General features: G+C 51.4%; 57 protein-coding genes and 1 tRNA gene (2 of these 58 cut by a window edge). 15 read left to right on the top strand and 43 right to left on the bottom strand.

Translation table 11 applies throughout. The features are described 5' to 3' along the window. The 6 genes from PRIO_RS11990 to PRIO_RS11965 all read right to left on the bottom strand — a co-directional run. Positions 1-319, bottom strand: partial view of an MFS transporter gene (locus PRIO_RS11990; RefSeq protein WP_020433635.1) — the 5' portion only. The gene continues 1007 nt to the left of window position 1, outside the view; only the first 319 of its 1326 coding nucleotides appear in the window; its start codon is at positions 317-319; the stop codon falls past the left edge of the window. 116 nt (positions 320-435) lie between these two features. Then, complete coding sequence (locus tag PRIO_RS11985) at positions 436-1893, bottom strand: sensor histidine kinase (protein WP_020433636.1); 1458 nt, start codon at positions 1891-1893, stop codon at positions 436-438. A 15-nt stretch (positions 1894-1908) separates the two neighbouring features. After that, positions 1909-2595, bottom strand: a complete 687-nt coding sequence (locus tag PRIO_RS11980; RefSeq protein WP_020433637.1) for a response regulator transcription factor — start codon at positions 2593-2595, stop codon at positions 1909-1911. A 20-nt stretch (positions 2596-2615) separates the two neighbouring features. Next, the gene (locus PRIO_RS11975) at positions 2616-3401 is read right to left on the bottom strand and encodes a lantibiotic immunity ABC transporter MutG family permease subunit (protein ID WP_020433638.1); all 786 of its coding nucleotides are present in this window, start codon (positions 3399-3401) and stop codon (positions 2616-2618) included. Between the two features lie 2 nt (positions 3402-3403). Next, complete coding sequence (locus tag PRIO_RS11970; RefSeq protein WP_020433639.1) at positions 3404-4162, bottom strand: lantibiotic immunity ABC transporter MutE/EpiE family permease subunit; 759 nt, start codon at positions 4160-4162, stop codon at positions 3404-3406. Next, positions 4155-4871, bottom strand: a complete 717-nt coding sequence (locus PRIO_RS11965) for a lantibiotic protection ABC transporter ATP-binding protein (protein ID WP_046502484.1) — start codon at positions 4869-4871, stop codon at positions 4155-4157. The genes PRIO_RS11970 and PRIO_RS11965 overlap by 8 nt, the downstream gene beginning before the upstream one ends. A 422-nt stretch (positions 4872-5293) precedes the next feature. Between PRIO_RS11965 and PRIO_RS11960 the strand changes: the two genes are divergently transcribed. Continuing rightward, a complete protein-coding gene (locus tag PRIO_RS11960) occupies positions 5294-6454 on the top strand; it encodes a glycosyltransferase family 4 protein (protein WP_046502483.1) in 1161 nt (386 codons plus the stop codon). 139 nt (positions 6455-6593) lie between these two features. Here the strand turns inward: PRIO_RS11960 and PRIO_RS11955 are convergent, their stop codons facing one another. From PRIO_RS11955 to PRIO_RS11935, 5 genes are all read right to left on the bottom strand, one after another. After that, complete coding sequence (locus PRIO_RS11955; protein ID WP_020433642.1) at positions 6594-6986, bottom strand: MerR family transcriptional regulator; 393 nt, start codon at positions 6984-6986, stop codon at positions 6594-6596. A gap of 144 nt (positions 6987-7130) precedes the next feature. After that, a complete protein-coding gene (locus tag PRIO_RS11950) occupies positions 7131-8150 on the bottom strand; it encodes an SDR family NAD(P)-dependent oxidoreductase (protein ID WP_020433643.1) in 1020 nt (339 codons plus the stop codon). 402 nt (positions 8151-8552) lie between these two features. Beyond that, positions 8553-9470, bottom strand: coding sequence for a helix-turn-helix transcriptional regulator (locus tag PRIO_RS11945; protein WP_020433644.1), 918 nt, complete (start codon positions 9468-9470; stop codon positions 8553-8555). A gap of 3 nt (positions 9471-9473) precedes the next feature. Further along, positions 9474-10046 carry a GNAT family N-acetyltransferase gene (locus PRIO_RS11940; RefSeq protein WP_020433645.1) on the bottom strand — a complete coding sequence of 191 codons (573 nt, stop codon included), beginning with the start codon at positions 10044-10046 and terminating at the stop codon, positions 9474-9476. A 454-nt stretch (positions 10047-10500) separates the two neighbouring features. After that, positions 10501-12354 (bottom strand): UbiD family decarboxylase, encoded by a 1854-nt coding sequence (locus PRIO_RS11935; RefSeq protein ID WP_046502478.1) that lies wholly within the window; start codon positions 12352-12354, stop codon positions 10501-10503. Between the two features lie 163 nt (positions 12355-12517). Here PRIO_RS11935 and PRIO_RS36015 point away from each other — a divergent pair, with 163 nt between their 5' ends. Then, positions 12518-12679: a hypothetical protein gene (locus PRIO_RS36015; protein ID WP_167345613.1), complete on the top strand. Its 162-nt coding sequence runs from the start codon at positions 12518-12520 to the stop codon at positions 12677-12679. A gap of 182 nt (positions 12680-12861) precedes the next feature. On the opposite strand, the gene PRIO_RS11925 is transcribed toward PRIO_RS36015, so the two are convergent. Further along, the gene (locus PRIO_RS11925; protein WP_039786670.1) at positions 12862-14286 is read right to left on the bottom strand and encodes an FAD/NAD(P)-binding protein; all 1425 of its coding nucleotides are present in this window, start codon (positions 14284-14286) and stop codon (positions 12862-12864) included. A 241-nt stretch (positions 14287-14527) separates the two neighbouring features. Further along, positions 14528-15418, bottom strand: coding sequence for an oxidoreductase (locus PRIO_RS11920; RefSeq protein ID WP_231869869.1), 891 nt, complete (start codon positions 15416-15418; stop codon positions 14528-14530). Positions 15419-15645: 227 nt separating this feature from the next. On the opposite strand from PRIO_RS11920, the gene PRIO_RS11915 reads away from it, so the two are divergent. Next, positions 15646-16206: a TetR/AcrR family transcriptional regulator gene (locus PRIO_RS11915; RefSeq protein WP_231869868.1), complete on the top strand. Its 561-nt coding sequence runs from the start codon at positions 15646-15648 to the stop codon at positions 16204-16206. Positions 16207-16343: 137 nt separating this feature from the next. On the opposite strand, the gene PRIO_RS11910 is transcribed toward PRIO_RS11915, so the two are convergent. From PRIO_RS11910 to PRIO_RS11900, 3 genes are all read right to left on the bottom strand, one after another. Beyond that, positions 16344-17114 (bottom strand): aminoglycoside adenylyltransferase domain-containing protein, encoded by a 771-nt coding sequence (locus PRIO_RS11910; protein WP_020427158.1) that lies wholly within the window; start codon positions 17112-17114, stop codon positions 16344-16346. Positions 17115-17137: 23 nt separating this feature from the next. Beyond that, a complete protein-coding gene (locus PRIO_RS11905) occupies positions 17138-18124 on the bottom strand; it encodes a hypothetical protein (RefSeq protein ID WP_020427159.1) in 987 nt (328 codons plus the stop codon). Positions 18125-18346: 222 nt separating this feature from the next. Continuing rightward, entirely contained in the window at positions 18347-18691 is a 345-nt protein-coding gene (locus PRIO_RS11900; RefSeq protein ID WP_167345612.1) for a hypothetical protein, read from the bottom strand. A 194-nt stretch (positions 18692-18885) separates the two neighbouring features. On the opposite strand from PRIO_RS11900, the gene PRIO_RS11895 reads away from it, so the two are divergent. Then, positions 18886-20142 (top strand): S8 family peptidase, encoded by a 1257-nt coding sequence (locus PRIO_RS11895; RefSeq protein ID WP_020427161.1) that lies wholly within the window; start codon positions 18886-18888, stop codon positions 20140-20142. 62 nt (positions 20143-20204) lie between these two features. Here PRIO_RS11895 and PRIO_RS11890 read toward each other — a convergent pair whose 3' ends face one another. From PRIO_RS11890 to PRIO_RS11870, 5 genes are all read right to left on the bottom strand, one after another. Then, on the bottom strand, positions 20205-21497 hold the full coding sequence (locus PRIO_RS11890) for an amidase (protein ID WP_020427162.1): 1293 nt from the start codon (positions 21495-21497) through the stop codon (positions 20205-20207). 74 nt (positions 21498-21571) lie between these two features. Continuing rightward, entirely contained in the window at positions 21572-22009 is a 438-nt protein-coding gene (locus tag PRIO_RS11885; RefSeq protein WP_020427163.1) for a hypothetical protein, read from the bottom strand. 12 nt (positions 22010-22021) lie between these two features. Further along, on the bottom strand, positions 22022-22465 hold the full coding sequence (locus PRIO_RS11880) for a LytTR family DNA-binding domain-containing protein (protein ID WP_020427164.1): 444 nt from the start codon (positions 22463-22465) through the stop codon (positions 22022-22024). A 123-nt stretch (positions 22466-22588) separates the two neighbouring features. Then, positions 22589-24643 carry a HelD family protein gene (locus PRIO_RS11875; RefSeq protein WP_020427165.1) on the bottom strand — a complete coding sequence of 685 codons (2055 nt, stop codon included), beginning with the start codon at positions 24641-24643 and terminating at the stop codon, positions 22589-22591. Between the two features lie 340 nt (positions 24644-24983). Next, on the bottom strand, positions 24984-25976 hold the full coding sequence (locus tag PRIO_RS11870) for a Gfo/Idh/MocA family protein (protein WP_020427166.1): 993 nt from the start codon (positions 25974-25976) through the stop codon (positions 24984-24986). A gap of 234 nt (positions 25977-26210) precedes the next feature. On the opposite strand from PRIO_RS11870, the gene PRIO_RS11865 reads away from it, so the two are divergent. Continuing rightward, positions 26211-27008, top strand: coding sequence for a sugar phosphate isomerase/epimerase family protein (locus PRIO_RS11865; RefSeq protein ID WP_231869867.1), 798 nt, complete (start codon positions 26211-26213; stop codon positions 27006-27008). A gap of 145 nt (positions 27009-27153) precedes the next feature. Here PRIO_RS11865 and PRIO_RS11860 read toward each other — a convergent pair whose 3' ends face one another. From PRIO_RS11860 to PRIO_RS11850, 3 genes are all read right to left on the bottom strand, one after another. Continuing rightward, positions 27154-27909, bottom strand: a complete 756-nt coding sequence (locus PRIO_RS11860) for a MerR family transcriptional regulator (RefSeq protein ID WP_020427168.1) — start codon at positions 27907-27909, stop codon at positions 27154-27156. A gap of 50 nt (positions 27910-27959) precedes the next feature. Beyond that, complete coding sequence (locus PRIO_RS11855) at positions 27960-28841, bottom strand: GNAT family N-acetyltransferase (RefSeq protein ID WP_020427169.1); 882 nt, start codon at positions 28839-28841, stop codon at positions 27960-27962. A 155-nt stretch (positions 28842-28996) separates the two neighbouring features. Then, entirely contained in the window at positions 28997-29455 is a 459-nt protein-coding gene (locus tag PRIO_RS11850) for a DUF1801 domain-containing protein (RefSeq protein ID WP_020427170.1), read from the bottom strand. Positions 29456-29647: 192 nt separating this feature from the next. On the opposite strand from PRIO_RS11850, the gene PRIO_RS11845 reads away from it, so the two are divergent. Further along, positions 29648-31339: a M3 family oligoendopeptidase gene (locus PRIO_RS11845; protein ID WP_046502466.1), complete on the top strand. Its 1692-nt coding sequence runs from the start codon at positions 29648-29650 to the stop codon at positions 31337-31339. A gap of 171 nt (positions 31340-31510) precedes the next feature. Here PRIO_RS11845 and PRIO_RS11840 read toward each other — a convergent pair whose 3' ends face one another. Continuing rightward, entirely contained in the window at positions 31511-31894 is a 384-nt protein-coding gene (locus PRIO_RS11840) for an iron chaperone (protein WP_020427173.1), read from the bottom strand. A 27-nt stretch (positions 31895-31921) separates the two neighbouring features. Next, a complete protein-coding gene (locus PRIO_RS11835; protein ID WP_046502463.1) occupies positions 31922-32509 on the bottom strand; it encodes a TetR/AcrR family transcriptional regulator in 588 nt (195 codons plus the stop codon). A gap of 119 nt (positions 32510-32628) precedes the next feature. On the opposite strand from PRIO_RS11835, the gene PRIO_RS11830 reads away from it, so the two are divergent. Next, positions 32629-33168 (top strand): hypothetical protein, encoded by a 540-nt coding sequence (locus tag PRIO_RS11830; protein ID WP_020427175.1) that lies wholly within the window; start codon positions 32629-32631, stop codon positions 33166-33168. A 110-nt stretch (positions 33169-33278) separates the two neighbouring features. On the opposite strand, the gene PRIO_RS11825 is transcribed toward PRIO_RS11830, so the two are convergent. From PRIO_RS11825 to PRIO_RS11810, 4 genes are all read right to left on the bottom strand, one after another. Then, positions 33279-33932, bottom strand: coding sequence for a hypothetical protein (locus PRIO_RS11825; RefSeq protein ID WP_051010612.1), 654 nt, complete (start codon positions 33930-33932; stop codon positions 33279-33281). A 728-nt stretch (positions 33933-34660) separates the two neighbouring features. Further along, a complete protein-coding gene (locus tag PRIO_RS11820; RefSeq protein ID WP_020426331.1) occupies positions 34661-35956 on the bottom strand; it encodes an SMI1/KNR4 family protein in 1296 nt (431 codons plus the stop codon). A gap of 49 nt (positions 35957-36005) precedes the next feature. Beyond that, on the bottom strand, positions 36006-37061 hold the full coding sequence (locus PRIO_RS11815) for an LLM class flavin-dependent oxidoreductase (RefSeq protein ID WP_046502459.1): 1056 nt from the start codon (positions 37059-37061) through the stop codon (positions 36006-36008). Positions 37062-37242: 181 nt separating this feature from the next. After that, positions 37243-38313 carry an ABC transporter substrate-binding protein gene (locus PRIO_RS11810; protein WP_046502457.1) on the bottom strand — a complete coding sequence of 357 codons (1071 nt, stop codon included), beginning with the start codon at positions 38311-38313 and terminating at the stop codon, positions 37243-37245. A 203-nt stretch (positions 38314-38516) separates the two neighbouring features. On the opposite strand from PRIO_RS11810, the gene PRIO_RS11805 reads away from it, so the two are divergent. Beyond that, positions 38517-39620 carry a FecCD family ABC transporter permease gene (locus PRIO_RS11805; protein WP_020426327.1) on the top strand — a complete coding sequence of 368 codons (1104 nt, stop codon included), beginning with the start codon at positions 38517-38519 and terminating at the stop codon, positions 39618-39620. Beyond that, a complete protein-coding gene (locus PRIO_RS11800) occupies positions 39620-40387 on the top strand; it encodes an ABC transporter ATP-binding protein (protein ID WP_020426326.1) in 768 nt (255 codons plus the stop codon). Before PRIO_RS11805 ends, PRIO_RS11800 begins: the two co-directional genes overlap by 1 nt. 112 nt (positions 40388-40499) lie before the next feature. Here PRIO_RS11800 and PRIO_RS11795 read toward each other — a convergent pair. From PRIO_RS11795 to PRIO_RS11770, 6 genes are all read right to left on the bottom strand, one after another. Next, positions 40500-40572, bottom strand: a tRNA-Lys gene (locus PRIO_RS11795). Positions 40573-40686: 114 nt separating this feature from the next. Then, complete coding sequence (locus PRIO_RS11790) at positions 40687-41103, bottom strand: type II toxin-antitoxin system RelE family toxin (RefSeq protein WP_046502454.1); 417 nt, start codon at positions 41101-41103, stop codon at positions 40687-40689. Continuing rightward, positions 41103-41390 carry a type II toxin-antitoxin system prevent-host-death family antitoxin gene (locus PRIO_RS11785; protein WP_020426325.1) on the bottom strand — a complete coding sequence of 96 codons (288 nt, stop codon included), beginning with the start codon at positions 41388-41390 and terminating at the stop codon, positions 41103-41105. Before PRIO_RS11785 ends, PRIO_RS11790 begins: the two co-directional genes overlap by 1 nt. A gap of 90 nt (positions 41391-41480) precedes the next feature. Further along, the gene (locus PRIO_RS11780; RefSeq protein WP_407944492.1) at positions 41481-42131 is read right to left on the bottom strand and encodes a formylglycine-generating enzyme family protein; all 651 of its coding nucleotides are present in this window, start codon (positions 42129-42131) and stop codon (positions 41481-41483) included. Between the two features lie 25 nt (positions 42132-42156). Further along, positions 42157-45024 carry an excinuclease ABC subunit UvrA gene (gene uvrA, locus PRIO_RS11775; protein WP_020426323.1) on the bottom strand — a complete coding sequence of 956 codons (2868 nt, stop codon included), beginning with the start codon at positions 45022-45024 and terminating at the stop codon, positions 42157-42159. 25 nt (positions 45025-45049) lie between these two features. After that, positions 45050-45964 carry a hypothetical protein gene (locus tag PRIO_RS11770; protein WP_020426322.1) on the bottom strand — a complete coding sequence of 305 codons (915 nt, stop codon included), beginning with the start codon at positions 45962-45964 and terminating at the stop codon, positions 45050-45052. A gap of 143 nt (positions 45965-46107) precedes the next feature. Between PRIO_RS11770 and PRIO_RS11765 the strand changes: the two genes are divergently transcribed. Both PRIO_RS11765 and PRIO_RS37320 read left to right on the top strand, forming a co-directional pair. Further along, complete coding sequence (locus tag PRIO_RS11765; RefSeq protein WP_020426321.1) at positions 46108-46998, top strand: effector binding domain-containing protein; 891 nt, start codon at positions 46108-46110, stop codon at positions 46996-46998. 606 nt (positions 46999-47604) lie between these two features. Then, on the top strand, positions 47605-47697 hold the full coding sequence (locus PRIO_RS37320) for a putative holin-like toxin (protein ID WP_282705057.1): 93 nt from the start codon (positions 47605-47607) through the stop codon (positions 47695-47697). Here PRIO_RS37320 and pyk read toward each other — a convergent pair. Next, positions 47675-48784 carry a pyruvate kinase gene (gene pyk / locus PRIO_RS11760; protein WP_020427968.1) on the bottom strand — a complete coding sequence of 370 codons (1110 nt, stop codon included), beginning with the start codon at positions 48782-48784 and terminating at the stop codon, positions 47675-47677. The genes PRIO_RS37320 and pyk overlap by 23 nt on opposite strands. 133 nt (positions 48785-48917) lie before the next feature. On the opposite strand from pyk, the gene PRIO_RS11755 reads away from it, so the two are divergent. After that, complete coding sequence (locus PRIO_RS11755) at positions 48918-49805, top strand: fructose bisphosphate aldolase (RefSeq protein WP_020427969.1); 888 nt, start codon at positions 48918-48920, stop codon at positions 49803-49805. An 84-nt stretch (positions 49806-49889) separates the two neighbouring features. Here PRIO_RS11755 and PRIO_RS11750 read toward each other — a convergent pair whose 3' ends face one another. Both PRIO_RS11750 and PRIO_RS11745 read right to left on the bottom strand, forming a co-directional pair. Then, positions 49890-50549 (bottom strand): type 1 glutamine amidotransferase domain-containing protein, encoded by a 660-nt coding sequence (locus PRIO_RS11750; protein ID WP_020427970.1) that lies wholly within the window; start codon positions 50547-50549, stop codon positions 49890-49892. Positions 50550-50677: 128 nt separating this feature from the next. Beyond that, on the bottom strand, positions 50678-51547 hold the full coding sequence (locus tag PRIO_RS11745) for a LysR family transcriptional regulator (protein ID WP_046502448.1): 870 nt from the start codon (positions 51545-51547) through the stop codon (positions 50678-50680). Positions 51548-51674: 127 nt separating this feature from the next. On the opposite strand from PRIO_RS11745, the gene PRIO_RS11740 reads away from it, so the two are divergent. After that, positions 51675-52040, top strand: coding sequence for a VOC family protein (locus tag PRIO_RS11740; protein WP_020427972.1), 366 nt, complete (start codon positions 51675-51677; stop codon positions 52038-52040). Between the two features lie 85 nt (positions 52041-52125). Here PRIO_RS11740 and PRIO_RS11735 read toward each other — a convergent pair whose 3' ends face one another. From PRIO_RS11735 to PRIO_RS11720, 4 genes are all read right to left on the bottom strand, one after another. Then, positions 52126-52647, bottom strand: coding sequence for a flavodoxin family protein (locus tag PRIO_RS11735; RefSeq protein WP_020427973.1), 522 nt, complete (start codon positions 52645-52647; stop codon positions 52126-52128). 20 nt (positions 52648-52667) lie between these two features. Beyond that, a complete protein-coding gene (locus tag PRIO_RS11730) occupies positions 52668-53126 on the bottom strand; it encodes an FMN-binding protein (protein WP_020427974.1) in 459 nt (152 codons plus the stop codon). Between the two features lie 98 nt (positions 53127-53224). Next, a complete protein-coding gene (locus PRIO_RS11725) occupies positions 53225-53803 on the bottom strand; it encodes a TetR/AcrR family transcriptional regulator (RefSeq protein ID WP_039834252.1) in 579 nt (192 codons plus the stop codon). A gap of 107 nt (positions 53804-53910) precedes the next feature. After that, complete coding sequence (locus tag PRIO_RS11720; RefSeq protein WP_020427976.1) at positions 53911-55218, bottom strand: APC family permease; 1308 nt, start codon at positions 55216-55218, stop codon at positions 53911-53913. A 215-nt stretch (positions 55219-55433) separates the two neighbouring features. Between PRIO_RS11720 and PRIO_RS11715 the strand changes: the two genes are divergently transcribed. Beyond that, positions 55434-56132, top strand: a complete 699-nt coding sequence (locus tag PRIO_RS11715) for a response regulator transcription factor (protein WP_046502444.1) — start codon at positions 55434-55436, stop codon at positions 56130-56132. Between the two features lie 23 nt (positions 56133-56155). Then, positions 56156-56534 carry the beginning of a HAMP domain-containing sensor histidine kinase gene (locus PRIO_RS11710; protein WP_020427978.1) on the top strand. It continues 1076 nt past the right edge of the window, so 379 of the gene's 1455 nt are visible here — the first part of the coding sequence; it begins with the start codon at positions 56156-56158; its stop codon lies beyond the right edge, outside the window.

The raw sequence follows: 56534 nt of genomic DNA, 5'->3' as shown, positions 1-56534 counted from the left end.
AAGCGAGCAGCCAGTCCCCCTCTCCGACCAGGGCGAAGCCCATTGTTGAGACGATGCCGAGCAGTGCAAATGCCGTCAGAAAGCTGGTTTTCCGGCCCGACAGGTCGGAAATGGAGCCGAGCAGCGGCGACACCAGAGCGACCAGCGCCATCCCGATGGCGTGAGTATACGCGAGATACGAAGCTGCCGTATTTTCACTTAGGCCACTGGCCGCCACCGAACTGTAGAAGATTGGCAGCACCGCTGCCAATACCGTTGTCGCATATGCTGAATTTGCCCAATCATACATAAGCCAAGCGCGTACCGCAGATTTATTCATGATCGTCATTTCCCTCTCGTGTAACCAAAATTTCCAGGCCAAGTGAGCTCGGGTGCACTTGGACAGATTATACACGGGAAACGTTATGGAGGTTCTAAGCAAATGTTTGCGGAATATTAACCGCTGACACTTATCCCTTCCGACCTGCCGCCTTCATGCTCAATTACCACACAGGCTCCGCCCTCCGGCGTGTTGCTCAACCGGATTGATCCGCCCAGCTTGGCAGCCAGCTGTTTTGCAATATACAGGCCAAGCCCGGAATGACCGTCCCTGCTGGCTCTGGCGTCATCTCCCCGGTAGAATTTCTGAACAGCCTTCTCCAGATCCCTGCGGCTGAAGCCGGGGCCGGTATCACAGATTTCGTACAAGACACGGCTGCCGCGCAGGGTAACGGACACCGAAATTGAACCTCCGCTTGGTGTATATTCCAGGCTGTTCATCACCACATTGTCGAGAATACGCTCCAGCAGCTCTGCATCGGTGTAAAGACAGCTCCCCGCCGCGTCTTCCATCCGCAGAATGATGTCAATCCCTTTTTGGCCCGCCTCCAGCCCGTAAGCCTTGATTTTCCGTTCCAGAAACGGCGCCAGCTCAAAAGTCTCCGCATGGAGTACGGTATCCGTCCGCTCCATATCCGAGGTATACTGCATCTGCCGCACCAGTTCGCTGCTTTTGCCCGCATTCTCGTGAATCACGCCAAGATAGCGCTGCAGCCTTTCATCGTCCGTCCCTCCCGAATCCATCAGCGCTTCGGTGTAGCTGCGGATAATGGAGAGCGGGGCCTTCAGATCATGCGCCAGCGCTTCGACCATTTCCACCCGCTCCTGCTCCATCCGCCATTGTGCCGAAAGCGAGCTCTCCAGCTCTGTCTTCATTTCGTCAAAAGCGCTGCTCAGCTGGCCCAGCTCATTGTCCGAATGGTAGCCGATTTCGAAGTCAAGATCCTTCTCTTTAATCTTGCGGGCAGCCTCCATCAGGAGGCGCAGCGGCTTGTTGATGTTGTTCGACACCACCCGCGAGAAGAGCAGGGCGAACAGGATGATATAAAGGAAAGGCGACACCAGTGCGCCAATAAAAATCACCGTCAGCCACCAGTTGCCGGATTCATTCACATAGGTAGGCTTCAGGGCATAGGACAGCAGCACCGCCCCTTTGACTGAACCTTCCCCATCGATGATCGGCACCGTGCGCACATATCTTCCCTGAACACTGGTGGTCGTATTCAGACGCTTGTACAACTCCGTGCGGCCGGAAACATTCACATTCTCCAATGAGCCATATATTTTGTCCCCATTCCTGTCCACCACCTGGTAGGTGATGCCCTCACCCGGTATCGCCGCTTCCAGCGCCGTTCTGGCAGAAGAGGCAAGCAGTGCCGTCTGCTGCTGCATAATGTAGCTTTCGATGGCAGGCAGGTGTTTCTCATAATGATTGGCGGGATAGACCAGCTTGTTCTCCACCCGCATAAAGAGCAGCACGGCAAATGCATAGGTAACCACCGTCGCCACTACACTGGCCAGGATAATATAGGTGAAGGCCAGCTGAAACTGGGTTTTAAGCGGTCTTTTGTTCATACGGCAGCTCCTTGCTTACGGATTTGTCCATTTGTAGCCGATTCCCCATACAGTAGAGATATAATCGCCGGAAGGATCGGCAGCGGCCAGCTTGGCGCGGATTTTCTTGACATGCTCCACCACGGTGGAGGCATCCCCTTCGGCATCATACCCCCACACCTTCTCATAAATATGCTCGCGCGAAAACACCTGTCCGCCATGCAGCGCCAGCAGCTCGGTGATCTCATATTCCCGCCGGGTCAACGCGACCGGCTCTCCTGCCACGCTGACCAGCCGTTCCTTAAGGCTTAGCTCCAGCTTGCCGAACCGCAGCCGGCTCTGCTGCTGGGGTTTCTGCCGCGACCGCTCCTCCCGCCGCAGATTGGCTTCAATCCGGGCCAGCAGCTCCCGGAGGCCAAACGGCTTGATCACATAATCATCGCCGCCCAGAGTCAGCCCCCGGACCCGGTCCGCTTCCGACTGCCTGGCGCTCAGAAAAATAATCGGGCAGCTTACCCGGTCACGGATGCTGCGGCAGACCTCAAAGCCGTTCATCCCCGGCATCATAATGTCGAGGATTACCAGGTCAGGCTCGCTGTCCGCCAGCCTGACCCCTTCGTTGCCGTCGTAAGCGGCCAGCACCTCATGCCCCTTGGCCTGCAGCTCATCGGTGAGCAGCAGAACCAAGGCAACCTCATCGTCGATGATCAGAATTCTGCTCACCTTATCCCTCCTGTCTTTTGTTACTCGTAGCTTTTACGGCCTTCCCATCTGCAAAACCATAGTATACTACAAACGGCCGCCAGCATGAATACTGCACAAGCCGGAACAAGTCCCCGGAACAGCTCATCCCGTAAGAAACCGGATAACACGAAACCCTCCGGCAGCGTAAGCCCGGGCATAGCCAAGGCTGGAAGTCCGGCCAGCCGAGCGGGCCAGGACCATGGAACACAAGGCCAGATGGCGTCGCCTATGGAAGTGGTGCCGATAATGGCGGCAACCAGCAGTCCCGCGCCTCCTGCTCCAACGGAAGCGCCCAGCCCGTAGGCGAGCGCCAGGAACAAATGCAGCACGCACAGGGCCAGACTGCCCGCCAGTGCAAGCAAGCCGCTGAGCATAAATATCCCGATGCCAGGCTGTTCGATATGCAGCAGGTAGCGCATCCCGGATAACAACACCAGCATAGAGCCGAACAGGAATACCGTCACCAGCATAACCAGCTGCAGCAGCTTGCTTAGATAGATCAGCGTTCTGGGGGCGCTCTGCCCCAGCAGGCCGTTGAAATGCCCGGCGTTCTCTTCCTGGGCCGCGAGCAGTCCGGCCAGCAACCCTATGCCGACAGGCAGAATAATGCTGGCCGATTGAAAAAAGGCCTGATGTATCTCATAGGGCAGCTCCGCCGTACGCGCAGGGCGGGCGAAATACCACAGCAGAAGCGCAGGGTAGCCCAGAATGGCGGCCCCCGTCAGCCAGCGGACCGGCGTCCGCTTTGTTTTGAGCCAGTCAGAAAATAGTAACCGCAGCAGCATCGCTATTTCACCTCTTTCCGGGCAAACCACACTCCCGTAAGCCAGGAGCTGGCCGCAAAAAACAGCAGGGATACGGCAATCCCCACCGGAATCACCGAGGGTTCGAGCAGCGGGTTGCCGGATTCCAGCGGGACCCCGTTCGGATGCACACCGGCTACCGGACACATCAGCCGCAGGGCCCAGCTCCATGGCACATAGAGCCAGTTCGGCCCGGGTGCGGCAATTACACCGGCGAACATACCGGCAACACCCAGCCCGATAGATGCCGGCATGCCCTTCCACGCCGCTGCCAGCAGCTGAAGCGGAATGAGGCTTAACGATACCAGCCAAGTGAGCAGGCTGGCAACCACAACCTTTTCAACAGGAAGGGTCGCATCGGTAATCAGCAGGCCGGCAATCAGAGCAGCAGCAATAGTTCCCAGGGAGGACAGCAGCATATAGTAGGCCAGCACCATGATTTTGCCGAACCATAACGCACCGGGACGGACATTGTGCAGCCGGAGGCCGCGGTAATTCCCGGCCTTGCGCTCCCTAACCTCAGCCAGAGCACAGAGCAGCGCCGTGCCGAGCGGCACAAATATAAACGGCCACCAGTTAAACACCATACCGAGAAACAGGTCACCCGGCAGGCTCTGTCCTTTGGGAAGATACAGCAGTGCTACGAGCGCGAACAGAACAAAAAACAGCGGGGCCGCCCAGACCAGCTTTACCGAAAAGCTGCGTCTGTATTTTAAATGCTCAGACTGGAAGATATTAAGCATGGTGCACCCCCGCCTGTTCCCGGTTCCGGGCAACGACCTGCATGAACAGGGTCTCCAGATCCTCGCCTTTGTGTATTTTGCTCTCATGGCCCAGCCGCCCGCCGCTGATAATGCCGATATAGTCGGCGATCTGCTCCACCTCGGACAAAATGTGGCTGGAGAGAATGACCGTAATGCCCTGCGCCGGAAAGGAGCGGATCAGTTCCCGCAGCTCCTGAATGCCGAGCGGGTCCAGCCCGTTCGTCGGCTCATCCAGAATCAGCAGCTCCGGGCGGTTCAGCAGAGCAATCGCGATGCCCAGTCTCTGTTTCATGCCGAGGGAAAATTGGGAAGCCTTTTTGGAGCCGGTCTCCTGTAAATCCACAGTGTGCAGCACCTCATCGATTCTTTGCGCAGTCTGACCCAGCAGCTTTGCATGCACCGTCAGGTTCTCCCGGGCCGTAAGATTCCCGTACAGCGCCGGAGATTCAATCAATGCGCCGATCCGCTCCAGCTGCTTTCTTTCCCAGGGCTTGCCGCCCAGCAGAATCTCTCCGCCGCTCGGGCGCAGAAGGCCTGTAATCATTTTCAGTGTTGTCGTTTTGCCCGCCCCATTGGGTCCAAGCAGTCCGTATACCGTCCCTGCCGGGATCTTCAGTGAAACGTCCTCCACGGCCTGCTGCCGCTTGAACCGCTTGTTTAAGTGTTTAGTCTCCAAAATGTATTGCATCTAATCCCATCCTCTCTTGCTTGTCTGGACACAGCTTATCAAGAGAAAATAAAGATTTTATAATGTTTTGGAATTATACAAGATGAACTTTAGTTTTACGTTGTGGGATATGGTCGTAACTGCGGGGAATGTTTGGACTTCCAGCCGCTGTTGTCCCCAGATTTCTTGAATGGAACCGCCTTTCGCGGTTGAAATCCGGTGACTGATTATGCTTACGATGCTAGCTTTCCTACGGAAAGCTTTCAGGCGGTCGCATTCGCTCTTCCAGTTCCAAACTTCCCCTCCGCACTTCTTCCTTTTATGATTTTTTTATGTTCATCTTATATACTTTTTGTCCACCGTGTTTTGTTTAACCTCCGGTTAACGCCCTTGAAATATTCGCCTGATAAGATTAGGGCAAGTAACATACAGGGAGGGATTCCATGCGCCTGGCTTTATTCACGGACACGTTTCTTCCGCAAACCAACGGCGTTGCCCGCACGCTTGGCCAGTTAACCAGTCACCTGAACCGCCGGGGGATTGAGCATCTGCTGTTCACGCCCAAGTCCGCCCCCGAGGACAGCTACCCCGATCCGGTCCGTCCTGTTGCCAGTATCCCTTTTTTTCTCTATCCGGAATGCAGGCTGGCTCTCCCGAGCATGTCCTCCATTCAGAGCCAGCTGAACACTTTTCAACCCGATCTGCTGCATATGGCTACCCCGTTCAACATCGGCCTGTGCGGCCTCCGTTATGCTCACAGGCAAGGCCTGCCCCATGTAGCCTCCTACCATACCCATTTTGACCGTTACCTTGAATATTACCGCATGCGCCGGATTGTTCCGCTCTACTGGAGGTACATGAAATGGTTCCACCGCTCCTGCGGTGCCACCTTTGCCCCGTCGCGGGAAACGGCAGAGATCCTGCGGGAGCAGGGCTTCGAACGGCTGCGCCTCTGGTCCAGAGGCATTGACTGCCGGCAGTATTCCCCGGATAAACGCCAAGCTGCCAGCGTAAGGGAACGCTATGGAATTGCCGACCCGCTGATACTGCTGTATGTAGGCCGGATTGCCCCGGAAAAAGATATCGCCACCCTGCTGCACGCTCTGCAGCAGCTGCCGGAATCCGTTGCCGCCGGAGTCCACCTGCTGGTGGTCGGCGACGGACCGCTGCTGCCCGAGCTGCGTGCCCAGGCACCGCGCAATGTTACCTTCACCGGCGCCAGGCACGGTGAAGAGCTGGCGGAGCTGTATGCCTCCGCCGATTTGTTCGTGTTCCCGTCCAGCACGGAAACCTTCGGCAATGTGGTGCTGGAGGCTATGGCCTCAGGGCTGCCTGTCGTTGCCGCCGGTGCAGGCGGGAGCAAGGAGCTGGTCATGCCCGGGGTTACAGGGGTGCTGTTTCAGCCGCATGATCCGGGCTCGCTCGCGGAGGAAATATGCCGCCTGGCCAGCGATTCCATGCTGCGGACGGCTATGGGGAGTGAGGGGCGGAGACAGGCGCTTGGCCGCTCCTGGGAACAGATTTTTGACGGACTGATCCGGGATTATGAAGAAATCATCGACAGCAGACGCATCAAGGCCAGCGCGCAGATATTTACCGCCTGAGGACAGACGGATAAGGTACCTCTTCGCTTAAGACAGCGGGGAAGAACCGGGATGGCAGGCATTGTGACCGTTGCCCGCTTCGTTCCATCCCAAGAAGGACGCCCATGGCGGGCGCCCTTCTTGGGATGCAGGTAATGTATTAGAGGCCCATACGATCCTGCGGGGCTAATTGGCCTTGCTCCAGCAAGTCATACTTGGACAGCTTCATATTCACTATGGCAAAAGCCCGGTCCAGCTCCTGCTGCTGGCGCTCCAGGTCCATCTTGTAATCACGGAGAATGGCCGCACGCTGCGGAATGGTCGAATCCCCTTGAAGCGTCAGGTCCACCATTTGCTTCAAGGTGGCCACCGGCAGTCCGGTTGCCCGAAAACAATTCATCAGCGAGATGGATTCCAGATCCTTTTCCCCGAATATCCGGTTCCCGTGCCCGTCCCGCTGAAGGAACGGGAGCAGCCCTTCCTTTTCATAATAACGGATGGTATGCGCAGGCAGGCCCAACTTCTCCGAAGCCTCTTTGATGGAAATTCCCAAGGAGTTCACTCCCCTCTGATCACAACCGTGATCCGGTTTTTCTCTAGTATACGGCTTAAAGTTCACTTGAAGTCAAGATCCTCCCGATACGGTTTCAGAACACAATCTATCTGCCGCCATGACCGTCCGGGCATCCGCAGCAGTTCAAATTGTGAATTTCACTCCGGTCAGCTGCTCGCTGAGCACCCACAGGCGCTCTGCGGCCTCACGGTCAATAGCCCAAGGCCAGACTCCCGAGCCCTGCACACTGTCGGCTGGAACCGCTTCGGCAATATCGGCATCCTCACAGTAGACGCCTCCGAGTCCCGCAAGCTGTTCACTGACTGCACACCAGACACTGGTTGCCGCTCCTTGTTCCGTGTTTTTCATGAAGTCGGAGTTTGTGTTGCTTGCAGGCTTTCCCTTCTCGTCTTCTTGCGCCGGTTGAACCTTGACGGGTTTAACACCAACTTCTTCCGTCTTCAGAAAACGGCCAATTCCCGAGGAAGGGATTAGGCCCGGATGAACGGCAAAGGCACGGACTCCATACACTTTGGCTTTCTCGTCCAGGGCAACCGCGAACAGCACATTCGCGCTTTTGGACTGGGCATAGGACTTCCATTTGTCATATTCCCGCCGCTCAAAGTTCGGGTCGCTGAGATCAACGCCACCCAGACGGTGCGCCCGGGATGAAACCGAGATGACCCGGGCCTGATCCGCTTGCCGCAAAGCAGGCCAGAGGCGGGCCGTCAGCTGAAAATGCCCCAGATGGTTGGTGGCAAACTGCGACTCATAGCCGCGTGCATCACGTGCCAGCGGCGCAGCCATGATGCCCGCACTGTTAATAAGGAAATGAAGCGGCCGCCCAGAAGCAATGAACCGCCGGGCGAAGCTGTCGATCGAGGCGGGGTCCATCAGATCAAGAGTTTCCAGCTCCAGGCGGGGGATGCCGGAGACGGCAGCCTTGGCCTTTGCCGGAGTCCGTGCCGGAACGATTACAGTGGCTCCCGCTTCGGCAAGCACACGCGAGGTTTCCAGTCCAATCCCGGAATATCCGCCCGTTACAATCGCTACCTTGCCGGTCAGATCCAGGCCGCCGATCACCTCAGCGGCTGTCGTCCGGGCATCGAACCCGCTTGCGAGCGGCGCTTGAACCGTAAGATAAGATTTGGTTTGTGATTCCATATGATGATCCCTCCATTCTATTCTTCGGGATCATTATATGCCTTAAAGTTCACTTTAAGGCAAGCGTTTCCCCTTTCCGCTTCCCCGCAAGCAATAGCTGGAAAAAGGATAACCAAGCTGAACGATCCACCCCTGTTTAGGTGAATTCGCTTAAAATAAGTCTACATTTTCCCACTAATCCCTCTGCAGCAAGCTTTTGGATCCAATTAAGTGAACTAATTCCACTTGACTCCCTGCCCCTGAAAATCTTCCGCTGCCGGGCATTTCACCCGTCTTCAAGACCAAATGGGACATGCCCGGGCGCCCATGCCGATAATGGCATTCACCGGCTCGGTTCACACTTCCATTCGAAATCATTTTTCCGCATGAAGAACAATCTGCGGCCCCGCCACCACCGTCATTTCAGCGGTATTTTTCCAATATAAATGCAGCTTGGGTGTGCATTCTCAGCCGCAGCTCCTCTGGTTCAAGCACCGTGATCCGTTGACTGTACTCCAGCAGCTTTCCGAACCAGCCCTGCTCCTCTTCCGGGACCGTAAAGGACATCAGGAGTTCACCTTCGCGCTCCTCCAGCAGCTCTGCTTGCGGAAACGCCTCCTGGAGCAGCACCTTGTGCTCTGCCATACAGGCCAGACGGACTTTTGTCTGCGGCCGGAGGTCGCTATGCTCAGACAGAAGCAGCTCCGCATCCTTATGCGTCAGAGTAAATGTCTGGGACATCAGGTGAACGGACCGCATCCGGGAGAGCCGGAACAGCCGGTAATCCTGCTTGTCGCAGCAATATGCGAACAGATACCAGGCGTACCATTTATACGTCAGAAGCAGCGGCTCCACCCCTCTGTCCGTTACGCCGCCGCGGGCATCCGTATACTGAAATCCAAGCCATATTTTCTCTCTTATGGCCTTTTCCACCAGAGCTATATTTCCGCCCGTCCCCTCTCCTTCACGCAGCACGCCCAGGTTCAGCTGGAGCATTGGCCCAAGTGCCGCTTTATCGGGAGCAAGGGAAGTCATAATCTCAACGGTGCTCTGTGCCCGCAGGCTGTCATACCCGGATAGCAGGCCTTTCAGCGCAGCAAGAATATATGTATAATCTTCGGATTGGAGGAGCTGCCTGTTCATTTTATAGCTGTCTATGATGTAGTAGCCGCCATTCAGCCCCTGCTGCGAGCCTACAGGAATTCCGGCAAGACTGATGGACGCCATATCCCGCTGGATGGTACGCGGCGACACTTCAAACTTCTCAGCCAGCTCCCGGGCACTAACCGTTTCACGGTTAAGGAGATAGACCACGATCCCCAGCAGACGGTCCATTTTCATCCGCTATACCTTCCGCCTCTGCGAATCAGCCTGGCTGCTGTTCAGCCATTCGCTATCTAGGATGCCATAGGCATAGGTGTCATGCCAGAGCGGATGTCCTTCATGGTCATGTTTAAAATATCCGGTCTGAAGCAAATGCCCTTCCCGCCGGAGCTGCAGACGCTCCAGCAGACGCCAGGAGGGAGTGTTGCGGGGATCACAGTGCGCGGTCACTCTTCGGACCTGCTGATCACAGAAAGCATATTCCAGTAACCTTTGACAAGCCTCCGCCGCATAACCCTTGTTATGGAATGCACTGTTGAAGACATAGCCAAGTTCCCAAGTCCGGAATGTCAGCGGCTCCTGCTGCTGAAAATACAGATTTCCGATCATTTTCCCGGACTCCTTCAGGCATACCGCCCAAAAGGCAGGGTCCGCAGACCGCCGAAGTGCCTCCGCTTGGCTCGCTTGCTCATCAAAAACCCCATAAGGCTCGTACCTCACCACCTCTTCCCGGGAAAGATATTCATGCAGATCCTCCCAGTCCTCCGGCTGGAAGCCTCTTATCGTTAACCGCTGTGTTTCCAGAACTTCCATAGGTTTATCTCCTCATCTCTACTTCACGGTGTTAGATTCACCCACAATATAGCAAATGTAACGCGGAATTTTCCATAACAATTCTTATGAGGGCCTGTTTCGCCGAATGGCGTCTTCTCAGTCCGCTTTGCTTATTGCGTTAATGATCCAAGCAGTACAAAATCACCCTGGCGGGTGAAAAACAGCACGGGGCTTACGGCCGAAGGGATTCCCCACCGCTCTAAAATCGACAGAGCATGCTGACGACGGATCCTTGTACTCCTTCGCGCTCGATCCGCAGCCGTTACGGACAGGAAAGCCGTTATGGATAGAAAATTCGGCTATTCCGCAGGACCGCATTTTTTGACATTGCATCATTTCCTACAACAATATAAAAACCACGGCCCGCGTCCTGAACGCCTGCCGTGGTTCCCTTATTTACTTCCCCATACCGCCGCGCACTTCTTACGGCATTTCAAATTCTCTTCACGTTCAATCCGCCCAGCACAGCTCCCTGTACAAAAAAGCGCTCAATCTTCCGCTCCACCTCCGCATCCGGGACCAGCGGCGGCGCCTGATGCGGCTTCACACGGGCATCGATGATCACATTATCACAGAACCAGTGCTTGTTCTCTACGCCGCTGTTCACCCCATAAATATCATGCGAAGGATTGCTGCGCGTGAAGGTTGCCCAGAGGAAGTTGCTCAATGTTTCACTCATGAACGTGCTGTCATCACATAAAATAATCATCGGGCAGGTATCCAGAGCCCCCTGCTCTTGAACCGCGGCGCCCAGCTTGTCCGTTTCCTTCCGTGCTTCCGCATAATCCGTGAACTTCGGTCCCTGCAGGGCCACGATCCCCGGCATAATCATTTTGGCCTGTCCGAACCCTTGCAGATTCTCCAGATTCTCCAGTATCACCGGCACCTCCGTACATAAGGTCCGCTTCTGTTCTCCCACCGCTGCAAATACCACTTTACTGCCGCTGTTAATCCCTGTGCCGGAATAATCCAGTGTGTCTATTGTAGTATTGGTCTGAAAATGAATGTCCCGGTGCAGATTAATCCGCTCCAGAATATAGGCCAGGAAGTCCTCGATGTTGTGCGTGCTGACCGGCCGCTCTTCTTCGGCAGTAATGAACAGGTACTTGGCTAGACTAAGCTGGCCGGTTCCCAGTATCCGGTTCGCGATGGTCAGCAGCTCCGCCGGCTGCTTCAGTTGCTGGTAAGGGGTATAGCGCTCACTGCCAATAGCGAACAGTAAAGGATGCACGCCTGCGGCATCTACAGCATGCACCTCTTTAACTCCCGGCACCTCCTGCTTCACCGCACCGCCCGTCAATTCATGAATCAGTTCCCCGAAAGAGGTATCCTCCTGCGGCGGGCGTCCGACGACAGTGAACGGGAAGATCGCCCCTTGCTTGGCATAAACCTTATGCACTTTCATCACAGGGAACGGATGGGTCAGGCTGTAGTAGCCCAGATGGTCGCCAAAAGGCCCCTCCGGCCGCGTCTCGCCGGGATGAATCTCGCCAGTAATTACAAAATCGGCGTCACGGCTGACACAAAAGCCGTCCACATAGCTGTACCGGAAGTGGCGGCCCGCCAGCAGCCCGGCAAAGGTCATCTCGCTCAGCCCTTCGGGCAAAGGCATAACTGCCGACAAGGTATGCGCGGGAGGTCCTCCGATGAAGCAGCTGACCTTGAGCGGCTGTCCTCTTTTCGTAGCCTTGGTCTGATGAATGCCAATGCCCCGGTGAATCTGATAATGCACACCGACTTCCTTATTGATCTCATACTCATTGCCGCTTAGCTGGATACGGTACATGCCCAGATTGGAATTCATGATCCCCGGCTTGTCGGGGTCCTCGGAATAGACCTGCGGCAGAGTGACAAAAGCGCCGCCATCGCCGGGCCAATGCTTAATCTGCGGCAGATCCGAGATCTGAATCTCCTCGAAGCCGGCCGGTATACCGTTTCCTTTCTTCAGCGGGAGCGCTTTTCTGGCAGCCAGCCCTGTCCCGATGTATTTGAAGGGCTGCTTGAGCGCCTTCATGGGATCACTGCGTAAAGCGATCACATCCTGGGACGATTCCCAGGTATCGCGGAAGATAAATTTGCTGCGTTCTATAGTCCCGAACAGGTTTGACACAGCGCGGTACCGCGAGCCTTTGACTTTCTCAAAAAGCAGGGCCGGACCGCCTGCCTCATAGACCTTCAGATGAATCGCGGCCATCTCCAGATTAGGATCGACTTCCTCCTGTATGCGGACCAAATGTCCATGTTTCTCCAAATCAACAATACATTCTTCCATACTGCGGTATCTCATGGGTCTTACTCCAATCTCCAGAAGAAATGTGAACTCTCCTTATTATCAATGAGGGGAGGCATCAGGTCAACGCCGCACCAGGCGATGCCCTGAATCAAAGGTACAAATACCTTTGATCGAGACGCTTCAGCGCGGCCAGGCAGATTCTAAGGTACAAATACCCTTGATCGAGCCATTCCAGCGCGGCCGGGCAGATTCTAAGGTACAAATACCTTTGATCGAGACGCTTCAGCGCGGCCAGGCAGATTCTAAGGTACAAATACCCTTGATCGAGCCATTCCAGCGCTACCGGGGCGGAATCAAAGGTATAAATACCTTTGATTGAGCCATTTCAGCGCTGACGGGCGGAATCAAAGGTACAAATACCCTTGATCGAGCCATTCCAGCGCTACCGGGCGGAATCAAAGGTATAAATACCTTTGATTGAGCCATTCCGGCGCTGACGGGCAGCGTAAAGGGGGCTCCTCTCCCGCAGATAAATCTGCCAATGAGACAGCCCCCTGATTGTCAGCCCAGCGTTTTCAAAGGCCACACTCCGGTAAATTCAACCTCATCATAAGTGAAAAAAGCATTCAAGATGGCTTCGCGGTCATCCGTGAACAGCTGGTCGGCCACCCCGGCTACAAGCTTCGGCACGGCATTTTTCATGCCGGAGATGGCCGAAGCCGACAGGCCGCAGCTGGCCAGCGCTGAATAGTTGAAAACGAACAGCCCGTGAACAAGCGCCCGGCCTGCTTCATCCCGGCTTTGGAGCGCAAAGCCCGGACTGAGATACGGATGCGCATCCAGCAGCGGGTTCGCCAGCCCCGGCGGCGCCTCATAGCGGTCGCTCCAGCGGGCGATATGGCCGTCTACCAGCCGCAGCTCCGGACGCAGCCCCGGGTCGCTGAGCAGTCCGGTGCTGACCACCAAAAAGTCAAAGGAGCATTCCCCCTTTGGCGTTGTCACCACCGCCTTGTCGCCGATCGCTTCCACCTTCAGCCACGGTGAACCGAGGTGAAGCTGGAAGCCCGGCCAAGCTGCCGCACGGGCGAAGGTATCGTTGGTCGGCGGCTGATTGGTTTTGAAAAAATGCGAGATTACAGCGTACTTATCAGAATCAGGCAAGGTATGAAAGCGTTCAATCATACCCGATACCTCCATCTGGCGGATGGGGTTGATATTCGGAAGCTGCTCGCGGCGGACAAACACATGGGCCTCCGCGGCCCCCTCCGTGAGCAGAAAATTCGCATTGTCGAAGGCCGAGGCTCCGCCGCCGAGAACTGCAATTCGTTTCCCGCGCAGGGAATTGCAATCTATCGCTTCGGAGGTATGGGCGTATAGAGCTTTCGGCAGATGGTCAGCCACCATCGGCGGCACATACCATTCGCCTCCGCCCTGGATGCCCGTGGCCAGCACAACCTTGCGTGCCAACAATTGCCCGGCGGGAGCCCCCGCACCTGAAATATGCAGGCGGTGAATCCCCTTTTCGCACGGCTCTATCAGCTTAAGCTGAACCTCATTGATTACGGGCAAGCCCAGGACCCTGCGGTACCAGCGCAGATAGTTCATCCACTCGCCGCGCGGGATCTTGTCTATGGCTTCCCAGCCCTCAGCCCCGTTCTGCGCCTCCCACCAGGAACGGAAGGTCAGTGAAGGAATTCCAAGATCCACAGAAGTTAGATGTTTGGGTGTCCGCAGGGTGACCATCCGCGCATAAGTCTCCCAGGGTCCCTCGGCTCCCTCGCTGTTCTCGTCAATGACCAGAATGTTGGATATCCGTTCACGCAACAACCCAAAAGCCGCTCCCAGGCCGCTTTGTCCACCGCCGACAATCACAACATCATACACATGGCCTTCAGGGTGGCTCAGCGGCCTTACCCAATCTGCGCCTCCATAAGCAAGATAGGAAAGATCGGTGACCACACGTTCATTTAAGGCTTCCAGGCTCATCATTCCTCAGACCTTTCGGATAGATCTTTAGGCCATATTATAGCGTGTAAACCCCGTCTATTGAACGGTTATGTCAGGTTTATTGTCATTATATCCAAAATCCCTCCACCGGATTGTATCCGATCACTAACATTTGAGGCCTGACCCGACTATTATATTGACAAAAGATAAAATCCGGCTATACAAAAGGTTTCTGTGTCAGACTTCCTCCACTGCTGGATTGTTTCAATGCCCCGCACGTTCAAGGTGCCGGGTTCTTGATCCGCTGAAGAACTGGATTGTCTACCCTTTCACTCAGACCCTCATAATTGGTGGACATGCTTATGTCAGCCCACTTCTCCATTTCTTCCGCACGGGCTTCCGAGGCTGCACGGGCCAATGCTACTGCTTCGGGACCTAGCAAAAGACGCAGCGGGGGCTCCTCCAGCCGGGCCAGGCCTGCGATGATCCCGGCGGCACGGACCGGATCGCCGTTCTCTTTTCCGTTTACGGATATACGGTATCTATTCATCGCCCCCACAGTCTGCTCATAGTCCTCTCCGACGGGAGGGATGCTCATCGAAGCCCCGCCCCAATCGGTACGGAAGGCTCCCGGTTCTACGATGGTGACCTTGATGCCAAGCGGTTTTACTTCGTTATGAAGCACCTCCGAGAAGCCCGCAACCGCAAACTTAGCCGCCTGATAAGCTGCAAGCCCCGGTGTCCCTCCCACCCGTCCGCCGACGGATGAAATCTGAATGAAATGTCCGCTGCGCTGCTTGCGCAGGACCGGCAGCGCAGCTTTGGTCACATTGATCACCCCGAACAGATTGGCTTCAATTTGTGCCCGGAAATCCTCGTCAGGCGTCTCCTCAATGGGAGAGCTGTTCGCATAACCGGCATTGTTCACTATCACATCCAGCGATCCGAATTCATCCAGTGCCAGCTGGACTGCCGCTTTGGCTGAAGCAGCATTTGTGACATCCAGCTCAGTTGTGCGCACCTGATCGCCATATTTCTGTACAAGACTGTTAAGCTGCTCTGGACGGCGGGCAGTTGCCACCACTTTATCCCCATTATTTAAGACCGCCTTGGCAATTTCCAGACCTAGACCACGCGAGCTGCCGGTAATCAGCCATACTTTACTCATCATTATGATCTCCTTCAATTTGGAATGTTTAATCCAAAGCAAGTATAGTCCTCCAAAAGACAAAGATCAAGCATTTTTTGGATCATTCATTCCAATAATAACGATCATGAGTAAATAAAATAGGTTAAATCGCATAAAAACATAAAACTCTTCTCATATTTTCGGAGTAAACATTCCACTAACTTGACACTTCAGCACACGGACACTACATTTAAGCTTACGAGGTGTATATGATGAGTAAACGCGACGATATCCTTAGCGCCACATTGGATCTGATTGATGAGGAAGGGCTGCAGTCTGTGACTATTGCCAAAATCATGAAGAGAGCAAATGTGGGCTCCGGCACGCTTTTCAACTATTTTAGCAATAAAGAAGAGTTAGTGAACGAGGTGTACAAGTCAGCGCGCCAACATATGGGCGAAGCCTTGCTGCGCAATTACAATCCCGGTCTTAGCCTGTATGAAAGATTCAAATACCTGCAGCTGAACAGGCTGCATTTTGGATTATCCTCTCCAAAGGAATTTCTGTTCATCGACAGCTATTCCTATTCTCCTTACATTTCGGCCGATCTCCGCAAAATGGAGGATGCTTCGCGGGAGATCATGCTCTCTCTGATTGAAGAAGGACAAACTCAGGGATTATTCAAGGAAATGGACCCGCACTTGTCCCATCAGATTATTCACGGGATTATGGTATCCATCGTCAAGGGTTTCATCATTCAAAAATACCCCCTGGACGATTTGCAGGTACAGCAGACTCTGGAGGCGTGTTGGAAGGCCATCAGAGTGTAATAAACAGCCCCGGCACAGATCCCATAGATCCTGCCGGGGCTGTTTTAGACAAAAAGTACGTTTACTGAAACCGCTCAAAGCAATCATAATTACGCTGGCGGTAGATCAATCCGTATATCAGAATCGCCCTATGTTCATCATGCATCACCTGCCGCTTTCTTATCAATAACGCCCAGCATATATCCGGCAAAAGCGGTCCACTGACCGGGCTGCACCTGTCTGTCCTCCGGAACTCCATTATATTGATTCAGGCAGACCTGCACGAGTTCCTTGAACTCCGGCGGCAGACTCGCTGTTCCCCACTCTCCGCCTTCTCTTTTCGAAGCGATCTTGCCCTCCTGTAAGTAATACAGCACGCGGCATAAATTCAAGGTTATGTACATCGGGTTATCCATAATCTCCGCTGCCGCATCCGCGATGTCATGCAGGATAGAGGACAAGTAGGCGCTGGGATTGACCGGAGGATATTGCCTGGCCAGAGGTTCCCCGTATAACGTTCTGCCCCGGTAATAAGCGACAGCGATTTGTGAGGCCAGGTCTGCGTCCTCATAACCTCCACATAGATAATCCGCATCCACCCGGTACCTCTCCCGGTGGTAATCGGAGAAATGCAGCTCACATGGCGTCGGACAGGTCACGGATGCAAGTACTGCTTCCCGGATAACACTAATCTCCAGGCCGTTTGCTATCTCATCACGCAGGGACAGCAGCTTTTGTGCGATTCTTGCTGCGCGGTAATGCGGAAGCGGTGTGCGGATTACCACCAGAATGTCGATATCACTCCCAACCGGATTGAAGCACCCCATTGCCAGGGAGCCATGCAGGTAGATCCCTGCCAGGTCTGCTTTTAATTCTTCTTTGAAAATCGCCGTAAACCGGTCCAGAATCGGCTCCACCTGAATGTTCATTGTTTTGCGCCTCCTTGGAATCACTAGTTGAAGTCCTCCAGCTCCTGATTGACCCTGCCGATCATGGACTGCAACGAATCCTGGTCATAAAAGAACGCGATGCCGGCGGGAAGGGGCTCTGCGGTTTCATGATTGAAGTCGGTAAAATCCATGCCTTCAGGAAGCTGATACACTTTAACGTCCTTCAGTTCATTCCATGCCTTGATGTGAGACTGCCTGCTCAGATCAATCACATTCACCAGTGCATGGCCTATATCCATATATAAATAGCTGCCCCTTCTGCGGGACGGCTTGGGACGCGCAGAATTCAGCAGAACCTCACGGGTGAATTCCCTGGCGGACATGTGCAGAATAATGACTTCATCGGTATCTGCATCCACTCCAAGCATCAGATGGGGAGCCCAACCGGCAAAAAAACGCAGGGCCGCTGAATTCTGCAAATGATCGTCAAATTTCCAGCCGAGCGGCATCAAGGCGTATTCCCCGTCCGGCAGCTCCAGATACGCATTCAGCAGAGCCTGAAGTGTTTCGGTGCCCGGCACTTCATAAGGCTCCAAGGCAGCCGGGTCCACCACATAATTAACTATCGTCCGCTTAACTCCACTGAAACTGTCACTTATATCATGGTGTCTGTACAGATCCTCCAACACCGGCAGTATTCCCGTATGCGTATCCAAGAAAAGCTGCCTGGATTCGGGCTTCAGCTCCCGCAGATAGATCGTTTCAATGTTTCCTTCACGTATAACCTGCTTTACATCGGCAAAATGCGGCGCGACTTCCGCAAGGATTAACTCGCGGATATTAGCGTTATCCGCAGGAATCATTTGCTGGAAATCATCAGACAGCCAAGCCTGCTGGGCAATAAAATATTGCGCAGCTGCGGTCACGCCGACAGGTGGCGATTCCAGCTCCAGCCTCTCCATATGGAAGCTTTCATGCTCGCCGAAATCCATCCTCTCTGCTTGCTCGCTGTACTCCACCAGATTATAACCCTTGATCCACTCATACATCGGTTAGCCCCCTCTTACCTAGAAACAAAGTGATTTCGTCTATACATATAGTAATTTCTTTTTATACCATATCATGGCGGCTGGAAATATAAAACATGGCTGATGTTTCACAATCTACTATTCCCTGGGATAGCCATCCCGGACTTTCATGTGATTTGAGCCACATGAAAAAGCGCATACCGTCAAGGGCACGCGCTTTTGGGGTTCACTCTATTATCAAGATTAGAATCTGGCTACAAAAAACTCACGGTTGGCAGGGATGTTTTTGGTAGTCAGGAGATTGCCGGCGTCATCTCTTATTCTCAGAATATAGGGCACCGTTGTCAGCGTAGTAATGGTAGGGAACCGGGCGACACCAAAGTCGTCAAAATCGGTAGTTACCGTAGTTGCACCGCTAGTCAAGGAAGCTGTCCAGCCGGTGGAGTCCTTAGGCACATTGCCCAGACTTGTAGCAAGAACTACGAATCTGTCAAAGGTTTGTCTGATTCTGCGTCTTCTTCTCACGGGAGTAGCTTTCGCCTTGCGGGCCATCATTGCTTTTTTGGCCAGTAATGCTTTTTTTGCCATTATTGCTTTTTTGTCAGGAGCTTTCATTTGCTTCACCACTTTCTGATAGGATACAGTAGTAGATGCAATTTATACGCGCAGCGAAACCGTTAATGCCTATCAATCGAGAAATGTGGTAGTGTCTTAGAATTATAGAGATGTACCCATTGTGCCTTTTCGCGCATACCCTGTATCGGAGAGGTGGGGCGATAGCCATGCGCGAAAAACTGTGGGTGAAGCAGTATGCTTCCAAAATGAACCGTCCACTGAGGAACGAAATTCGTAAAACATTTCATTCCGGCAAGTCATCAGCGGCGCTGCCTGTTATTGTTCAATTCAAACACAAGATAACCCCAAGCAGAATGTTGGCCTTACACAAGCATCTAGGCGCACATAGTTTTGCTATTAAACACCGTATTCCTATGCTTAACGCCCTTTCCTCCCGTGTCTCCGTGAATTGTCTGAAACGGCTGTGCTGCTGGGAAGGTGTTCATAAGGTACATCTGGATCATATCAAATCCATATCGCTGGATATTGCCACTCCTTCCATTGGTGCGGCAGCTGTTCAAAGCAAGCGGGGACTTACCGGAAAAGGCATCAATATCGCCGTGCTCGACACCGGAGTATTCCCCCACCCCGATCTGGTCCGTCCCGTGAACCGTATCGTGGCCTTCAAGGATTTCGTCAACCACCGGAAACGTCCTTATGACGATAACGGCCATGGCACACATATTACCGGGGATGCGGCTGGCAACGGCTGGAGCAGCAGAGGAAAGTACAGAGGCCCTGCACCGGAAGCAGGCATAGTAGGCGTTAAAGTGCTGGATATCAACGGAGATGGTTATGACTCTACGATCATAAAAGGCATAGAATGGTGTATTGCGGAGAAGAAACGGTTAAAGCTGCGCATTCTGTCCATGTCGTTCGGCGGACCTATAAGCACATCCTGCAGGGACGACCTGCTCTGCCAGGCTGTAGAAAAAGCCGTCCAGGCCGGACTTACCGTTGTAATCGCCGCAGGCAACAGCGGACCCGGGCGCAAGACGATTGAGTCACCGGGCATCAGCCCTGCGGCGGTGACGGTTGGAGCTGTAGATGACCGCCGGACCCTCCCGCAAAAAGATGATCGCATTACTTTCTACTCCAGCCGGGGTCCAACACCCTGCGGGAAAATTAAACCGGATCTTGTAGCCCCGGGAGAATCCGTCATTTCACTTCGCGCCCCCGGCTCCCAGCTGGCCCGGAATTTCCCGTACCTGCGGATCGGCAAACAATATTTCGTGCTGTCAGGTACCAGTGTCTCTACTCCTATCGTCTCCGGGGCCGCCGCCCAGCTGCTGCAGAGCTGTCCTTCGCTCACGCCCCGCCAGGTAAAGGCCCGGCTGAAGAGAAACGCATTCCGGCTTGGCTTGAAGCCGAATACCGCAGGCAGCGGGGAGATCAATATGCGGTTTCTGCTTGGAAAGAGATGATTAGCTATCTGCCACGGGCAGATTTGCATATTTTTTGCGGATAAATTCCCAGGCTTATTGAATTACAAGTCTTCTGAAATCTGCTGCGCCCAGGCCGCCAGTGCTTCATCTTGGCCGTAACTGCCGATGCACTGGAAACCGAGCGGCAGGTTGTCAATACTGGCAGATGGAAGGCTGACAGCCGGGCAGCCGGCAAAGGTCCAGATGGCGGTCATTCCGGGCCACCCGGTGCCCTCACCGATCTTTGGTGCGGTTCCGCCTTGCGCCGGCGATACCCAGAGGTCCACGCCTTGTGCCGCCCGGGCTGTTTCCAGCTCCCGGCACAGCCTGGCCTGTCTGCGGCGGTACATCTCCAGCTCCGTATCGGTGATTTCCCGTCCCCGGAGAATAGCCTCCCTTACTGGAGCCCCATAGATGTCTGCAAATCGCTCGAACCATGCGGCATGCTCTCGTGCCATTTCCCCCTCCAGAAACCGCAGCATGGCGTCCCCGTAGATAAATTCATCCTCCCAAGGCATATTCACCTGCTTCACTGTATAGCCCTTTTGCTGAAGACCTTCGATTTGTGCAGTAAAAGCTGCTTTGACCCCACCGCTCATCAGTTCCATATATATTCCTCGGGGGATGCCCAGCACCGGTTTTCGGCCAGCTTGCCGGGAACCGTGGTTCCAGTCCGGGATGAGCAGGGCTGCCGCAGCCTGCATATCAGATACATTTTGTGTGAAGAATCCTATGGTATCAAAGGAAGGGGCCAGCAAAATAACACCATCCAGCGGCACTCTTCCATAGCTTGGCTTGAAGCCTACCACCCCGCAAAAGGAAGCAGGGGCAATCACGGAACGAAGTGTCTGGGTCCCCAACGCCAGCGGGCATAATCCTGCGGCAACCGCTGCCGCCGACCCCGCACTTGAACCGCCAGGAGTATGAGATAGATCGTGCGGATTGCGTGTTGCGATAGGGCCGTTGTAGGCAAATTCTTCGGTGACCGTTTTGCCGGCGATCAAAGCACCCAATGAACGAAGCCGTCTAATCAGCGATCCTTCCTGCCCGGACAACACCGCAGCCGGCAGACCGGACCCGGCCCGGGTTAGCAATCCCTCCACATGCAGCAGGTCCTTAATGCCTACAGGAACTCCGTAAAAAGCCGGCTTCGCCTCTGTTCCCCTGTAGGTATCAAGCAAATGTTTCGCTGCAGCGTCCAGCCGTTCTCCCGCATTCGCTTCAACTGCAAAGGCATGAATGTGAGGTTCCAGCCGTTCATAGCGCTCCCGGAACAAATCCCATGATGGATGCAGTTTGTTCTGCATTCGATCCGGAATGTCCTTAGCAATCAAGGAAGTTGAATTGAGAAGCATACAATCATCTCCAACGTAAAGTGAACATCTCCCCTACTTACGAGTGGCAAGGAATTTGGTGGCGTTTTTTTTGTCTATGCCTTGCCTCCCTTCTGATATTCGCCCAGCTTCTCATTCAGCCGTTTGGCTTCCTTCTGGCCGTCAATATGCAGCATCGTGCACACCATTCCTTTGATCACAAGGCTGGTAATCAGAAAAGGGAGAAAACGCTCATTTTCTCTAAACGGGCCGGAGCTGAAGAGCCACAGCCACACGATCACAAAAACATCGGCAAGCAAAAAACAGATGTAGAAGCAGATCGTTTGCGCTTTTTTACCAAGCCCGGGTGTGCTCACCAAAGCATATTTGAAGCAGGTAAATGCCGAAGCCGCCACAATAATCTGCCACAGGATCGATGCTTTTACGGAACCGGTTGAACTCAAAAACTGCACAATGGCCACCAGAATGGTTACACATCCACACACCGCAAACCAATCCTTCACAAGATGGGATACAAATTTACCGGTTTTCATAATGGAGCCTCCTCAGAGTCCTAGTTTTTGCCTGAGCACAGGAACATATTGCCGGGAAATGATGACCTTTTCGCCATTGTGCAGCAAAGCTTCGAATCTGCCGTAAAGGAGCGGGCTGACGGACTTAATTTTGGCAATATTCAGGACGGTCGACTTCGAGGCTCTAAAAAAATCCCTGTGCGCATAAGCCTGCTCAATCTCATACAGCTTCAGCCTGGATTCATACACCTTCTCGGCACAATAGATAAAAACCTTGTGGTCCACCGCCTCAAAATAATACACCTCATCGGGATCGATGATATGCATTTGAAGATCGGTCATCCCGATCAGCTTCCTGGAAGCCGCCATAGCTTGAATCGAATACAGCAGCTTCAGCACCGCTTCATCCGGATCATTGCACCTTAAAATAATCTCAGGCTCGCTGTCTTCCGGTATGCTCTCAATGGTGATTTTCATGAGCGTCCCTCCCGCGCTTCTGCTTACAATCCCAGTATATTTTTGTAAAACTGCATCTTCAAGGGGCTTTGCGCAAGCTGCACCCGGAGGACATTAAGCTGCTGTATAAGCAGGGCAGGATGGCTATAACCATCCGGAGGCTTCCCCGCAAAAGGTTAACGCAAGCCCATGCATCGCTCTGGTACAGGCAATATAGAGCATATTCCGGTCAAGCTCTGTCCTGTAATTGACTGCATCACAAAAAGGGATAATCACCTGATCGAACTCCAGTCCCTTAGCCATATGTGCGGAGGTAATCATAATCCCCTCATGGAATCTGTCGCTGCTGAAATCCAGCAGAGCTATATCCTTGTGGACTCTTTTTACAACTTCGTACAAACTTTGCGCCTGCTCCTGTGTCTTGCAGACCACCCCGAGGGAATGATGCCCCGATTTGCGGAAGCCCGCGATCAGCCTGTTGATCTCCGACAGTTCTCCTTCAGGCGTCTCTGCACCGATGATTACCGGAGGTTCACCATGGCGTTCGACCGGAACGATCCGGCTGTTATGATTAATTTTCTGGGCAAAATGAATAATTTCGAGGGTGGAGCGATAGCTTTTCAGCAATTCTACCGTATCGGCTCCGGGAAAAACCTGTTTGATCTCCGAGATTGATGAAGAAGAATACGGATTCACGGATTGGCTGCTGTCGCCGAGTATCGTCTTTTTACATTTAAAAAGAAGTGATAGAACCCTGTATTGGATGGCCGTGTAGTCCTGCATTTCATCCACCAAAAGATGTTTTACAGAATCAAAGCCTGCGGTCCCTTCCATTCGAAGCTTCAGATAGACCAGGGGAAAGACGTCGCAGAATTCCAGCAGCTTTGCCTTTTTAGGCTTGAACAGCTCCGGCCTGCCGGTATGCTCGTAGAAATCCTTATAGAGAGTAAGCATATTAAGCGATTTGAACATTTTTTTGACAGCGGTTTTGATTGTATTGGCTGTGGCTGAAGGTAAGCTCCGCCCGTTCTCATCCCGGGCCCGGCCCGACAGGATCGATGCTGTCTTCTCCAGCCTTTGTCTAACCGGCAGACTGCGTGCAGACTGATAGGCGCTCTGCACTTCTTCTACGGGAATCTGCACCTGAGCAACACCGATCCCGGCAGGAATAAAATAGGCTTCGCTAATGTACGTGATGTAGTCGTCCAGCTCATGAACAAAATCCATATCCGCCTTGTATCCGATCCGTTCAATTACGGAGTCATCCACCGAACCGGCCAGCTCTGCCACCTGCTGGCTAAAGGTCTGGAAACCGCATATTCCCGCAAGCTCTGCAGAAGCAAGCTCATCGAAGCTGAGTTCCCTGATTTTCTCTTCACCCAGCTCCGGCAGGACATTCGAAATATAATCGGAGAACACTTTATTCGGAGAGATAATCAGGATATTTTGCGAGGTTAAGGTTTCCTTATAACGGTACAGCAGATAAGCCACACGGTGCAGGGCAACAGAGGTTTTACCCGACCCGGCAACCCCCTGGATGATCAGCTCATGGGCGGATTCATTGCGGATGATCACATTTTGCTCCTTTTGGATGGTGGCGACAATATTTTTCATTTTCTCGTCCGAGGTCTGGCTGAGCTCCTTCTGCAGCACATCGTCATTGATGTTCATGGAGCTTTCGATCATATATTCCAGCTCACTGTTTTTGATGCTGTATTGTCTTTTTAGCGTGATTTCCCCGGCCACCTCTCCGGAAGGTGCGGAATAGCCGGCCTTGCCGGTATTGAAATCATAGAACATGCTTGCGATGGGAGAACGCCAGTCATAGATCACATTCTCCTGACTGTCTTCTTCGGCAAAAGCATGCACCCCTATGTAGCAGGCCAAGGCCTCCGGATGATGGTCTTCCAGGAAATCAACTCTGCCAAAATAAGGTGTCTGAAGCAGCTTCCGCAGCCTGTCCCGCTTGACTACTGCTTGTTCACCATGATCAATGCTCAAGGAAATCTCAACTTTGTTGGCTGCCCGTTCCGCAGGATCGATCTGCGCGGAGTTGGCCCAGAGGTATTTTTTGGCCGCAAGAATCTCTTCCCCGGCTGAGTGAATACGCCTGTCTGCTGCTTCCAACGCGTTCTGAAGCCTTGCTGCTACTTTCTGCAAATATACCTTTTCATCCGTTTCACTTCGATTAACAATCATATAGCCCCTCTTTTCCTGATGAGAATACTCATAAGTATAGAGAGAAACCAAAAAAAATATAGACTTATACTTTCCGCTGTAGTATTATCCAATTATCGTGGGTCCAAAAAAGGCCATACGCGAGGACCCAAACTCTGATTCAAGATACATATCTGATGCACTCATAGATGATATTTAATGAACTATAGATGACGTGAAGTACACGCCGTTTTACTGCATTTACTGTCTGAGATTTACCAGGCAGGCTGCAGTGAGGCGGCTTTTTTATTTGCCGGATTTGCTTAAATTTCAGCGGATCTACAGTCCGGAAGCCAAACAAGCGGCACGTTGTGGGTGATTACTACATCAAAGCAGACAATATGGCATCGCACAGCTCCATGGTTTTCACATTATCCCGGCCGCTGGAGACAGGCGTCAGCCCTTCACGGCAGCATTTCATGAAATGCGCCATTTCACCGGCGAAGCCCCGCAGATATAGATCTCTGTAGCCGCCGGACATCGCAGATGCGGATGGGGTGAACACCATATCCTGCTCTGCAAGCGATTGCCAGGGCAGTCCGCTGCCCGCCAGCGAATGGTGAACCGACAGCTTCACGACTTCATCCGCACAGACAAAGCCGTGGTCGAAGGTAACTGTCAGGCTCTCGCTTTCTCTGGACCATGCGCTCATCCCGGCAAAATAGACGCTGCCCACGACGCCATTGGCGAATTTCAGGGAAATGCTCTGGGCGATCCGTTCATTGTCATTATTCGTGAACCCCGAGATTTGCACGGCTTCACCGAACAAAAAACGCAATAAATCCACAATATGAATGGCGGCGAGCTTCAAGAACTGCTCTTCATCTTTGCAGAAAGGCGTGCTGTCCACTGCAAAGCGGGCCTGGAAAGAACGGGCTGCACCCAGTGTTCCTTCCGCAATCAGCTCCTTCAGCTTCAAGTAGACGGGGGCATAACGTTTCATGAATCCCACCATCAGCACCACTCCGGCTTGCTCGGCTGCATCTGCAAGCTGAAGCGCTTCCGGGCCATTCCAGCCAAGCGGCTTGTCCACATAGACATTTTTTCCGGCATGGATACAATCCAGCACCAGGGCGGTTTGATCCTGTGGCTGTGCGACTACCACGACTCCATCGCATTCTGTATCCTGCAGCATTTTCCGGTAGTCGCTGTAAGGTAAGCCGCTGCTGCCGAACCGCTGGAGTGCAGCTCTGGAGCGCTCCAGCTTCCGGGTCGCAACCGCAACAATTTCTGCCCCCGCCTGGATGGCCGACGGGTAAATATTCGTAGATGCGTGAAACCCTGCACCGATAAAACTGAGCTTCGCTATATTCAAATGTGTTCTCTCCCTTGTATAAAGATTCTTAGCCTTTGTATGGAATGATCCATGTACTTTGCGTTGATCCTAATATATCCTTTCTGATGAATCAAAAAAAGGACGCCTGTCCTCCCCGCGGATTCCAGTGGAACCCCTGCCGGATATCCCCTATACTAATCAAGGAAGCGATTGCAGGATTTCACAGAATGAAAGGAGCTCATGATGCAAATTTCTGTGTTTTACAACCATATAGTGACTGCTAGCAAACAAACGGGACTGCCGCTGCCGGAGGTGCTGCGTCTGGTGCGCGGATATGGCATTCAGGCTGTAGAGCTGGATCTGGATGAGGTGCAGCCAAGCCCTGAGGCTATGAAAAACCTGCTGGAGCAAGCCGGAATTTCCGTAGCTTCCATGTACGCTTTTTTTGATTTCGGCAATGCTCCTGATGTCCGGCCCGGCCTTACATTCATTGATACGGCTGCATTTTTGGGTGCGGGCAAAGTTCTTGTGATTCCCGGCTTCATCGATGAGCCGGCAGACCAGGAGCTGCGGGAACGCTCGCTGCGGCACATGGCTGCGGCACTCAGGGAAATGAGCGAGTATGCCGGGCGCAAAGGACTGGTTGTCACCCTGGAAGATTTCGATGACAGCCGGGCGCCATTTTCCACTTCCGGAGAATTGCTATGGTTCCTGAATGAGGTTCCGAAGCTTGGCATCACCTTCGATACAGGGAATTTCATCTACCGGGGCGAAGATGCGCTGGAAGCCTTCGAGAAGCTGAAATCGAGAATCGTTCATGTCCACTGCAAAGACCGCTCACTCGAAGAACACCCTGGTGAAACTCCGAAGATCAGCACTAACGGGACCCGGCTGTTTCCTTCTCCTGTCGGCTCCGGGTGCATTCCGATTGAAGAGATTTTGGACCGGCTGGAGGCTAGCGGGTACAAGAACACGGCAGCCATTGAGCATTTTGACGCTGCTGATCAACTGGCTTACATGAAACAATCAGCAGCATGGCTCCAGGACAGGTTCAACCAGCTTCAGACATAACATAGAGCAATAAGGGACCGCAGAAACTGTGGCCCCCTCTTGCTCTGCATACTCGCCGCTTGTTCGTCACACTGCCTATTTGCTCTCTAGCCGCTTGCTATGCACACTACTTGCTCTGCACACTACCTACTTGCTCTCCACCAGCCTATTGCTGCTGAGCCGCAAACGCATCTGCTGCTGCGCTCAGATAGTACGCCAGTCCGGTCTGCTGCCCTTCAAGCATGCGGAGATGGAAGTCATCGCCGAGGAAAAAACGGTTCTGTGCGGCAAAATCCGCAGCAGATGCCGGATGCCCGTGCTCTCCCATAAAATCCAGATGCTTGCGGATTAATTCCGCCGTGCTCACATCTCCTGCCTTAACTCCCGACCGCAAAGCGTCTGCCATAGCCGTCATAAACGCTGCGCCTTCCGCTGCCATATCATTCATGTGCTGAACATCAATTGGAGCACCTTTAGCTGACAGGTCATAGTCGTACGTTTCCTTTAAGTGCTCTCCCTGCTCCTGCAGGGCCGCTTTCCATTCTTGCTCACTCGCCAGTCCTTTGAACATTTCCGTATCTTTCATGGGTTCGCCTCTTTCTCTGCTTGTTACCGATTTCCGCAAGGTCTCAATAATCATATCGATCCTTTGTCTGCGCAGCAGCAGGAGCTGTTCCTGCTCCACAAGGATGGATAAGCGGTCCGGTTCCTCCTTCAGCAGCTGTCCGATCTGCTCAAGCGTGAAGTCCAGCTCCTTATAGAGCATAATTTGCTGCAAGCGCTCCAGCTCCGCCATCCCGTACAGCCGGTACCCGGCTTCACTGATCTCTGCGGGCACCAGCAGACCTGTTTTGTGATAATGATGCAGGGTTTTCACCGTAGTTCCGGACAATACGGCTACCTCTTTTACTGTGTACAGCACGCTGTTTCCTCCTTTCCTTGACGAGTTTACAGGCTCCCCTAAGAGGAGAGTCAAGCCTTTTCCCACACCCCGAACTCCACATCCATCTCAAAACCGATACGCTCGTAAAACGGCTGCATAGGACCTGTATATACCTTAACCATACCGAGCGACCGCAGGCGGTTCAGCGCTTCATAGATTACCGCCTGGCCGAGCCCCCTCAGCCGATAATCGGCATGGGTTCCCACAGGTTCAAGAATCCCGATCCGGTTCACCTCGTCCACAAAAGCATTGCAGAACGCCACGACCTCCCCCTGCCCGTTAACCAGTGACAAGTCGAGTTCGGGACAGTAGCCTGGGGCTTGGCGGATTCCCCCGTATAACTGCAGCATCTTCTCCGCATGAGCAGTCCCCGGATAGTTAAAGGCCATGATATGCCCCTGCGCTTTCGCCTGATCCGATACCTCTTCCCCGCATTGAAGCGAGAAACCCTCAGGGATAACCACCTTCATCTCCTTCTCCAGCCGGATAGAGACAAAATTATCACTTTCATTCGGGAGAAGCACATAACCTCTGCTCTGAGCCGCCTTTTCCAGCTTTGTCATTACCTTCGGAACTGCCAGCTTCACGGCACCGGGTGCAGACTTCTTTTCAATGAATTCGAACATCTCACGCAGCAGCTCCTCCTCCGGCTGGTCCGTATCCAATTGGAAATAGAAATCCCCATCCCTGCAGACAACAGCAGCCAGTTCACCATTGTCGTGCTCCCACAGCCCAATATTTTGTTCCCACCCGGGAAGCAAGCCCGCCCTCAACTGGTAGAAAAAAATCTCGAACTGAAAACGGGCAATCGTCCAGCTGTTCGGCCGGTTCAGCCTTGAATGGATATGCGAAAGAAACCGGCTCACCTTCATCAGGTCATCATGTGTATAGGCTCTATATTGGGTCCCCATATGCACTCATCTCCCTAGCATCATATTGTCTTTATTGTAATGTGGCAGGTGAAGCAGCGGTATGCCCAGTTCGTATGAAAAAAGTTTTTGCCCGCGCGGATTGCCGCATTACAATCGTGCACCTGAAACGGCACCCTGTGGATTAGATGGTCCGCTTAGTGTCTGCCTGTTACTTTCCCGTACAACTGAATATATTCTTCCACAGTAACCTTCCTGCATAGTTCAGCGATGAGATCATAGGGAAGACTGTCTACTTTTTTGAACCGGACACAGGATTTACCCATATCCAGCTTGGTCTGGACATGTTTCGGATACTCCGCTTTGAACCATGCCAGCAGTTCAGGGAACATATACATCCCCATATGGTAGAGTGCAATAAAATTCTTCTGCGAGGCTATACTGACAAAGGGAAGCGGCTGCTCCGGATTCACATGGTAACCTGGTGCATAGAGCTTATGGGGAACTACATAGTTGATCATTCCGTGGGACATGGTTTCCTGGAACCCCTCAGGCAGGTTGACCTTAATCGTCTGTCTAAGCTTCGTTACGGCTTCCCTCCGTTCCTCCGGCAATTGGCTGATGTAATCCTCAGGACTGTTCGATGCGTATTTCATCCTTGCTCCTCCCTTGTATGGACAAACCGTGATACAGAATAGTACCAATATACAAATTGCCGTATGGATTAACAAGCGCTAATGCCTCTATACCTCTCAAGTTTCCGTTTACATAGTGCTTAAAACTCTTTCAGATAATATAATAAAAACGAAATGTTTAGGAAAGCTACCCGAAAGGATGTTGGTGAATTCATGAAATTTAGCGAATACCGGTATGAACGTCCGGATGTTTCCAAGCTGAAAGTACGCTTTGCCGAGCTTTTGAAAGGTCTTAACGCCGATAGTCTGGAGGAGCAGAGAGCGGCTTTTAGCGAGATTAACAAGCTGCGGAATGAATTTGATACGATGTCAACCCTGGTCAACATCAGACACTCGATCAACACAGAAGATGAATTTTACAAAGCTGAGCAGGAGTACATGGATGAAGCCGGACCCGTTATTCAGGAGTATGTAACCGACTTCTACCGGGCACTTGTACAGTCCAGGTTCAGAGGCGAATTCGAACAAGAATGGGGCACACAGCTGCTTCAGATTGCCGAAATCTCATTACGGACATTCAGTCCGGAGATTATTGAAGACTTGCAGCTGGAGAATAAGCTCTCCACCGAATATAGCCAGATTATTGCTTCGGCGAAAATTCCGTTTGAAGGTGAGGAGCGCACACTGCCTCAGCTCGCACCGTTCGAGCTGTCGACAGACCGCGGGATGCGCAAGCGCGCTTCGGAGGCCCGGTATCAATTCATGGCCGAGCATGAGGCTGAGTTTGACCGGATTTTTGACGAGCTGGTCAAGGTCCGTACCGGCATCGCCAAAAAACTCGGTTATAACAGCTTCGTTGAGCTTGGCTACGACCGGATGCTGCGTACCGACTACAATGCCGAAATGGTCGCCAATTTCCGCAAGCAGGTGCAGGATTATATCGTTCCGGTCTCCCGGAAGCTGAAGGAACGCCAGGCGGCCCGCTTGGGTCTGGAGCAGTTGAAATATTACGATGAAAGCCTGAATTTCAACAACGGAAACGCTACGCCGAAGGGTGATCCCGACTGGATTATCGCGAATGGCGCCAAAATGTACAAAGAGCTGTCTCCCGAAACCGATGAATTTTTCGGCTTTATGCTGGAGAATGAACTGATGGATCTCGTCAGCAAAAAAGGCAAGCAGGGCGGCGGCTACTGTACCTACCTCAGCTTGCATGAGGCGCCTTTCATTTTCTCTAATTTCAATGGAACCTCCGGAGATATCGATGTGCTGACTCATGAAGTGGGACACGCATTCCAGGTGTATCAGAGCCGCCATATTCATGTGCCCGAATACGCTTTTCCAACCTATGAGGCCGCCGAAATCCATTCGATGAGCATGGAATTTTTCGCCTGGCCCTGGATGGATTTGTTCTTTGAAGAGGACGCTGCCAAATACCGTTTCAACCATCTGGGCGACAGTCTGCAGTTCATTCCATACGGCGTTTCCGTAGATGAATTTCAGCATTATGTCTATGCCAATCCGGATGCGACACCTGCCGAGCGCAAGCACGCCTGGCGTGAAATCGAGAAAAAGTATCTGCCACTACGCGACTATGAAGACAACACTTATCTGGAACAAGGCGGATTCTGGCAAAAACAAGCCCATATTTTCCGCTCCCCGTTCTACTATATCGACTATACGCTAGCCCAGCTCTGCGCCTTCCAGTTCTGGAAGCGGTCGAACGAGGATTTCACATTGGCCTGGGCCGATTATCTGCGGCTTTGCCAGGCCGGCGGAAGCCTGTCTTTCCTCCAGCTGGTCGAGCTGGCCGGACTGAAATCCCCCTTCGAGGATGGCAGCATCCGTTCCGTGATCGGCAATATTGAAAACTGGCTGAACAGCGTAGACGACAAGCAGCTGTAAGCTTAAGGATGGCTGCCCCGGCGGCTCAGGCTGGCAAAGGGCAGCCATTCCTAGTGGAAAGGGCCACTAATACAAAAAAGGAACCCGCATAAGCGGGCTCCTTTTTTGTATGCGGAGCGGGAACTCCTTGGCTTTTGCTGCCGCGTTTATTTTTTCGCCTTACTGTCACGTTCATTTCTTGGCCTTTGCCGCTGCCTTCTCCCGATTCTCTGCTGCTCTAAATTTCACGATCCGGCTGATCAAATCAAGCGGCAGCGGCTTGTCCAGCGGAAACTGCACAGACCCTTTGGCTCCCTTGTACTGCGCCAGCTCCTCCTGAAAAGCCTCAATCCCGCTAGGGGCCGGATACAAACCGATATGTTTCTTGAAAGCCGCGAAATGCACCAGATTCCCGTGCAGGAAGAAGGTCGGCATCTGGTAGCTTATTTTCTCTTCAGCCTCCGGCGCCGCTTCATGAATTACCTTCCTTACCGCTTCCAGCTTCTCGCGGATTTCCGGAGGGGCTTGGGTAATATAATCGTCAATGGACTCATAGGTGATCTTAACAGGTTCCATAACCGGCTCCTCTCTGTTATCCTGTTCTTACCCCTTGCTTATGGAGTCCAGATGACCAGTCAGCACGCGGATAATCCGCTGTTTGTCCAGGCGCTCAGGCTCCAGCATTGCATGCAGGGCCAGTCCGTCAACCAATGCGTACAGCCTTTCGGCTTCCACGTCCCTATCCAGGTCTTCTTTCAATATTCCCTGCTCATCCAGAAATTCGACCATCTTGTATATGCCCAGATAAATATTATCGTTCAGCCCGTCATACTCCTCATCCGTATATTTCAGATGAAAAACAAAAGCGAACCATACCTCCATCTCAGCCATGGTACTGTCATCTAGAGGAATCAGTTCCATCAGCACCCTGGTCACCTGCTCCTTGGGCGGCAAATCAAGTTGCAGGACAGTGTCAATCCTGGCTTGGGCCCGGTCCTTGACCAGATTCATGGCAAAAGCAAGCAGCTCATGCTGTGTAGAGAAATAATGGCGCAAGGCCCCAAGAGAAACTCCTGCTTCCTGCGCAATATTCCGTACGGTCGCCCCTTTCATCCCCTGATTCATGATGACGCGCCAGGTCGCTTCTGCAATATGCGATTTTCGCTCCGAATGATCCACAATTTTTGGCATAGCCCTATTGTAGCACACTTAAAACTTCTCGCGCAATTTTATAATACAATTGTATTATTTAAAATTTGCTGCTATAATTTCATGTATTAAGCGTATAAATTAGACATTAGGGGTGGATTATGAATTTCGTTGCCTGGGCGATTGTCGCCTGTGAGGTCTTATTCTGGGTTGTTATTCTTGCCGGTTTTTCAGCACGTTATCTATTCAAACGCCAGAAGCTGGGACTGTTCTTCCTCGCCCTGACTCCGGTTCTGGATCTGATTCTGTTAATCATTGCCGGCATCGATTTGTACAACGGTGCTTCCGCCACTACGGCTCATGCAGTTGCAGCCATCTATATTTCCGTGTCTATTGTGTTCGGCAAAAGCATGATCAGCTGGGCTGACGAACGCTTCCGCTATTATGTAACCAAGCAGGGGCCCCCGCCAGTCAAACGCTACGGCATGGACCATGCCAGACATTATTTCAAAAGCTGGCTGAAGCATTTGCTTGCTTTTCTGCTTGGGGCCGGAATTCTGTACGGACTCATAATCTGGATCGACGACCCGGCCCGTACGGAAGCGCTCTTTGGCATCCTGAAGACATGGACCATTGTAGTTGGGATTGATCTCCTTATTTCAAGCTCGTACTTTATCTGGCCGAGAAAAGCAAAAGCCTGAACTGCACCTTTCAGTGAAAGAGAGTAACCTTATCTTTTCAAAAAACAGACCTCTTCTTTATCCGGAAGAGGTCTGTTTCGGCATTATTCACGGTAAAAGAACAGAATGGCTTACTCCATGCCATGTTCTTTCCGGATGTTGTACAAGCCTTGAAGCAGCAGCTCCGACGGATCGCGGTTCAACTGCAGATGGATTAACAGCATATGCAGCGGAATAGCGCATACGTTATTGCCTTCGGTAACCGCCGGAAATCCGGCTTCAAACACTGGACCATGGGTTTCATTCCAGGCCAGCCCGGCATGTACCTGCTCCGGTGCAAATTCTTCACGCACGGCTTCAATACAATGCGGCACCAGCACGTTATCGATCATCGCCTTGGCTTCTTCTTCACTGGCTGGAGGCGGTGTGAGAGGTTTGCCCCCCTTAACCTTCATCAAGTCAATGAAAAACGAAGCCATCCAGACATTCGGACTGTTGTTCGTCTGGAATCTCGTGACCAGTTCATGCAGGAAAAATCCGCAGGAATAGACATCCTTCGCTTCATCCAATACATGAAATACAAATACCGGGCCATAAACCTCCATATTCATCACTTGGCCCTGAACTTCATTGAAATGCATCTTAAGGGCCACGATACCATTATGGTGAACCGCCTTTACAAGCTCAGCCATCTGCTCTTCAGTCATGGTTTGCTGTGTGCTGGTTGCTTCTTCGCCTGTTTGTACTTCATTCGTTGCTTCGTCAGTCGTTGACTTATTGTTCATTATCATATTCACCCCACTTCCTATCATACCATCCCAGGGCTTGAAGCGACATCTTGTTATGGACAAGACATGCAATTGACAATTTTGGAACAAAAACGGCTGTGCCGTCCTCCACGGGACAGCGCAGCCGTCTTGGTTCTAGCGTTACCTGGAGAACGACTCCCCATGAATCCTACGGCAACTCTTTAAGTGGAAAAAGGGACACTAATTTGCCGAAGTACCCTACCCTCGGGCAGATGAAGTGGAAAAAGGTGCACTAATTCAGCTCATTTCGCCATTGGACCAGAAATGTGGCCCAATTAGTTTTACTTTTTCCACTTCACTCTCAGGATTTCTTAATTTCCGGAAAAATAAGTTCCCTTTTTCCAACTAGCACCTGTGAGGAAGCCGGTAAAGACGGATCCCCCTATTCCTTTGCGATCGATCCGCTACCGTTACGGACAGGAGAGCCGTTATGGATAGAAGATTCGGCTATTCCGCAGGACGGACTGAGATGCCTTTATTTCTCCCTTTTCCCTTTATTTCAGGCTCCATCGAACGTGATAACGGCTCCTGAGTCCGTAACCGTAGATAAAGTAAGATTTTTGGCAAAATAAGGGCTCCTCGGTCCGCTTCGGTCCGCTTCAGTCCGCGGATGGAGCCCTATCCTCCTGCATCGCGTATATTCCTGTGAGGCTTCCAAGATATCCACATTTAGAAGGATAACTTATAGCGCGAAGCAAATAAGCTTAAGCCAGCCGCCCCAGTGCATCGCGGACAGCCTGCTTTTCCTTTTTCAGCACAGCTTCATCCAATGCCTGTTCCAGCAGGTTACGGATCTGCCGTATTTCTGCAGCGCTAAAGAATGTAGCCCCGGTACTGTCATACAAAGCAGGAAACGCAGCAATAACGATCTGGCGCTGGACGTCACTGCCGCCAAGCCATTGAATAATGTCGGCCGGTGCGGGCTGCGAGTGGACAAATAATGTATCCCACCCGCCATAAGGAAAAGCGGTCTTGTCCTCCATCCACCCAATCACCCTGCGGCTGTGAAAATCCTGCAGCAGCGAGTTCGCTTGATAACCGCTCAGCTTTTGCGTTTCCGCCAAGCCCTCCAGCAAGCGGAAGACACGCTCCACCCCTTCATCCTCCGGAAGGCAATGAGCAGACAGGTAAGCAAGTGTACTCCGGCTTACTTCAAGGGACGGGGTCCCCGACCAGAGTGAGCGTACGAATTCCGCTGCTTTATCCTTAAGCGCATCCCCCGCTAGACAAAGAATGGCTTCTTTTTTGGAGCTGTCACGCTCCTGTCCCGCCCGCTCCAAAAAAGCCTGCAGCACCTCTTCAGCATGATACCGGCCAAAAGCTTCAGCGGTCTCCTGGGACATCCCGAACATTTCTGCATAGCGAAGGAGTAAAGGGAGCTCCTTCTGTGCCTGCGCCAGAGTCAGCGTCAAATATTCATTTAACCAGGCCATCCATTGTCTGCTGGCGGGCTTCTCCGGGTCCAACCCGGCCTCACCGCAAAATTCAGGATACTGCCATTCCTCCGCACCTACACAACCCAGCGCCGTAATCTTGTCAATGAACTCCATAATCGACGGTGCCAGCAACAGATATTCCGCCGTTTCGTGGGCCCAATGCACGACTGCGGTTCCAGAGGCGCTATGCAAATCCAGCAGCAGCTCATCCCCGTTACCTGCCGGATGAAAGCTGAGATACCGCTGCGTCCCCCCGGAATCTTCTTCGCCGGGAGGGACAAAAAAATCCAGCCGGTCCGCATCCCAGCCCAGTTCTCCGCTCACCTCAAAGGGAAGGAGTGCTGCGTCTGGCAGGTTCCAGTAGACATAAGCTTGGCCCGCCCCCTCTTTCAGCAGGGAGCGCAGCTCCTGCGGCAGCCGGATTCCAAGCCTCAATTCCACTTCAGCAAGCCCGCTTTCCGGCGCAGGAGGACCTGCGTAAAATCGGGTGTCTGCACCTTTTTGCTCAAGTGCCTGAATCAGCTCCTGCCATTGCCGTTTCCAGGCATCCATTTGCTCTTTCACCAGAGCTGCCACCTCCCCAGGTTATTAACAGTCGTGTAATTTAAGTATCTTACAGGTTGTTCTTCTCCCAAAGCGCTACTTCCTCACGGACGCGGGGCGCCACCTCGGTGCCGAGCAGCCTGATCGCTTCCATCACCTCGGCGTGGGGCATCGTGCCATGCGGAACATGCAGCAGAAATCTCGTAACGCCTACATGCTTGCGCAGACGAATGATTTTATCCGCTACACGTTCCGGGTCCCCCACATATAAAGCTCCGTCCAAGCTGCATGCCGCATCGTAATCCGTACGGTGATAAGGCGGAAGACCCTTCTCCGCCGCTCTGACATTCGTCCGCGCATAGGTGGACGGGAAAAACTGTTCCATCGCCTTCCGGGTATCCGCAGCAATAAATCCATGCGCATGCGCCGCAACCGGCAGCCGTGAGCTGTCGTGGCCTGCACGGGCGGCAGCTTCTTTATAGAGCTTGGCCTGTGATGCAAAATCCAGGGGCTGCACCGGCCCAATCATGGCCAGCGCAAAAGGCAGCCCTAGTGTTCCCGCACGGACTGCGGATTCAGGACTTCCCGCACTGGCAATCCATACTGGCAAAGGCTGCTGCACCGGACGCGGATAAATTCCCAGGTTATGTATGGCAGGTCTATGCCGGCCTTCCCAGCTCACTCTTTCGGACTGCTGAAGCTTCATCAGCAAATCCAGCTTCTCTTCGAATAAGGTTTCATAGTCTTTCAGATCACAGCCGAATAAAGGAAAGGACTCCGTAAACGAACCACGGCCCACCATAATCTCAGCCCGTCCGTCCGACAAACCGTCCAGTGTGGCAAAATCCTGAAAGACGCGCACCGGATCGGCGGACGACAGGATCATCACCGCGCTGGTCAACCGGATTCGGGAGGTCAGGGGTGCCGCCGCAGCCATCACTACCGCAGGCGAGGATGCGGCAAAATCCGGACGGTGATGCTCCCCCACACCATATACATCCAGTCCCACCTGATCCGCGAGCACAATTTCTTCTACTACTTCACGGAGCCGCTCCGCATGGCTCATCGTTTCACCTGTGAATGCATCAGGTGTGGTTTCGACAAAAGTGCTGATTCCAAGTTCCACTATTTTGTTCCCCCAAGCTGTTGTCAAATTCAATTACTATATTCTATATCTTTATAGTTGAATATTCAAAATTAAAATTCCGCTAGATTTTATAGACATGCTGGCCGCAAAAAAAACAGATCAGACCGTCACACGGATAACGGCCCAATCTGCTTCTAAAACACGGATTTCTTTACTCCCCTTATTGGTTGGCAGTTATTTCAGAAACCAGCTTCTCAGCCCCATCAAAGATGGAGTAGCTGTACCCCCAGAACTGGTTGAAGTCGATCGTATAAATAGTCTTGTTCTTAACGGCTTTCAGACTTTGCAGGGAAGGATCGGCATAAAAAGCCTTCAGCGTCTTCTCCGGGTCTATGCCTCCGGTATACACCGAGAGCAGCAGGACATCGGGGTTAGTTGCGATCAGCTGTTCTTTGCTGATTTCCCCGGTAATCGTACCGAAGCTGTTTTTGAGTCCCAGCAGACCAAGCACATCTCCGGCAAACGTGTCGGTGTTCCCGCTGTATACGGCAATTGCCCCGTTGCCGCCATCCGACACATAAGCAAAGGTCTTTTCCCCGCTGGCTGCGGCCTTATCCTGTAGTGATTGTGCACGCTCTTTCAATTCAGCGATATAGGCGGCTGCATTCTCCTGCACATCAAAGATTTGCCCCAGCTGTTCAATGTCCTTGTACAAGCTGTCGAGTGTGGCTCCCTTAACACTGGTATTTTGCACAAATGTTTTGATGCCCAGTTCGTTCAATCCTTCTACAGTCCCGCTGCCCCAATCCGCATCCGCAAACAGGTCACTGCGTCCCAGAACGAGATCAGGACTTGCGCCTACAACCAGCTCTTTACTTGCATATTCCTTGGAAATGACAGGAACCTTCTTGAATTCCTCCTGCACCGCCGGATCGCCAGCACCGTAAAGGGCGGCAACGCCGACCATTTTGTCGGTCAAGCCCAGCTTGATCAGCAGTTCAGCGGCTCCCTGGGTATTGGCTACCACTTTTTCCGGTGCCTTGTCAAAGGTTTGCGGCTTGGCCTTCCATTCCGTTCCTTCACCGTTATTGGTGTAGTTCTCAATGGTTAGCGGATATACCGTCTTGGTGCTTGGGGCAGCTTCCTGCGTGCTGGCCGGAGCGCTGCTTGCAGGTGCAGCCGATTCCCCCGGTTCATTCGCATTCTTCGTACCGGATGAACAAGCTGCAAGCATAACTGCCATTACCAAAACCGCCAGCAGCGGCACATATCTTTTAAATGATTTCTTCATTGCCCAAGTCCCCTTTTCTGTATGTACATTTGTGTATCCTGTATGATTTGTGACAAGACGGTGTCCTGCAAGGGATACAAACGTAGAATATAGAATGTTGGATTGTCTGTCAATGAGAATAATTATCATTGACAATCATTCTCATTATGAATTATATTCTAAATTAAACACTAAACATATTGATTAAGGAGCCTTTGGAATCCATGCAAACTGAAGCAGCGCAAACCGAACCGAAGCAGTCCATTATTCATACCCGTTATGGCTTTATGACTATCATAGGCATTCTGTTGATTATTACGATACTGTCAGCGGGCGCGGCTGTCTCCTTTGGACAGGTCGATATTCCCGTTTCGCAATCGTACCGGATTCTGCTCCACCACATCACGGGCATTCAGATTGGAGATGTCCAGGAGCTGACCTCCGGTTCATTCGTCGATATCATATGGAAAATCCGCTTTCCCCGCGTTCTCATGGCCATGTTCATTGGTGCCGGGCTGACGCTGTGCGGAACCATTATGCAGGCGGCCGTACAGAACCCTCTCGCTGATCCATACATACTCGGTATCTCTTCCGGCGCATCGCTTGGAGCAACCTTCGCCATCCTGATCGGCTTTGGTTCTATGGGACTGCTGGGCCAGACAGGCGTCGCCTTCTGGGCTTTCGCGGGTGCGGTCGGTGCTTCGCTTCTGGTCTTGATTCTGGCCAGCGCAGGCGGCAAAATGACCTCCGTCAAACTCGTCCTGGCCGGCATGGTTATTAATGCTTTATGTACCGCCTTTGCCAACTTCATTGTCTACTTTGCCAACAATGCGGAAGGCATTAAGACTGTTACCTTCTGGACGATGGGCAGCCTCGCCGCTGCCAGCTGGGATAAACTGCCGCTGATCTCGGCAGCTGTCGCAGCCGCCATTTTCTTTTTCCTGATGCAGTTCAGGGTTCTGAACGCCATGCTGCTTGGGGATGAGGCTGCGGTCACTCTGGGGATTCATCTGGGGGTATTCCGCAAAGCCTATATGCTGATTACCGCACTGATTACAGGGGTGATGGTGGCAAGCTGCGGCATGATCGGATTTGTGGGACTCATTATTCCCCATTTGGTCAGAGGGCTGGTAGGCTCCGATCACCGGAGACTGCTGCCTGCGTCCATTCTGTTCGGTGCGATTTTCCTGATCTGGACAGATGTGATCGCCCGGACGATTGTACCGAATGTGGAGCTCCCGATCGGGATTATCACCGCCTTAATAGGCGCCCCGATGTTCATGTATATGCTGATCAAAAAAGGCTACGCATTTGGAGGGAAAAACTAATGAATTTGAATGTTGAGCACTTAAGTGTATCTTTCGCCAATGCGAATATCGTTAAGGATGTCTCGCTGAAGGTCAGGAACAAACAATTTGTCGGCCTCATCGGCCCGAACGGCTGCGGCAAATCCACTCTTCTCAAAAGCATTTATAAAGTCATCAAACCGAGCCAGGGCAAGGTATCCCTGGCTGAAATGAATCTGATGAAATCCAGTCCCCGGCTCGTAGCGCAAAAGCTGGGGGTCGTCGGCCAGTTCAACGAACTGAGCTTTGACTTCACCGTGCGGGAAATGGTCGCGATGGGCAGAACCCCGCATAAAGGGATGCTGGAGACAGACAATCAAGAGGATGCCAATATTGTCTCTGCGGCTCTGCACAAGGTCAATCTGGAGGGTTATGCAGACCGCAGCTATAATTCATTGTCAGGGGGAGAAAAGCAGCGTGTAATTCTCGCCCGGGTTCTGGCCCAGCAGCCGGAATTCATGATTCTGGATGAACCCACCAACCATCTGGATATCAAATATCAGCTGCAAATTCTAAATATCGTCAAAAAGCTTGACATCGGCATTCTCGCTGCGCTCCATGATCTCACCCTTGCTGCGGAATACTGCGATTATCTGTATGTGATGAAAAAAGGCCAAGTAGCCGCCTGCGGGAAGCCTGAGGATATATTGACGAAGGAATTAATCGGCCAGGTATTCGATGTGGCCTGCGAGACTTACCGCAACCCTGTAACCGGGGCGCTTGGCATTGCTTATCTGGAGGCACAGTAAGTATTGCTGCGGAATAATGGATGCAGAATGGCTGCTATGTTTATAAACTTGTTTACCTGGGCAAGAAATTCTACGCAAAAAAAGAAACGGCATTTCTGCCGTTTCTTCAGGATGGACTCTCAGGGACTCGAACCCTGGACCAATTGATTAAGAGTCAACTGCTCTACCAACTGAGCTAAGAGTCCACATATGCAGTACCGTCCAATTAATAAAGAGGCTGCAATGTGGATTTGTAAATTTCTCACGTTTAAGAGTGTAACATTTTTGAGCCCGCAGTTCAAGCTTTTATTTTTCCATCTCTATTTTTCCTCATTTGGGGCCTTTAATCGATTCAAGCTCCATTTTTTTCTTGCTGAGATCTGTTCATGTAAGCTCTGCTTAGGCAGTTTTTTAAGTACCGCAAGTCTCCGATTAGCAAGTTTAAAAACCGTATCCTTTGAGCGGTGTTCAATAGAAAGAATGTACACAATCCTTAGTATATCAACAGTTTCATTCATTATTCGAAAAATAATCCGGATACCCGCACTACGCAGTTTAATTTCTTTACATCCTGCCAATTTAGTATTTGAATGATTTCCCAGTTTTTTGCCAATCTCATCTGCCCGATAAACAAGTTCATCAATTGCTGAGTTAATAAAAGGTAGAACCGAGTTTTCTAATTGCAAATATTCCTTTTCAGCTTCCACACCAAATCGAACATCAAATCGCTCTTCCATTAATCCTCCACACGTCGAATTTCTTTCCACGACTTTGTTGATGAAGGACTCTGATCGATATGATCAATACGCTCAAGCAATACGCGTTCTTCTTCCTTAAGTTCAAGCTGTGCCAGACGTTCATGCATTTCTTCAAATAATGGATATCCGATTAAAACAGATTCTACGCTTCCATTCTCTGTAATAAATTGCGGTTCTTTTTGCGCCCTTTTCCGAAGCTCACCGAACCGTTTAGATGCATCTGTTGAAGTTATCAGCTGATCAACGTTAAATGTAGGTTTGCTCATTTCTATCCCCACCTTTACAGCTCCTTTCAAATATTATACTCAATCCTCGTAACTACATACCCTATTATATCACGAATAATACGGATAATGTTACGGATACACATATGACCGGGCCAGACGGAAACCAAGATCATCAATATGGAACGTAGGGTGACTCCGGCGGCGGCAGGTGGCTCCGCAGCCCCTGGCCTCCTCCGCCCAGCTGCCGCCGCGGAAAATCCGGTAGGAGCCATATACATTCTCATCATAGATATCCCAGCACCATTCCCACACATTGCCCAGCATATCGTAGAGTCCCCACGCGTTTGGCAGCTTTTGACCTGCCTCATGTACAACGCCGCCAGAATTCCCCTCATACCAGGCTACTGCATCTAGTTCACCGTATTGATAGCCGGTTGTTCCCGCTTTACATGCATACTGCCATTCGGCTTCTGTAGGCAGACGGTAGCCATCCGCCTCCCAGTTGCAGCTGACACTCTCACCGTCCTCACTTATCGAATAACATTCCTGCAGGCCTGACTCCTGAGACAGCTTGTTGCAGAAGAGAATTGCGTCATTCCATGAGACATTCACGACCGGCATACCAGCACCGCCGGCAGGTTCACCTTCTGCCATCACCCTGTCATACAACGCATTCGTGACTGGCACCGGGGCAAGCCAAAAAGAATCCACCCTTGCGGTCCATTTAGTCTTCACCCGATCATCCCTTAATTGGACTTCACCGGCAGGGATTAATATCATTTGCTCCATCCTTCACTTCAACCTCCTATAGCACCGTGCGGAGAAATCTTCCCGTATGGGAAGCTTCCACCTGAGCTACCTGCTCCGGTGTGCCTTCAGCCACAACATACCCGCCCTGATGGCCGCCTTCCGGGCCCATGTCAATAATATAATCCGCAGACTTCATGACGTCCAGATGATGTTCAACAACGATTACTGTATGCCCCTTGTCCACCAGCCTGCCCAGTGACAGCAGCAGCTTCTGGATATCCGACAGGTGCAGCCCTGTGGTAGGCTCGTCCAGGATATACAGGTTACGGGCCCCCCTCTTGATTTTGGACAGCTCATAGGCCAGCTTGACCCGCTGTGCCTCTCCGCCGGACAACGTGGTCGAGCTTTGGCCCAGCCGCATATAGCCAAGCCCCAATTCATCCATAATCTCCAGCTTATGCTTCAGGTACTTGTGGTCACTGAAGAACTCACGGGCTTCCTCCACTGTCATCTCCAGCACATCGGCGATGCTTTTGCCGTGGACCTTAATTTCAAGTCCCTCTTCGGAGAACCGCTGTCCCTTACACACCGGGCAGATGGTTTCAATGTCCGCCATAAACTGCAGATTGGTGACGATCACACCGTCTCCGGCACATTGCTCACAGCGGGTGCCTCCTGCATGGGTCAGACTGAAATCAATCGCCTGGTATCCCCGGTCGGCAGCCTCCGGCTGCGAGGCGAACAGGTCCCGGATTTTATCATAAATGCCAATGTAGGTTGCCGGATTGGACTTGCTGTTCCTTCCAATAGGGGTCTGGTCGATGTTGATGACATTGTTCAGCAGGTCCGCGCCAAACAGAAAATCATGCTCCCCCGCAACCATCCGCGCAGCCGTCATGTCTATCTTCAGCTGCTTGAACAGAATTTCGTTGATCAGCGAGCTTTTTCCAGAACCCGAAACTCCGGTAATACAAATGAATACACCCAGTGGAATATCCAGATCCACATTCTTCAGGTTGTTCTCCCGGGCGCCCTGAATACTCAGAAAATCGTCTCCCAGACTTCGGCGCTTTCCTGGAACAGGGATGTGGGCTTTTCCCGATAAATATTGGCCCGTTACAGACTGGGGTTCATTCATAATATCTTCCATTGTGCCGCAGGCAACGACATGCCCGCCATGAATCCCCGGACCCGGGCCGATTTCGATAATATGATCTGCACTCTGAATCGTATCCATATCGTGTTCAACCACAATTACGGTATTGCCGATATCCCGCAGCTTCTTCATCGTATCAATCACGCGGCTGGAATCCCGGGGGTGCAGGCCAATACTCGGTTCATCCATCACGTATAACATCCCCATCAGCTCACTGCTGATCTGGGTGGACATTTTGATCCGCTGCATCTCGCCGCCTGAAATACTGTCGCTTCTCCGGTTAAGACTGATGTAGTGAAGCCCGATATCAATTAAAAGGGAAACTCTGGTCCGGATCTCTTGAATGATCGAGGAGGCCACATCCTGAACCTCAGCTTCGAACGTGAGCGTTTCCAGCGAATGCAGCAGCTCCGGCAGCTGTTTGCGGCTTAGCTGGTCAATATTCTCTTCTCCAAGCGTAACCTGGAGCCGCTGTTTTTTGAGTCTTGCACCGCTGCATTCCGGGCAGATCTTCTCGATCATACAATCCTTGATGAACGCCGGTTCGAAGGCTTCCGAGGTCGAATTCTTCCGTATGTAATGCTTGTACCAGCTCTCCATTTCATGGACGAACCCCCAGAAAGGCCGGTCCCGTCCGATCATCCAGTTCTTTTTGGTCGAATTAGGAGGCTGGAGCATGGGGAGGACCTCACCTTTGGTCCCATAAAAGAGAATATCGTGAATCTCCTTCGGAAGATCACAGAAAGGCGTATCCAGGCTGAAATGATACTTCTGGGACAGGCTGTACATCAGCACAGAGCGGTAGCTGTCCTTGCCCGCAGGGTTAAAGACTGTATTTTTGAGCGCCCCCTTGCTGATGCTTTTTTCCGGTGCCACCACCAGAAAACGGGGCTCTACCACATAAGACATCCCTACCCCAAGGCAGGTATGGCAGGCGCTTACAGGCGAGTTGAAGGAGAAATGAAACGGCTGCATGTCACACAGGAAGAAATGGTGCTCCGGACAGCCAAACTCCTGATAGAAAGACGGGTCCACGCCTCCCGGAACCTCCACTTTGATCATTATATCCTCTTCCAGCGCCAGCATTGCGGCTTCAATGGATTTGGTCAGTTGAATATAGGTATCCTTTTTCAGCTGGAAGCGGTCAATGACCATTTCAATGTGATATTCCCGGGTCTCATCGAGTTCTCTTTTTTCCGCCAGTGAAAAAGGCTCGCCATCCACCAGCAGATTCTTGTATCCCTTATCCCTCAGCTGCTGGAAAGTGAAACTGTACTCCTCTCCGAATACTTTATAGACGGGAGCCCGCAGCTCTACCACTGTCCCAGAGGGCAATGAGGAAATCCGCTCGGCAATCTGGGCAGCGGACAGTTGTTTCAGGGAATGGCCGCATTCCGGACATCTCCCGACACCCGCCGTAGCGTACAGCAGACGCAGATAATCGTTGATATCTGTGACCGTACCGACGGTGGAACGCGGATTGTTATTGCTTTTTTTCTGTTCAATCGCGATTACCGGGGATAGGCCGCGCACATAGTCGACCTTTGCTTTTTTTAGCTGGCTGATCCGGCTCTTGGCGAAGGTAGAGATAGAGTCCAGAAACCGCCTTTGCCCCTCCCCGTAAATGACGTCAAAAGCAAGCGAAGATTTCCCTGAGCCGGAAACTCCTGTGATCACAGTCAATTGGTCCCGCGGAATTTCAACGGAGATGTTCTTCAGGTTATTCTGCTTGGCCCCGGATATCTCGATAGTCGTTCTTACTGACATGCTGAAGCTCCTTTCTGCACTCGTGTTACGGAATATACAAATAACCAGCTTCCTCTACGGCCCGCTTGCTTTTGGGTGTAATGCGAATCGTCTGGGTCACCTTTTCAAGGATGCCTTGCTGGACCAGATAGTCCATAATGCCAAGCAACTGGTCACTCTGTACGTGGAAATGCTTATTGATCAGCGTTACGGTTTTGATCTCTTCATCCCGCATGAACTCAATTACCGGTTTTGAAAAAACCGGGAGATGGCGCTCCAGCACCTGGTCCAGCCGTTCTAATCCGCGCTCTATTTCCTCTGCACTCAAATGACGGGACATTGCCTCCTGATAAAACGGAACAAGAACCTCCGGGTTCAGCGCCTGGGCTCTCTGGATGGCTTCCCTGGATATGGCTTCCCCGTGGATGCAGAGCTCCATATGAGCAACTGATTCTGCCGCTTTTAACAAGTAGTACTGCGCATAGAGAAGATCCTTTCTTACCGTCAGCCACTTCCGGGCCTTGTCGCGCAAATGCACCAGCTCACTGGCTATGTAGAGCGCTGAAATCGCAATATCATCACTGCCGGCTGTCTTGAGGTCTTCGAAGTATTCGATCAGACTGTCATCCGTCGAATACACCATCTTCCCTTTGGAATAGTAGGATTGGTGAAAAGACCCGCCGAGCGCCCGCTCCATCCCCCGTTTGAACGTACTGCGGACCACAAGATACACATTGATCAGAATCCCGTCCTCATCGATACAATAGGTTGTAGTAGTAAGAGGCTGGTCTCTGACGACCATGGTCATGTCAATATCGCTTTTTTCCCAGATCACATCATAGGCCAGACTTCCGCTGACAATAAGGGCTATCACATTCGGATCACTGCTGACCTTGGAGATGAAGCTGTCCTGTGCGGCTATGTAGCGCGCTCTCAGCTCTGCCTGCTGTGCATCATCCATTCTCTTGCACTCCTCCTTCTTCTTATAAAAATTCCCTTTTCAGATTTTCCGTTTATGGTAGAATCATACTACACTGCGGCTTAAAGAACCGGACAAAAATTGCTGGGTTATCCGGCACACGTTCAGCTTGCAAAGGAGCGAATATGGAACTTCATCTCCTGGAAACGATCAACCAAACTACAGAATTTATCGAAGATCATCTGCTGGAGGAACTAAGCCTGGACCTTATCTCGGAGCAGGTGAACATCTCCAAATTCCATTTACTCCGCATCTGGAAAGGGGCCACGGCCATCGGCCTGATGGAGTACGTGCGCAGAAGAAGGATCGCCTTGTCGCTGGGAGACCTGATCCATGAACGGAACAGCATCGAATTTATCTCCTCCAAATACTCTTTCGGCTGCGAACGCACTTATAGCAGAGTGTTCAAGGAGGAATTCAACATCAGCCCGGCCAAATGGCGGCGGAGTCCCACTCCGCTGCAGATCATGGACCGGTTCAATGCCGATTTTCTGCACCGGGCGGGAGAAGGTCTTGTCTATTTCCATTCCACCAGCGTATTGCCCCCCTTTTCGATTGCCGGACTCGAATATCAGGTGGATGTAAATGATAACATGGCAAATCAGACGGCCAACCGGCTGGGTGTCGCCTTCTTTTATAAGGACCGGCCAAGAATCATCAATCCGGTTAACAAAGATATTTATATCGGGTATACCACCGTTCCGGAGCCGTTTCAGGGTTATACCTGGTACCAGCCGTCCGTCGAAATTAATCAGAGCAGCATCGTTCCGCCGGATATGTCGGTCAAGCATGTTGCTCCTCACAGATACGGTGTGTTCACCTATATGGGCCCCCACCGGCCCGAAGAGATTAATTCCAAATCCTTAAGCACCATCTGGAGGTACATCTTTGAAACATGGATGCCCACCGTACAATTTGACCTGAAGGAAAAATTCAGCTTCGAGCTGATTAATTACGCCAGATGCAACAAGCAGTACTGCGAATGCAATCTGTATTATCCGATTTCGCAGGTATAAGGCTTCCTGCCCTCTCCTTGTCTGTCATAGAAAAAGAGGGCAAAAGGGGCTGCTCCAAAAGCCATGAAAGGGCTATTTAGGACAGCTCTTGTTGTTTTGAGTAGGATATACGTGAGCACTTTGTGAGGACACTCCGCGAACGGACCGTTGTTCCAATCGCTGCAACAAAGAAACCGGCCCTTCGGTAATCCGGTATAAACAAAAACGGCTGTGCCGTCCTCCACGGGACAGTGCAGCCGTCTTGGTTCTTGGGTTACCTGGAGAACGACTCCCCATGAATCCTACAGCAACTCTTTAAGTGGAAAAAGGTTAACTAATTTGCCGGAGTTCCCTATTCTCGGCAGATATAAGTGGAAAAAGGGACACTAATTCAGCTCATTTCGCCATTGTTCAGGAAAAGTAGCCCAATTTGGTTTACTTTTTCCACTTAACTCTCAGGATTTCTTAATTTCCGGAAAAATAAGTTCCCTTTTTCCAACTAGCATCTAACTTACCATAATATGCTATACCGATTGAACAATAGAAGGCTTGCAAGGGTGGTCGGCTAACTTCCCGAAAAGCTGATGCTTACGAAGTGGCTTTCTACGAAAGCCTTTAGGTGAGGCCATGGAGGTTTATCAGGCGTTGTCATTGATGTTCATGTTCGGCATGTTCATTATTGCATTGCTAAACCATATTAATCCGCCCGGTTATAGATAGCAACCTTCTTGAACGCCTTATCAAAAGGGGCATCCGCGCATAGCTCTTCCAGTGAAATACCGCGCTCCCCCTGCTCGCGCATGTTCTCCGCAAATTGGGCAACCGTATTCAGGACTTGCGTGCTTCGCACCGGATAATGGCCGACCGAGCTTTCTGCGGACAGCATCACGCCATCGCTCCCGTCCAGAACAGCCTGAGAGACATCTGTTACCTCTGCCCGCGTCGGAACCGGATGCTCCACCATGGATTGCAGCATTTGGGTAGCCGTAATTACATAGGTTTTGGATAGACTGCATTCGCGGAGCACCGTTTTCTGAATGAACGGGATTCGCTCAAAAGGCAGCTCCACACCCAGATCTCCGCGCGCAATCATGATTCCGTCAGACGCCTCCATGATGGCTGGAAAGTTACGCACGGCTTGAATGGTTTCGATCTTGGAAATGAGCCCCGGTTGGCTGTATTTCCCCAGCAGGGATACATAATCGCGGATTTCCTGCAGATGCGAGGCCTCACGGATAAAAGAACAAGCGATCCAATCCACATGATGCTCCAGCAGGAACTGAAGATCCTGTTTGTCTTTCTCCGTAATGGCCGGCAGGCGGATTAGGGTTCCCGGAAGATTAACCCCTTTTCGGCTGCCGATCATGCCACCGACGATTACCCTTGTTGTGATCCTTTGCGGGTGCTTGTCCGTCACCTCAAGCTTGACCTCCCCGTCATTGATTAAGATAGCGGCTCCTTGTAAAATATCCTCCATCACTCCGGGATTATCGAGCGCAGCGCGCTCCCGGCTTCCCGGTTCATCTGACTGGTCAAGGATAAACGTCTGGCCCTCTTCTAATGTAACCGCATCCCCTTGGATGCTCTTCAGACGGATTTTCGGTCCCTGCAAGTCCCCCATAATCCTTACGGGCTGTCCCGTTTCGGCGGCGGCTGCCCGTACAGCTTCAATGACCCGCCCATGCTCCTCATGGCTCCCGTGTGACATATTGAGCCGGGCGGTAGTCATACCACCCCGCAGCAACTCCTTGAGGACAGCAGGAGAAGAACTGGCCGGACCTATCGTGCAGATCAAATCAATACTCATATGAATCCACCTTCCCTAACCTGTTTGACTTCCCTGTCTATTCGTCTAGTTTGCATTGTTCGTTTTTTCTAACTAAACTATACATGATTGAGACAGTTGCCATTCACTTTACGGAAGGAAAGGGGACATATCCATGAATACGAAACAATTGGACCGGATTCACACGGGGAAGGGCTTTATTGCGGCTTTGGATCAAAGCGGCGGAAGCACTCCCAAAGCGCTGCTGCAATACGGTATTCAGGAAAACCGCTATTCCAATGAAGAAGAGATGTTTGAACTGGTGCATGAAATGAGAACACGTATTATTAAGAGCCCGGCGTTTAATTCCAGACACATTTTGGGTGCAATCCTTTTTGAGAACACGATGGACCGCTCCATTGACGGCCAATTTACCGCCGATTATCTGTGGGAGCAGAAAGGTATAGTGCCTTTTTTGAAAATCGATCAAGGTCTGGCCGGGCCTGAGAACGGGGTTCAGCTCATGAAGCCCATCCCCGGATTGGATGAGCTCCTGAAGCGCGCCGTGCAAAAAAATATTTTTGGGACCAAGATGCGGTCCCTAATCAAGGAAGCGAATCCCGTCGGCATCCAAAAAGTTGTCGAACAGCAGGTTGCTGTCGCGGAGCAAATCGCCGCATATGGCCTGGTGCCGATAATCGAACCGGAAGTGGATATTCACATGGCAGATAAAGGACAAGCCGAGCGGCTTCTAAAACAGGAAATCTCCACCCGGCTATCCGCCCTGGGCAAAGACGTAAAAGTCATGCTGAAGCTGTCCATTCCGACCGAAGATAATTTCTACAGCGATTTAATCCAAGACCCGCATGTGGTACGGGTGGTGGCTTTGTCCGGCGGTTATACACAAGCGGAAGCCAATGACAAGCTCGCCCATAACCACGGGCTGATCGCCAGCTTCTCCCGTGCTTTATCCCAAGGGCTCAGCGATCAGCAAACGGATGATGAATTCAACGCTATGCTGGCAAAATCCACTGAGGCCATTTACGAAGCCTCCATTACCTAAGAAAGAAATAGCACGACCCCCGGGCTGTAAAAAGCTCAGGGGCCGTTTTTAGGTTGAGGCCGATTTAAAGCCTTGACTTTCGAATTAACCCAGTTTTGCGATAACCGCTTCGGTTACAGCAACCGTCGATTGCGGATTTTGCCCGGTGATCAGGTTGCCGTCCACTTCAACATGGGAAGTCCAATTCGGCGCAGCCACATAGATCGCACCTAAATCACGCAGCTTGCTTTCTAGCAGGAAAGGAAGATGTTTATCCAGCGTCGTGTCCGCCTCTTCACGATCCGTAAAAGCATTCACGCGTTTGCCAGCCACAAGGGGTTGACCCGAAGACAATGTAGCACCCACCAGTCCGGCAGGACCGTGACATACGGCAGCTACGATCTTGTCCGCTTCATAGAAATCGCGCAGCAGCTTCTGAAGAGCCTGATTGTCAGGCAAATCATACATTGTTCCGTGACCCCCCGGCAAGAAAATAGCATCGAAGTTCTCTGCGGATACTTCATCAAGCTTTATCGTGTTCTCCAGATATTTTTGGGTATCCAAAATTTCTTGTGCTGTATGGTCATCCACACTGCCGGGATCGACAGGTGCTTGGCCTCCAAGCGGGCTTGCCACCAGAACTTCATACCCTTGGCTGATAAATCCCATATAAGCTTCGGCAAACTCAGACAGCCAGATCCCAGTCGGTCTGCCTTCATGAATTTCCGTATGATTCGTAACGACGATCAACACTTTTTTTGCCATTTAGATTGCCTCCAATTTAATAATTTTCTTGCCTCCTTCATTCTAAGGGCGGATTTGATATAAAACAAATTATGAAATCATAACTTATCCATAAATATTTTTATAGAAAAAATAAATACTGGCGCCCTCTATTCATCTCCACGTATGATTGTCATCATCTCGTGAAGCTGAGGCAGTTGTTTATGTTTTAATTTATAGGCGAAAAACAGCTCATTTTCCACTCTTAATTCTTTAAAAATAACTTTCGATTTTTCATCTGCCGAATTCCTTAATATATATGTAGGGATAACACTTAGCCCCACGCCATTCCCGATTGCCTTTAGGATCATATGCAGATTAGGTATGATATGGATCGGCCTGATTTGAGGGCGTTTTTTAAAATGCTCTCTCCAAATTCTTCTTATTATCGGCAAATCCAGCCCGTAGCTTATCCAGTTTTGCGAAGAGAGCCACCGTTCTTTTAGCTCCAGGTTGTCTGTATGGGGGATCTCACAATGCCCGGGCGCAACAATCACGAATTCTTCATCCATGAATTTCAGATACTCTACACCTGGTGTTTGGTATCTTTTCGATGTAATGATAAGATCTGCTTTATCTTCCTTCAGCAGTTCCAGCAATTGATCGGCGGTTCCAAAATTTGAAATCACACTAATCTTGCATTTATGCAGCTGTGGAAGTACTTTTTCCGTATAAAATTCGTGGGGAGTTCCTATTTTGATAGAGCTGAGCGTAGGTAAAGAAGCCGATTTGAAATTCATCGTGGTCTCCTCCAGCGACTCAATAAGCGGAGCCAGCTGTGAATACAACTGCTTTCCCCGTTCCGTTGGAATTATTTTTCGTGAAGTTCTGATGAATAAGGCTTCACCAACCTCAGCTTCCAGGGAGGCTAAATGCTGGCTCATTGCCGGTTGTGTCATTATCCGCGCCTTTGCTGCCTCGGACACCGAGTTGTGCTTATATATCGTGCAAAAACTTCGATACCACTCAAAATCAACCACTTGTTACAGCTCCTTTCCTTTTACCTTGTTTCATACCGGTATGATCATTATTCCACTTCTCCCTGTCCAGTGCAAAATGGCGTATAATGAACAAAATAGAATATTCATAGAAGGGAATCATAAAGAGATGATATTGAGCCTGAATTGGATTACCCTCAGAGTGCGCGATCTGGAGGCTTCCCTTAATTTCTATCACGGCATACTGGGGCTTCCGATTGAACGCAGATTTGAGAGCAGAGGAAAACAGATAGTTATGTTAGGCACGGCGGAGCAACCCAAAGTCGAGCTTATTCAGGCAAATGACCAGGCTGTGAAGCCGGAATGCGGTGTTTCTATCGGGTTTGAAGTAAAATCGCTGGATGAGGCCATAGAGTACTTGAAAAGCCGGGGCATTCCCGTGTTGCGGGGGCCGGTCACGCCGAACCCCCAGCTGCGGTTCTTTTACATCCTGGACCCGGACGGCTTTGAGGTGCAGTTGGCGGAGCATAGCTAGAGAGAAACAGACCGCTTTCGTCCGAAAGATTACGGTCTGTTTTCCGGCTGCTTTTCCGAAAACCGCGTGCCCTTCAAAACGCCAGTTAAATCACATCTCTTATTGTCTTCATCATCGTATGGGTCAATGTATGAATATCGCTGTCGTTTAGCCGGTAGGCGGAGGTATCTTTTCGGACAGTTTTTTCGCGATTAGGCAATAGGTCAGCTATATGCAGGTCGATAAGTACAGCGGGATCTGCACCTGCTCTTTTGCGGAGATCGCCTGTCAGCTTCGGGTTGGAGCCGTCCGCTCCACCGCTGATGGACAGGAACCCGTACCTTTGCGGATGTGACTTCAGATACTTGAGATATGCGCGGAGCGGAGCGGCCACATGGCCCATCCAAACGGGTCCGAAAAAGAGAAGCAAATCATAGCTTTCCATGGTTTCCGGTGCCGGCTGTACCTGCGGGGTCCTGCTGAACATCATGTCCAGGGCAATTGAGCCCATCGTGCGGGTCTTCGGTTCGGAAATTTGTATATGCTCTGCCGACAGCTCTTTGGCTACGCTCCCCGCTAATGACTTATTGTTCCCGGTAAAAGAATACGAAATGACTGCAATATTCATGTGAATCCTCCTCTTATGAATTATTCCGTCTGCGCTTGCTTTAGCGCATTTTCCAGTGCCTTAAGATGTGCTTTGGAGGTAAGCGTCGCGCCGCTGATAACATCAACCTGAAGCGATTGCGACTGTATCACATGGTCAAACAAATCAGCTATGCTTTGCCCCTTCTTCAGTTCCAACGGTTTTCCTTGTTTATCTAAAGCCCCTTTGAGTATTTGAATATCTGAGATCTGTCCCCCGCGGATAGTTACCTGAACCTTGGTATCTCTGAAATGATCCTTTGTGCCGGTGAATTGCCCCACATAGATGCCGTTGCGCAGCTTTTTGAAATCTACATCTCCGAAGGTAAGCCGCCCAACTTCACGCCGCCCCGGCGCGCTAAAGAGAATTCCTCCCCCTATTAAGAGTGCAATTACGCCTAAGATTATAAAAATAACAGCCCACCATTTGGTTTTTCTTTTTCTTCCTGCAGAAATGCCCATCCACTCCCTCCTTCCTGGCTGTGTTGGATTGATCCTATGAATGAATATAATGTAATTCATTCATTTTATTTGATAAATGAACTGCCCCCTTTGATCTGTTAGGAGCAGTCCGTCAAACCCTTCATGATCAGTTCCGTCATATGGTCCAGAAGCTGCGGAAAATACTCCGGTCCAATTTCTTCCTTGTGAGTCTCTACGTTGATAATCGCGGTGAACACCATCATGATCATTTTGCTGTCGATATCACTTCGCATCTTACCTTCAGCCTGCCACTGCTTCACAATCTCAAGAAAGCTGTCATAGAGAAAGTCAACTGACTGAGTGCCGTTTTCCTCCCGGAACAGCTGCTCAATTTTCCCAAACACGCTTTTGTTATACCATTCTTTAAGTATGGGGTTTGCAGTCATGCCTTCCATATTAAGCATCATCATTTGCCGTACTACTGTCAGCGGGCTTTGGCTCAGATCAAGAGCCTGCATACATTTTTGTTTCAGTTTGGCATTTTCTGCGAGAAAAATTTCCATAAAGAGCTTTTCCTTAGAGGAATAGTAGTTGTAAAAAGTCCCTACTGCCATTCCAGCCTTTTTGGTGATGTCCGAAACATTCGTATCTTTAAAACCTTTATCGCTAAACAGTTCTTTTGCGCAATCATAAATCAGTGTTTTTTTATCTTCCACATTAAGCAGCTCCATGAATGAATAATTATTTTTTCATTCACATCATATGATCTGGATGAAGATTTGTCAATGTATCAACCGCCGCCCTTAAAAGCGGCTCTGCCTTGCTACCGTTTTTGGCGGGACAGCACATAGTAGACCGGGAGTCCGGCCAGCGTAATGCCGATACCGACCAGAGAGCGCAGCGGATCACTGATAATCGTGCTGGCTAGAATATAGATTCCGCCTGCCACTCCGATGATTGGGGTAACCGGGTAGAGCGGCACACGGTAGCGTCCTTTTTCCAGCGGCATTCTTTTACGTAAAATGAATACCCCGAACACCCCCATGGTGAAGAAAATCCACAGTACAAACACCAGCAGATCGGTCAGTGTATTAAAGGTGCCGGAAAAAATATAGATGACCGCCAGCACACTTTGAAAGATAAGCGCATTGGCCGGAGTCTGGAACTTGGGATGGATGCTGCGGAGCACCCGGGAAAAAGGAATCTGGTTGTTCTCCCCCATCGCCTGAGGCACCCGTGCAGCGGTCATCAAATAGCCATTCAGCGCACCGAGCACGGACACGATAATCCCTGCCGTAATAAAAGCCCCGCCGCCGCTGCCAAACAATGCCTCTGCCGCATCAGCTCCCGGAGTCGGTGAAGAAATGATCTGATCATAAGGCAGCGCCTTGAAAACTGCAACATTAAATAACACATAAACAGCGATCACAAAGATTACCCCGATTGAAATGACTTTCGGCAGCGTCTTCGCCGGGTCTTTGATCTCTCCTGCCATATTGGTCACGCTGATCCAGCCGTCATATGCCCAAAGCGTGCCGAGGACCGCCACCCCAAAGCCCGCACCCGCCGCCGAAGTCTCCATCCCTCCAAAGCCGGGTGCCAGATTCGAGAACAGGCCTACGCCTACAATACCCGCTACCGGAATCAGCTTGCCAACCGTCGCAACGGTCTGGATGATTCCGCCGAATTTGGTGGCTATGACGTTCATAATCAGGATAAAAGCCAGAATAGAAACCGCCAGCAGCTTCTGCTGCCAGCCGTTCAGCGGCAAAAAGTAGCCGGAATAGGTGGCAAAAGCAATTGCAAGCGCCGCTACAGAAGCCGGATAGGAGATTACAGCCTGTACCCAGCCCAGCAGATAGCCGAATACCCCGCCGTACAGTTCACCTAGATAAGTGTACAGGCCTCCCGACTTAGGAATTGCGGCTGCGATTTCCGCTACGCTCAAGGCCGAAGCCAGGGTAATGATTCCTCCAATTCCCCAGGCCAAGATACTCACCCAAGGTGTACCGGCATTATTCAGTACAATACCGGGCTTCAGAAAAATCCCGGAACCGATGATCATTCCTACAACAATGGCCAAAGCTTCAAAGAAAGTTACCGATTTTTTTAACGAGTTCGTAGTGTTCATTGTAAAATTTATAGTCCTTTCATCACGACATTATTGCGTATTCCCAACTGATGATATTACCATGAAACCGTGGATCTGAAAGCGAACAATTTCATTTCCATATCCCTCTAGTCCAGTCTTCTCCGATGGCTTGGTGCGTTAAGATAATCCATAAACAGAATATATTCCTATTATGGTAGAATTAAATAAAAACAAAACCAATAGGAGAACAAAATATGAATCAGCCTAAAAGGATACTTATCATTGAAGATGAGCAGGATATTTCCCGTATCCTCAAGGATTATATCAGACTGCAGGGCTATGACGTACATATTGCCGACAACGGCATAGATGGGCTTCGGCTTGTAGAAACGCTATTCCCCGACTTCATTATCCTGGATATTATGCTGCCCGATGCCAATGGCATTGAGCTGTGCAGGCAAATCCGGGACAAAACCCGTATTCCGATCCTCATATTAAGCGCACGCGGCAGTGATACTGATAAAGTGCTGGGGCTGGGATTCGGTGCCGATGATTATATGACCAAGCCCTTCTCCCTTAGTGAATTAGTCGCCAGAATCCAGGCTCATCTCCGCAGAATGGAAGGGATGGGGAACATCCCGGGCCATGGTGATTTGATCTCCCTAGGGGCTCTAACCATTGATAAAAAGGCCTATAAGACTACGCTGAACGGACAGGAGCTTGCCTTGTCTGCCAAGGAATTTGAACTGCTGTATTTTCTGGCGGAGCATAAAAACCAGGTATTCTCCAAGAGCCAGCTGCTGGATCAAATCTGGGGCTATACCTCACATGGGGATGAGAGCACAATCACCGTGTATATCCGCCGGCTGCGGGAAAAGCTCGAAGCTGACCCTTCCAGCCCGTCCTACATCAAAACCGTTTGGGGCGTCGGCTATAAATTTAATCTGGATTAAACATAGAACGGAGAAACTTAACTATGTATTGGAGCAGCTGGTTCAAGGCGTGGTTCGCCTCAGCAATCGCTTGTATCATCCTGTTTGCCGTGTGTGGAACTTTCCTCACCTATAAGCTTTTGCATCAGAAGCAGAGTGCCTTTCCTCCTTATGTAGTAAATCAGGCACGTGTTGAGGTAAGCGATATCATGTTTTTGTTGGAGGAGCATCATGAAGAGCTGGAGAGGGCAGGCGGGCAGCCTAATATCCGGGAAGAACTGCTTATGTGGAGTCAGCAAAAAAAACTGAACCTGCTATACGCCGGACTGGATGGAACGGTTCTATTCGATTCCTCTACCCCGCTCCTGTCCGGCCAGGATAAGCTGGCGCTCAAAAATGAGCTTCATTACGATTTATCCTCTG

Origin of the sequence: Paenibacillus riograndensis SBR5, from assembly GCF_000981585.1 — a bacterium.
GTDB classification, from domain to species: domain Bacteria; phylum Bacillota; class Bacilli; order Paenibacillales; family Paenibacillaceae; genus Paenibacillus_AQ; species Paenibacillus_AQ riograndensis.
Note: the sequence above shows the minus strand (reverse complement) of the source record. Positions and strands in the feature narration are given on the sequence as shown.

Excerpts from the sequence above, each read along its gene's own strand:
- PRIO_RS11855 (WP_020427169.1), bottom strand. The coding sequence starts at position 28,841 with ATGGGGACCCAATATAGAGCCTATACACATGATGACCTGATGAAGGTG.
- PRIO_RS11880 (WP_020427164.1), bottom strand. The coding sequence starts at position 22,465 with ATGAAAATCACCATTGAGAGCATACCGGAAGACAGCGAGCCTGAGATT.
- PRIO_RS11715 (WP_046502444.1), top strand. The coding sequence starts at position 55,434 with ATGAATCAGCCTAAAAGGATACTTATCATTGAAGATGAGCAGGATATT.
- PRIO_RS11810 (WP_046502457.1), bottom strand. The coding sequence starts at position 38,313 with ATGAAGAAATCATTTAAAAGATATGTGCCGCTGCTGGCGGTTTTGGTA.
- PRIO_RS11900 (WP_167345612.1), bottom strand. The coding sequence starts at position 18,691 with ATGGCAAAAAAAGCATTACTGGCCAAAAAAGCAATGATGGCCCGCAAG.
- PRIO_RS11950 (WP_020433643.1), bottom strand. The coding sequence starts at position 8,150 with ATGGAATCACAAACCAAATCTTATCTTACGGTTCAAGCGCCGCTCGCA.
- PRIO_RS11735 (WP_020427973.1), bottom strand. The coding sequence starts at position 52,647 with ATGAATATTGCAGTCATTTCGTATTCTTTTACCGGGAACAATAAGTCA.
- PRIO_RS11850 (WP_020427170.1), bottom strand. The coding sequence starts at position 29,455 with ATGAAATACGCATCGAACAGTCCTGAGGATTACATCAGCCAATTGCCG.
- PRIO_RS11925 (WP_039786670.1), bottom strand. The coding sequence starts at position 14,286 with ATGAGCCTGGAAGCCTTAAATGAACGTGTGGTCACCGATCTTTCCTAT.
- PRIO_RS11920 (WP_231869869.1), bottom strand. The coding sequence starts at position 15,418 with ATGATGAGTAAAGTATGGCTGATTACCGGCAGCTCGCGTGGTCTAGGT.
- PRIO_RS11830 (WP_020427175.1), top strand. The coding sequence starts at position 32,629 with ATGAATTTCGTTGCCTGGGCGATTGTCGCCTGTGAGGTCTTATTCTGG.
- PRIO_RS11835 (WP_046502463.1), bottom strand. The coding sequence starts at position 32,509 with ATGCCAAAAATTGTGGATCATTCGGAGCGAAAATCGCATATTGCAGAA.
- PRIO_RS11960 (WP_046502483.1), top strand. The coding sequence starts at position 5,294 with ATGCGCCTGGCTTTATTCACGGACACGTTTCTTCCGCAAACCAACGGC.
- PRIO_RS37320 (WP_282705057.1), top strand. The coding sequence starts at position 47,605 with ATGGAGGTTTATCAGGCGTTGTCATTGATGTTCATGTTCGGCATGTTC.
- pyk (WP_020427968.1), bottom strand. The coding sequence starts at position 48,784 with ATGAGTATTGATTTGATCTGCACGATAGGTCCGGCCAGTTCTTCTCCT.
- PRIO_RS11750 (WP_020427970.1), bottom strand. The coding sequence starts at position 50,549 with ATGGCAAAAAAAGTGTTGATCGTCGTTACGAATCATACGGAAATTCAT.
- PRIO_RS11755 (WP_020427969.1), top strand. The coding sequence starts at position 48,918 with ATGAATACGAAACAATTGGACCGGATTCACACGGGGAAGGGCTTTATT.
- PRIO_RS11805 (WP_020426327.1), top strand. The coding sequence starts at position 38,517 with ATGCAAACTGAAGCAGCGCAAACCGAACCGAAGCAGTCCATTATTCAT.
- uvrA (WP_020426323.1), bottom strand. The coding sequence starts at position 45,024 with ATGTCAGTAAGAACGACTATCGAGATATCCGGGGCCAAGCAGAATAAC.
- PRIO_RS11975 (WP_020433638.1), bottom strand. The coding sequence starts at position 3,401 with ATGCTGCTGCGGTTACTATTTTCTGACTGGCTCAAAACAAAGCGGACG.
- PRIO_RS11720 (WP_020427976.1), bottom strand. The coding sequence starts at position 55,218 with ATGAACACTACGAACTCGTTAAAAAAATCGGTAACTTTCTTTGAAGCT.
- PRIO_RS11890 (WP_020427162.1), bottom strand. The coding sequence starts at position 21,497 with ATGCTTCTCAATTCAACTTCCTTGATTGCTAAGGACATTCCGGATCGA.
- PRIO_RS11765 (WP_020426321.1), top strand. The coding sequence starts at position 46,108 with ATGGAACTTCATCTCCTGGAAACGATCAACCAAACTACAGAATTTATC.
- PRIO_RS11825 (WP_051010612.1), bottom strand. The coding sequence starts at position 33,932 with ATGAACAATAAGTCAACGACTGACGAAGCAACGAATGAAGTACAAACA.
- PRIO_RS11730 (WP_020427974.1), bottom strand. The coding sequence starts at position 53,126 with ATGGGCATTTCTGCAGGAAGAAAAAGAAAAACCAAATGGTGGGCTGTT.
- PRIO_RS11770 (WP_020426322.1), bottom strand. The coding sequence starts at position 45,964 with ATGGATGATGCACAGCAGGCAGAGCTGAGAGCGCGCTACATAGCCGCA.
- PRIO_RS11790 (WP_046502454.1), bottom strand. The coding sequence starts at position 41,103 with ATGGAAGAGCGATTTGATGTTCGATTTGGTGTGGAAGCTGAAAAGGAA.
- PRIO_RS11970 (WP_020433639.1), bottom strand. The coding sequence starts at position 4,162 with ATGCTTAATATCTTCCAGTCTGAGCATTTAAAATACAGACGCAGCTTT.
- PRIO_RS11905 (WP_020427159.1), bottom strand. The coding sequence starts at position 18,124 with ATGTATGAGTGGATCAAGGGTTATAATCTGGTGGAGTACAGCGAGCAA.
- PRIO_RS11985 (WP_020433636.1), bottom strand. The coding sequence starts at position 1,893 with ATGAACAAAAGACCGCTTAAAACCCAGTTTCAGCTGGCCTTCACCTAT.
- PRIO_RS11885 (WP_020427163.1), bottom strand. The coding sequence starts at position 22,009 with ATGAAAACCGGTAAATTTGTATCCCATCTTGTGAAGGATTGGTTTGCG.
- PRIO_RS11945 (WP_020433644.1), bottom strand. The coding sequence starts at position 9,470 with ATGAAAATGGACCGTCTGCTGGGGATCGTGGTCTATCTCCTTAACCGT.
- PRIO_RS11800 (WP_020426326.1), top strand. The coding sequence starts at position 39,620 with ATGAATTTGAATGTTGAGCACTTAAGTGTATCTTTCGCCAATGCGAAT.
- PRIO_RS11780 (WP_407944492.1), bottom strand. The coding sequence starts at position 42,131 with ATGATATTAATCCCTGCCGGTGAAGTCCAATTAAGGGATGATCGGGTG.
- PRIO_RS11910 (WP_020427158.1), bottom strand. The coding sequence starts at position 17,114 with ATGAACATTCAGGTGGAGCCGATTCTGGACCGGTTTACGGCGATTTTC.
- PRIO_RS11845 (WP_046502466.1), top strand. The coding sequence starts at position 29,648 with ATGAAATTTAGCGAATACCGGTATGAACGTCCGGATGTTTCCAAGCTG.
- PRIO_RS11875 (WP_020427165.1), bottom strand. The coding sequence starts at position 24,643 with ATGATTGTTAATCGAAGTGAAACGGATGAAAAGGTATATTTGCAGAAA.
- PRIO_RS11895 (WP_020427161.1), top strand. The coding sequence starts at position 18,886 with ATGCGCGAAAAACTGTGGGTGAAGCAGTATGCTTCCAAAATGAACCGT.
- PRIO_RS11935 (WP_046502478.1), bottom strand. The coding sequence starts at position 12,354 with ATGAGATACCGCAGTATGGAAGAATGTATTGTTGATTTGGAGAAACAT.
- PRIO_RS11915 (WP_231869868.1), top strand. The coding sequence starts at position 15,646 with ATGATGAGTAAACGCGACGATATCCTTAGCGCCACATTGGATCTGATT.
- PRIO_RS11965 (WP_046502484.1), bottom strand. The coding sequence starts at position 4,871 with ATGCAATACATTTTGGAGACTAAACACTTAAACAAGCGGTTCAAGCGG.
- PRIO_RS11840 (WP_020427173.1), bottom strand. The coding sequence starts at position 31,894 with ATGGAACCTGTTAAGATCACCTATGAGTCCATTGACGATTATATTACC.
- PRIO_RS11740 (WP_020427972.1), top strand. The coding sequence starts at position 51,675 with ATGATATTGAGCCTGAATTGGATTACCCTCAGAGTGCGCGATCTGGAG.
- PRIO_RS11940 (WP_020433645.1), bottom strand. The coding sequence starts at position 10,046 with ATGGAAGTTCTGGAAACACAGCGGTTAACGATAAGAGGCTTCCAGCCG.
- PRIO_RS11785 (WP_020426325.1), bottom strand. The coding sequence starts at position 41,390 with ATGAGCAAACCTACATTTAACGTTGATCAGCTGATAACTTCAACAGAT.